Source organism: Cryobacterium sp. Y29 (assembly GCF_002929825.1).
Lineage (GTDB): Bacteria > Actinomycetota > Actinomycetes > Actinomycetales > Microbacteriaceae > Cryobacterium.
Genome location: NZ_PJJN01000026.1, coordinates 57,672 through 114,882 on the forward strand (window position 1 = coordinate 57,672; position 57,211 = coordinate 114,882).

At 64.0% G+C, this 57,211-nt stretch carries 52 protein-coding genes and 3 tRNA genes (2 of these 55 only partly in view); 23 read left to right on the forward strand and 32 right to left on the reverse strand.

Translation table 11 applies throughout. The annotated features are described in order from the left end of the window. Positions 1-185: the 3' end of an FUSC family protein gene (locus CXY74_RS03030; protein WP_104199069.1), read on the forward strand. It extends 868 nt beyond the left edge of the window; only the last 185 of its 1,053 coding nucleotides appear in the window; the start codon falls outside the window, past its left edge; it ends in the stop codon at positions 183-185. Positions 186-277: 92 nt separating this feature from the next. Here the strand turns inward: CXY74_RS03030 and CXY74_RS03035 are convergent, their stop codons facing one another. Continuing rightward, positions 278-1,312, reverse strand: a complete 1,035-nt coding sequence (locus CXY74_RS03035) for a nitronate monooxygenase family protein (RefSeq protein WP_104199070.1) — start codon at positions 1,310-1,312, stop codon at positions 278-280. Positions 1,313-1,493: 181 nt separating this feature from the next. Between CXY74_RS03035 and CXY74_RS03040 the strand changes: the two genes are divergently transcribed. Beyond that, the gene (locus tag CXY74_RS03040) at positions 1,494-1,784 is read left to right on the forward strand and encodes a DUF4287 domain-containing protein (RefSeq protein WP_104199071.1); all 291 of its coding nucleotides are present in this window, start codon (positions 1,494-1,496) and stop codon (positions 1,782-1,784) included. A 142-nt stretch (positions 1,785-1,926) separates the two neighbouring features. On the opposite strand, the gene CXY74_RS03045 is transcribed toward CXY74_RS03040, so the two are convergent. After that, positions 1,927-2,487 carry a YceI family protein gene (locus CXY74_RS03045; RefSeq protein ID WP_104199072.1) on the reverse strand — a complete coding sequence of 187 codons (561 nt, stop codon included), beginning with the start codon at positions 2,485-2,487 and terminating at the stop codon, positions 1,927-1,929. A gap of 233 nt (positions 2,488-2,720) precedes the next feature. Between CXY74_RS03045 and CXY74_RS03050 the strand changes: the two genes are divergently transcribed. The 6 genes from CXY74_RS03050 (at position 2,721) to CXY74_RS03075 (ending at position 9,477) form a co-directional block, all read left to right on the forward strand. Further along, the gene (locus CXY74_RS03050; RefSeq protein ID WP_104199073.1) at positions 2,721-3,545 is read left to right on the forward strand and encodes an oxygenase MpaB family protein; all 825 of its coding nucleotides are present in this window, start codon (positions 2,721-2,723) and stop codon (positions 3,543-3,545) included. A 7-nt stretch (positions 3,546-3,552) separates the two neighbouring features. Continuing rightward, a complete protein-coding gene (locus CXY74_RS03055) occupies positions 3,553-4,041 on the forward strand; it encodes an Lrp/AsnC family transcriptional regulator (protein WP_104199074.1) in 489 nt (162 codons plus the stop codon). Positions 4,042-4,150: 109 nt separating this feature from the next. Continuing rightward, a complete protein-coding gene (gene pdhA, locus CXY74_RS03060) occupies positions 4,151-5,293 on the forward strand; it encodes a pyruvate dehydrogenase (acetyl-transferring) E1 component subunit alpha (protein ID WP_233193183.1) in 1,143 nt (380 codons plus the stop codon). Beyond that, positions 5,290-6,309: an alpha-ketoacid dehydrogenase subunit beta gene (locus CXY74_RS03065; RefSeq protein WP_104199075.1), complete on the forward strand. Its 1,020-nt coding sequence runs from the start codon at positions 5,290-5,292 to the stop codon at positions 6,307-6,309. The genes pdhA and CXY74_RS03065 overlap by 4 nt, the downstream gene beginning before the upstream one ends. Then, entirely contained in the window at positions 6,309-7,718 is a 1,410-nt protein-coding gene (locus CXY74_RS03070; protein WP_104199076.1) for a dihydrolipoamide acetyltransferase family protein, read from the forward strand. Before CXY74_RS03065 ends, CXY74_RS03070 begins: the two co-directional genes overlap by 1 nt. Before the next feature lie 337 nt (positions 7,719-8,055). Next, complete coding sequence (locus tag CXY74_RS03075) at positions 8,056-9,477, forward strand: DUF2079 domain-containing protein (RefSeq protein WP_104199077.1); 1,422 nt, start codon at positions 8,056-8,058, stop codon at positions 9,475-9,477. 20 nt (positions 9,478-9,497) lie between these two features. Here CXY74_RS03075 and CXY74_RS03080 read toward each other — a convergent pair whose 3' ends face one another. Genes CXY74_RS03080 through glgX form a run of 6 tightly spaced genes read right to left on the reverse strand, consistent with a single transcriptional unit; the run spans position 9,498 to position 17,667 of the window. Next, the gene (locus CXY74_RS03080; protein WP_104199078.1) at positions 9,498-10,235 is read right to left on the reverse strand and encodes an enoyl-CoA hydratase/isomerase family protein; all 738 of its coding nucleotides are present in this window, start codon (positions 10,233-10,235) and stop codon (positions 9,498-9,500) included. Next, positions 10,232-10,759: a hypothetical protein gene (locus CXY74_RS03085; protein WP_104199079.1), complete on the reverse strand. Its 528-nt coding sequence runs from the start codon at positions 10,757-10,759 to the stop codon at positions 10,232-10,234. The genes CXY74_RS03080 and CXY74_RS03085 overlap by 4 nt, the downstream gene beginning before the upstream one ends. A gap of 33 nt (positions 10,760-10,792) precedes the next feature. Continuing rightward, on the reverse strand, positions 10,793-11,359 hold the full coding sequence (locus CXY74_RS03090; protein WP_104199080.1) for a hypothetical protein: 567 nt from the start codon (positions 11,357-11,359) through the stop codon (positions 10,793-10,795). Next, entirely contained in the window at positions 11,316-13,070 is a 1,755-nt protein-coding gene (gene treZ, locus CXY74_RS03095) for a malto-oligosyltrehalose trehalohydrolase (protein ID WP_104199081.1), read from the reverse strand. Before treZ ends, CXY74_RS03090 begins: the two co-directional genes overlap by 44 nt. Positions 13,071-13,075: 5 nt before the next feature. Then, positions 13,076-15,469 (reverse strand): malto-oligosyltrehalose synthase, encoded by a 2,394-nt coding sequence (gene treY / locus CXY74_RS03100; protein ID WP_104199082.1) that lies wholly within the window; start codon positions 15,467-15,469, stop codon positions 13,076-13,078. Beyond that, the gene (gene glgX, locus CXY74_RS03105; RefSeq protein WP_104199083.1) at positions 15,466-17,667 is read right to left on the reverse strand and encodes a glycogen debranching protein GlgX; all 2,202 of its coding nucleotides are present in this window, start codon (positions 17,665-17,667) and stop codon (positions 15,466-15,468) included. The genes treY and glgX overlap by 4 nt, the downstream gene beginning before the upstream one ends. A 360-nt stretch (positions 17,668-18,027) precedes the next feature. Between glgX and CXY74_RS03110 the strand changes: the two genes are divergently transcribed. Further along, the gene (locus CXY74_RS03110; RefSeq protein WP_104199084.1) at positions 18,028-18,426 is read left to right on the forward strand and encodes a hypothetical protein; all 399 of its coding nucleotides are present in this window, start codon (positions 18,028-18,030) and stop codon (positions 18,424-18,426) included. A 37-nt stretch (positions 18,427-18,463) separates the two neighbouring features. Here the strand turns inward: CXY74_RS03110 and CXY74_RS03115 are convergent, their stop codons facing one another. The 14 genes from CXY74_RS03115 to rplU all read right to left on the reverse strand — a co-directional run bounded on the left by CXY74_RS03115 (position 18,464) and on the right by rplU (position 28,173). Further along, entirely contained in the window at positions 18,464-18,805 is a 342-nt protein-coding gene (locus CXY74_RS03115) for a TIGR02611 family protein (RefSeq protein WP_104199085.1), read from the reverse strand. Positions 18,806-18,902: 97 nt separating this feature from the next. Next, a complete protein-coding gene (locus CXY74_RS03120; RefSeq protein ID WP_104199086.1) occupies positions 18,903-19,298 on the reverse strand; it encodes a YchJ family protein in 396 nt (131 codons plus the stop codon). A 12-nt stretch (positions 19,299-19,310) separates the two neighbouring features. Then, positions 19,311-19,718, reverse strand: coding sequence for an Lsr2 family protein (locus CXY74_RS03125; protein ID WP_370446116.1), 408 nt, complete (start codon positions 19,716-19,718; stop codon positions 19,311-19,313). Between the two features lie 127 nt (positions 19,719-19,845). Continuing rightward, positions 19,846-19,918, reverse strand: a tRNA-Ala gene (locus CXY74_RS03130). A gap of 73 nt (positions 19,919-19,991) precedes the next feature. Beyond that, the gene (rsfS, locus tag CXY74_RS03135) at positions 19,992-20,393 is read right to left on the reverse strand and encodes a ribosome silencing factor (RefSeq protein WP_104199088.1); all 402 of its coding nucleotides are present in this window, start codon (positions 20,391-20,393) and stop codon (positions 19,992-19,994) included. A gap of 124 nt (positions 20,394-20,517) precedes the next feature. Next, complete coding sequence (locus CXY74_RS03140; protein WP_158252287.1) at positions 20,518-21,273, reverse strand: hypothetical protein; 756 nt, start codon at positions 21,271-21,273, stop codon at positions 20,518-20,520. A gap of 362 nt (positions 21,274-21,635) precedes the next feature. Beyond that, positions 21,636-22,229 (reverse strand): nicotinate-nucleotide adenylyltransferase, encoded by a 594-nt coding sequence (gene nadD / locus CXY74_RS03145; protein ID WP_104199090.1) that lies wholly within the window; start codon positions 22,227-22,229, stop codon positions 21,636-21,638. A 15-nt stretch (positions 22,230-22,244) separates the two neighbouring features. Beyond that, a complete protein-coding gene (locus CXY74_RS03150) occupies positions 22,245-22,460 on the reverse strand; it encodes a hypothetical protein (RefSeq protein ID WP_104199091.1) in 216 nt (71 codons plus the stop codon). A gap of 114 nt (positions 22,461-22,574) precedes the next feature. Beyond that, entirely contained in the window at positions 22,575-23,843 is a 1,269-nt protein-coding gene (locus CXY74_RS03155) for a glutamate-5-semialdehyde dehydrogenase (protein ID WP_104199092.1), read from the reverse strand. Positions 23,844-23,889: 46 nt separating this feature from the next. Then, the gene (proB, locus tag CXY74_RS03160) at positions 23,890-24,696 is read right to left on the reverse strand and encodes a glutamate 5-kinase (RefSeq protein WP_104199093.1); all 807 of its coding nucleotides are present in this window, start codon (positions 24,694-24,696) and stop codon (positions 23,890-23,892) included. Positions 24,697-24,956: 260 nt separating this feature from the next. Further along, on the reverse strand, positions 24,957-25,763 hold the full coding sequence (proB, locus tag CXY74_RS03165) for a glutamate 5-kinase (RefSeq protein WP_104199094.1): 807 nt from the start codon (positions 25,761-25,763) through the stop codon (positions 24,957-24,959). Further along, a complete protein-coding gene (obgE, locus tag CXY74_RS03170) occupies positions 25,760-27,439 on the reverse strand; it encodes a GTPase ObgE (RefSeq protein WP_104199095.1) in 1,680 nt (559 codons plus the stop codon). The genes proB (CXY74_RS03165) and obgE overlap by 4 nt, the downstream gene beginning before the upstream one ends. Positions 27,440-27,588: 149 nt before the next feature. After that, positions 27,589-27,846 (reverse strand): 50S ribosomal protein L27, encoded by a 258-nt coding sequence (rpmA, locus tag CXY74_RS03175; RefSeq protein WP_104128962.1) that lies wholly within the window; start codon positions 27,844-27,846, stop codon positions 27,589-27,591. A gap of 18 nt (positions 27,847-27,864) precedes the next feature. Next, entirely contained in the window at positions 27,865-28,173 is a 309-nt protein-coding gene (gene rplU / locus CXY74_RS03180) for a 50S ribosomal protein L21 (protein WP_104081810.1), read from the reverse strand. Between the two features lie 226 nt (positions 28,174-28,399). Here rplU and CXY74_RS03185 point away from each other — a divergent pair, with 226 nt between their 5' ends. Next, complete coding sequence (locus CXY74_RS03185) at positions 28,400-28,672, forward strand: DUF4031 domain-containing protein (RefSeq protein WP_104199096.1); 273 nt, start codon at positions 28,400-28,402, stop codon at positions 28,670-28,672. Positions 28,673-29,112: 440 nt separating this feature from the next. Here the strand turns inward: CXY74_RS03185 and CXY74_RS03190 are convergent, their stop codons facing one another. Next, positions 29,113-32,226, reverse strand: a complete 3,114-nt coding sequence (locus CXY74_RS03190) for an Rne/Rng family ribonuclease (RefSeq protein WP_233193190.1) — start codon at positions 32,224-32,226, stop codon at positions 29,113-29,115. A gap of 305 nt (positions 32,227-32,531) precedes the next feature. Between CXY74_RS03190 and CXY74_RS03195 the strand changes: the two genes are divergently transcribed. Continuing rightward, a complete protein-coding gene (locus CXY74_RS03195) occupies positions 32,532-33,131 on the forward strand; it encodes a vitamin K epoxide reductase family protein (protein WP_199183128.1) in 600 nt (199 codons plus the stop codon). A gap of 75 nt (positions 33,132-33,206) precedes the next feature. Here the strand turns inward: CXY74_RS03195 and ndk are convergent, their stop codons facing one another. The 4 genes from ndk to ileS form a co-directional block, all read right to left on the reverse strand. Beyond that, positions 33,207-33,629 carry a nucleoside-diphosphate kinase gene (gene ndk, locus CXY74_RS03200; RefSeq protein ID WP_104197846.1) on the reverse strand — a complete coding sequence of 141 codons (423 nt, stop codon included), beginning with the start codon at positions 33,627-33,629 and terminating at the stop codon, positions 33,207-33,209. Then, on the reverse strand, positions 33,626-34,048 hold the full coding sequence (locus tag CXY74_RS03205) for a DUF4233 domain-containing protein (RefSeq protein ID WP_233193184.1): 423 nt from the start codon (positions 34,046-34,048) through the stop codon (positions 33,626-33,628). The genes ndk and CXY74_RS03205 overlap by 4 nt, the downstream gene beginning before the upstream one ends. Then, positions 34,045-35,415, reverse strand: coding sequence for a folylpolyglutamate synthase/dihydrofolate synthase family protein (locus tag CXY74_RS03210; RefSeq protein ID WP_104199157.1), 1,371 nt, complete (start codon positions 35,413-35,415; stop codon positions 34,045-34,047). The genes CXY74_RS03205 and CXY74_RS03210 overlap by 4 nt, the downstream gene beginning before the upstream one ends. 85 nt (positions 35,416-35,500) lie before the next feature. Then, complete coding sequence (ileS, locus tag CXY74_RS03215; RefSeq protein ID WP_370446117.1) at positions 35,501-38,941, reverse strand: isoleucine--tRNA ligase; 3,441 nt, start codon at positions 38,939-38,941, stop codon at positions 35,501-35,503. A gap of 344 nt (positions 38,942-39,285) precedes the next feature. Here ileS and CXY74_RS03220 point away from each other — a divergent pair, with 344 nt between their 5' ends. The 11 genes from CXY74_RS03220 (at position 39,286) to CXY74_RS03270 (ending at position 52,554) form a co-directional block, all read left to right on the forward strand. Continuing rightward, on the forward strand, positions 39,286-40,989 hold the full coding sequence (locus CXY74_RS03220) for an ABC transporter substrate-binding protein (RefSeq protein WP_104199099.1): 1,704 nt from the start codon (positions 39,286-39,288) through the stop codon (positions 40,987-40,989). Between the two features lie 89 nt (positions 40,990-41,078). After that, positions 41,079-42,014: an ABC transporter permease gene (locus tag CXY74_RS03225; RefSeq protein ID WP_104199100.1), complete on the forward strand. Its 936-nt coding sequence runs from the start codon at positions 41,079-41,081 to the stop codon at positions 42,012-42,014. After that, complete coding sequence (locus tag CXY74_RS03230; RefSeq protein WP_104199101.1) at positions 42,011-42,871, forward strand: ABC transporter permease; 861 nt, start codon at positions 42,011-42,013, stop codon at positions 42,869-42,871. The genes CXY74_RS03225 and CXY74_RS03230 overlap by 4 nt, the downstream gene beginning before the upstream one ends. Further along, a complete protein-coding gene (locus tag CXY74_RS03235) occupies positions 42,868-44,598 on the forward strand; it encodes an ABC transporter ATP-binding protein (RefSeq protein ID WP_104199102.1) in 1,731 nt (576 codons plus the stop codon). The genes CXY74_RS03230 and CXY74_RS03235 overlap by 4 nt, the downstream gene beginning before the upstream one ends. Before the next feature lie 127 nt (positions 44,599-44,725). Next, a complete protein-coding gene (gene valS / locus CXY74_RS03240) occupies positions 44,726-47,320 on the forward strand; it encodes a valine--tRNA ligase (RefSeq protein ID WP_104199103.1) in 2,595 nt (864 codons plus the stop codon). 8 nt (positions 47,321-47,328) lie between these two features. Next, positions 47,329-47,775 (forward strand): GNAT family N-acetyltransferase, encoded by a 447-nt coding sequence (locus CXY74_RS03245; RefSeq protein WP_104199104.1) that lies wholly within the window; start codon positions 47,329-47,331, stop codon positions 47,773-47,775. A 3-nt stretch (positions 47,776-47,778) separates the two neighbouring features. Then, positions 47,779-48,048, forward strand: coding sequence for a hypothetical protein (locus tag CXY74_RS03250; protein WP_104199105.1), 270 nt, complete (start codon positions 47,779-47,781; stop codon positions 48,046-48,048). Between the two features lie 79 nt (positions 48,049-48,127). Next, positions 48,128-49,078: a hypothetical protein gene (locus tag CXY74_RS03255; RefSeq protein ID WP_104199106.1), complete on the forward strand. Its 951-nt coding sequence runs from the start codon at positions 48,128-48,130 to the stop codon at positions 49,076-49,078. A gap of 10 nt (positions 49,079-49,088) precedes the next feature. Then, a complete protein-coding gene (locus CXY74_RS03260) occupies positions 49,089-49,463 on the forward strand; it encodes a GntR family transcriptional regulator (RefSeq protein ID WP_104199107.1) in 375 nt (124 codons plus the stop codon). A 78-nt stretch (positions 49,464-49,541) separates the two neighbouring features. Next, positions 49,542-51,623 carry a M3 family metallopeptidase gene (locus CXY74_RS03265; RefSeq protein ID WP_104199108.1) on the forward strand — a complete coding sequence of 694 codons (2,082 nt, stop codon included), beginning with the start codon at positions 49,542-49,544 and terminating at the stop codon, positions 51,621-51,623. Positions 51,624-51,783: 160 nt separating this feature from the next. Continuing rightward, complete coding sequence (locus CXY74_RS03270) at positions 51,784-52,554, forward strand: hypothetical protein (protein WP_104199109.1); 771 nt, start codon at positions 51,784-51,786, stop codon at positions 52,552-52,554. A 28-nt stretch (positions 52,555-52,582) separates the two neighbouring features. Here CXY74_RS03270 and clpX read toward each other — a convergent pair whose 3' ends face one another. The 5 genes from clpX to CXY74_RS03295 form a co-directional block, all read right to left on the reverse strand. Further along, positions 52,583-53,860, reverse strand: a complete 1,278-nt coding sequence (gene clpX / locus CXY74_RS03275; RefSeq protein WP_104128947.1) for an ATP-dependent Clp protease ATP-binding subunit ClpX — start codon at positions 53,858-53,860, stop codon at positions 52,583-52,585. A gap of 133 nt (positions 53,861-53,993) precedes the next feature. Next, positions 53,994-54,677: an ATP-dependent Clp protease proteolytic subunit gene (locus tag CXY74_RS03280; protein WP_104197833.1), complete on the reverse strand. Its 684-nt coding sequence runs from the start codon at positions 54,675-54,677 to the stop codon at positions 53,994-53,996. Positions 54,678-54,704: 27 nt separating this feature from the next. Next, complete coding sequence (locus CXY74_RS03285) at positions 54,705-55,307, reverse strand: ATP-dependent Clp protease proteolytic subunit (protein ID WP_104199110.1); 603 nt, start codon at positions 55,305-55,307, stop codon at positions 54,705-54,707. Between the two features lie 180 nt (positions 55,308-55,487). Beyond that, positions 55,488-56,900 (reverse strand): trigger factor, encoded by a 1,413-nt coding sequence (tig, locus tag CXY74_RS03290; RefSeq protein WP_158252288.1) that lies wholly within the window; start codon positions 56,898-56,900, stop codon positions 55,488-55,490. 43 nt (positions 56,901-56,943) lie between these two features. Next, positions 56,944-57,017 (reverse strand) — tRNA-Pro (locus tag CXY74_RS03295). 184 nt (positions 57,018-57,201) lie between these two features. On the opposite strand from CXY74_RS03295, the gene CXY74_RS03300 reads away from it, so the two are divergent. Continuing rightward, a tRNA-Gly gene (locus CXY74_RS03300) sits at positions 57,202-57,211 on the forward strand (it continues 64 nt past the right edge of the window).

Below are 57,211 nucleotides of genomic sequence, written 5' to 3' on the forward strand. Positions count from 1 at the left end.
TTTTTTTCACGCCCGTGATACTGCTCATGACCCAACTCGCCAGCCCGGTCGACCCGAGGTCCCTGCTCGCTGACCGCGGTTTGGAAACCCTCATTGGTGCCATGGTTGGGATCACCGTCGTTCTGCTGATCCGCGACCGTCTCCCCCGAAGCAGCATGACACTCTCGGAAAACCCCGCAGCTTGACCAGTCAGCGCGGCGCAAGCTGCGTGCCGCTCACGACCTCGAAGCGGCGGGTCCCAGTGCAGCCACAACTCATCCGCTGAACTGGAGTCCGATCAAGGGCGAGCGGTCGCCGCCGTTGCCTCGACCCAGAGCGTCTCAAGAACAGACTGGACAGCACCCGCGGTCGCAGCGCGATACCCGGTGCCGGCCCAGAGGGCGAGCCCGTCGGCGTCACCGCGGCGGGCAGCATCCGCTCGAAGACCCTTGGTGAGGTGATGCACCTGGGGGTACTCACTCGGTGCGGTAGCGCCGTGGTTGATGATGAAGGCGTTCAGCAAGGCGCGCGCCGGACGGCCCGAGAAAGCACGGGTGATTACCGTCTCGGTGAATCGCGACTGGACCAGCGCGTCTTTGTGGGCCTGGGTCGCCCCCGATTCGTCGGTGCGCAGAACGGCCGTGCCCAGCTGAACGGCCTCGGCACCGGTCGCCAGCAACGCGGCGATCTGCTCCCCCGAGTGGATGCCGCCCGCCGCGATCAGGGGCAGTGTCACCTCCGCACGAATCGCGGTCACCAGCGCGCCCAATGCCAGGGTGCCCGGTTCGTCTTGCGTCTGGAAGGTCGCCCGGTGTCCGCCGGCTTCCGGGCCCTGCACGCAGAGTGCGTCGACTCCACGCTCGACCGCTTGCAGAGCTTCCGGGACCGAGGTGACCGTGGCGACCAGGTACGACCCGGCCGTATGCATCCGTGCCACCACATCGGCGGGAGGCAGTCCGAAGGTGAAAGAGACCACCGAAACCTGGTGCTCGATGACCACGGCCACCTTCTCGGTGAACCCATCGTCGTCCTCGGCGACAATCTCGGAAAACACAGTTGTGTACTCGTCTGCCAGTGCGTCTCGATAGGCCAGAACGGCGGCCCGGTCGGTCAGGGGCGGCTGCGGTACGAACAGGTTGACGCCGAAGGCATTCTCGGTGCGTCGCTGCACCTCGATGACCTGCTCGGCCAGCGCCTGCGGGGTTTTGTAGCCGCCCGCCAGAAAACCGAGACTGCCAGCGTCACTTGCCGCGACTACGAGGTTGGGCGTTGAGGCGCCGCCGGCCATGGGGGCCGCGAGAATCGGAATCTTCAGTTCGTTCAGGGTGAACACGGCAATCTCCTCGTTTGATTAGACCATTGTTCTAGTGACTGGAACCGTGATCTCAAGCTCATTTCGCACGGTCTTAGGCACGTTGCGCACCGGGATTAGTGTTCGGGCGTCGTTTCACCCTAGCCCCGCAATACTGTCTCCGGCATACTAACGAGAGCGAGCCTCGACGTCAGGAGACCTTATGTCATTTCAGGCTTACCTCACCGCGATCGAAGAAAAGACCGGGTTCACGCCGCGCGCGCTGGTCGCCCTCGCGCACGAACGCGGTCTCGACGAACCAACGACGAAGGCCGGCGTCATCGTCGACTGGCTCAAGGCCGACTACGGGCTGGGTCGCGGCCACGCCATGGCCCTGGTCTATGTCATCAAGAATGGTGCCACGATCAGCGAAAAACATGTCGGCACAGATGGCGTACACCGCGACGAGACTGTCGAGCTGTGGCTTGATGGCAAGGACACCCGCCCGGTCTGAACTTCGGCACACGCAGCGCGGCGCAGTTCGCGACCAGCGCGTCACGAAGGGAATGACATTCGTTTCTGTCTCAGCCAGGAGTCGTGGATTCTTAACGACACAGGGCCCCACCGAGGTGAGGCCCTGACCGACAAAATACCGGTTACGCGTTGAGCGCAGCCTGCAGTTCGAGCGTGATGGTGACCTTGTCGCCCAGCAGCATGCCGCCGGTTTCGAGGGCGGCGTTGTAGGTGAGGCCGAAGTCTTCGCGGTTGACTTCGGTCTTGGCTGTGGCACCGAACTTGTAGTTTCCGTAGGGGTCGCCGCCGAAGCCGCCGAACTCGAGCTCGAAGGTGGCCGGCTTGGTGACGCCCTTGATGGTGATGTTGCCGTCGACGAGGTAGTCGCCCTTGACTTCGCGCACACCGGTCGAGGCGAAGTCGATGGTCGGGTACGTCTCGGCGTCGAAGAAGTCCCCGGTGCGCAGGTGACCGTCGCGGCTTGGCTCGTTGGTGTTGATGGAGACGACCTTAGCCGAGGCGGTGACGCTCGTCTCGAGCGGGTTTTCGCCGGTCACGAAGGTGGCGTCGAAGTCTTCGAAGGTGCCCTTGACCTTGCTGATGACAATGTGGCGAATGCTGAAGCTCACCGAGCTGTGGGTCTTGTCGATGGTCCAGGTTCCGGCCTTGAAGCCGGGGATGCTCGTTGCGGTGCTCTCGCTCATAGAAAATCTCCTCAAGTGTGTGGGCCCAGGAATTGTCGCCCTCAGATACATGCAAGTGCATAGAACTCGGTCGTATTCCCGGGAAGACAAGAATTTATCTTCCCCACATTGGGTATTAGGACGAAGCCTGTATGCAGGCCGACCGAATACACTCAGCGTGTCACGGGGTTCTGCGTGTTTATCGGGAGGTAGCTGTGCGCATAGGTCATTCCCGCAGGATAGCCCCGAGCCTGATGGGGGTCGCTGGTGAGGGCATCCTGATTGCCGCCGGAGGCCGCGCCATTTTGCTGCAGCTGGCCAATCCGGCCATCGGCCACGGCGTCGCCGATCACAGTCATTTCGCCGATCGCCCGCTCGATCGGCTGAACGGCACGCTCAGCTACGTCTACGCCATAGTCTTCGGCGATGCGGAACTGGCCGCCACCATGGCGGCGCGGGTCAACCACGCTCACGGTCCCGTGCATTCAAGCGGCACGACACCCGGGTACAACGCATTCACCCCCGAGCTCCAGCTCTGGGTCGCCGCGACGCTGTACGAATCGGCCACGCACCTGCACGGCCTGCTCTTCGGTGCGCTCGACGACCAGGCGGCCGATGAGGTCTACCGCGAATACTCTCGCCTCGGCACAGCGCTGCAGGTACCGCCCGGGCTGTGGCCGACCGACCGCGCGGCGTTTCGACTGTATTGGAACGAGCAGCTCGCCCTGTTGACAACGGATGCCGCCACCCGCGCCGTCGCGCACGAACTGTTGCATTCGCGCACCGCACCGCTCTGGTATCGCGCTGCCTTGCCCGTGGCCCGCCTGCTGACCGCCGGCTTGCTGCCTCCGCACGTTCGGGCGCTCTTCGACCTACCGTGGTCGACGCGGCACCGGCGATGCTTTGACCTGGTGCTGGGCGGTATCCGCCTGGTGTATCCGCGGCTGCCGCGCCGGGTGCGACATTGGCCGAAGAACCACTACCTGCGCGTGCTGCGCAAATCCATGCTGAGCAAATCCGCGCTGAGCGGATCCACACCGCCCGCGTCGGTGCCGCCCACATCGACGCCGGTAGCCTGAGGGTCCCATGACGCAGCCACAGACGCCCCACCCCGGACTCGACGGCGTTGATCGCCAGATCATCGCCGAGCTCAGCCGGGACGCCAGACTCTCCATTCGCCAGCTGGCCCTGCAGGTGCACATCTCCCGCACCGCCGCACACACCCGGGTGCAGAAGCTCATCAGCCATAGCGTGATCACCGGTTTCGGCGCCCAGACCAACCGCAAGGCCCTCGGCCTCAATGTGTCGGCTCTCGTCATCGTGAAGATCGCTGACGTGGCCTGGGGTGATATCGCCGCACAGCTGGCCGAGCTCCCTTTCGTCGAGAAGGCGCAGGCGGTGAGTGGGGACATCGACATTATTCTCACCGTGAGCGCTCCCGACCACGAACAGCTCAGCCAGGCCATTCTTCGCGACATCCACAGCATGCCCGGGGTGATCTCGACCCGGTCGCATCTCATCCTCGACGAGATCGTCGGGCACGCGCCCGGAACTACCCCGGACGCTTGGCACTGAAACACACGTCAGTAATGCCGTTTGGTTGCTGTCGTGCATGTGCACGGCCAATCGTTCACAACTGCAAAAAAGCTGGGTGCGGGCTGGCGTAAAGGCGCACCATTGCCTCATGAGCCTCAATGTCGAGAACCCGAGCATGACCACCGTGCTGCCGGCCCCACCCCTGCGTTTGATCGACGACCTCGGCCGCATGGTTCCGCAAAACGAGACCGGCGGATTCACCCTTCCGGTCGTGGACACCCTGCTCAGCCTGTATCGGCAGATGGTCATCGCCCGCCGTTTCGATGCACAGGTCACCGCCCTCACCCGGCAGGGTCGCCTCGCCACGTACCCCTCCGCGCTCGGCCAGGAAGCGTGTGAAATCGCCGCGGTTGCCGCGCTCGACCCGCAGGACTGGCTGTTTCCGACCTACCGCGACAGTATCGCGCTGCTCACCCGGGGCGTCGAGCCGAAAGATATCCTCGCCTCATTTCGCGGTGACTGGCACAGCGGCTACGACTATCACACGCACCGCATCGCCCCGCAAGCTACCCCGCTGGCCACTCAGGCGCTCCACGCCGTCGGTCTGGCTACCGCAGCGAAGCTCAAGCGCCACAACACCGTGGCGCTGACCCTGCTCGGTGACGGCGCCACGAGCGAGGGTGACGCCCACGAGGCGTTCAATTTCGCGGCCGTCTGGCAGGCCCCCGTCGTCTTCGTCGTGCAGAACAACCAGTTCGCCATCAGCGTGCCCCTCGACAAGCAGATGGCCTGCCGCACCATCGCCGACAAGGCGATCGGCTACGGCATGCCCGGCTATTACGTCGACGGCAACGACGTTGCGGCCATGTACGTCGTCATCTCGGCGGCCATGGACCGCGCTCGCAGCGGCGGTGGCCCGACCCTGATCGAGGGCCTCACCTACCGCATCGAAGCACACACCAACTCGGATGACCCCACGCGCTACCGAAAAGCGGCCGACGTCGACCTGTGGCGCCACCGAGACCCGATCGAACGTCTGGAAAAATACCTCGTCGCGCAGGGCGCCCTGACCGATGAGGTGCGTGCTTCGATTCTGGCGGCCGCCGAGGAGCTCGCCACCACGACGCGGGACTGCATGACCGAGCAGGCGGTCGTCGACCCGCTGGAACTGTTCGAGCACGTCTACTCCACCCCGCGCACCGCCCTGGCGGAGCAACGCGCCTTTCTGGCGGCCGAACTCGACGGCGACGCTGTGGCATCCGTCATTGCTCGTGAAAAGAGCACCCGATGAGCCCACAGCAGCCCCTGCAGACCGGCATCGCGGTGCGCGCGCCAGAAAACCTCACCATGGCCGCCGCGCTCAACGCCGCCATTCACGATGCCATGGTCGATGATCCGACGGTCGTTCTGTTCGGCGAAGACGTCGGCCCGCTCGGCGGCGTCTTTCGAGTCACCGACGGGCTCTACGCCGAATTTGGCGAAACCCGGGTGAGCGACTCACCACTGGCCGAAGCCGGCATCGTCGGAACCGCGATCGGCATGGCCATGTACGGCCTGCGCCCCGTCGTGGAGATGCAGTTCGACGCGTTCAGCTACCCGGCGTTTCAACAGATCGTGTCGCACGTGGCCAAGATGCGCAATCGCACGCGCGGCAAAATTCAGCTGCCCATCGTCATCCGCATTCCCTACGCCGGCGACATCGGCGGGGTCGAACACCACTCCGATTCTTCCGAAGCCTACTGGACGGCGACTCCCGGGCTCACCGTGGTGAGCCCGTCGAACCCGGCCGACGCCTATTCCATGCTGCGGGGCGCTATAGCAAGCGACGACCCGGTCATTTTCATGGAACCGAAGAGCCGGTACTGGAGCAAGGCTTCCGTGGCCTTGCCGGTGCAGACCGAGCCGCTGAACCGGGCGGTCGTGCTGCGCGCCGGCACCGACGTCACGCTCATCGCCTACGGGCCGACCGTGAAGACCGCACTCGCCACGGCCGAACAGGGCGCGGCTGAGGGGCTCTCGATCGAGGTCATCGATCTGCGTTCGCTGTCGCCTTTCGACGACGAGACGGTGGGGGCATCCGTTCGCAAGACCGGCCGCGCTGCCATCGTGCACGAAGCCGCCCAGTTCGGCGGCTATGGCGCCGAGGTCGCCGCTCGCCTGACCGAACGCAATTTCTTCTATTTGGCCGCACCCATTCTGCGCGTCACCGGTTTCGACATCCCCTACCCGTCACCCAAACTCGAGGAGTACTACTTGCCGACCCCCGACCGTATTCTTGCCGCACTGTCGACCTGGGAGTGGTCCTGATGGGCCGCGAATTTCTGCTGCCCGACCTCGGCGAGGGCCTCACCGAGGCCGAGATCGTGGCGTGGCTGGTCGCTCCCGGCGACACGATTGTCATTGATCAGGCCGTGGTCGAGGTCGAATCGGCGAAGTCGATCGTGGAACTGCCATCACCATACGGCGGTGTCGTGGCCAGCCTGTTCGGTGAGCCAGGGCAGATCATCCACGCCGGGCAGGTGTTACTGACCGTGGCTGACGCCGCCGCGACTGTGGACGTTCCGGTTGCCGCAGCGACCGCCGCCACCCCGTCCGAAGGCTCCGGCGCCGTCCTGGTCGGCTACGGCACGACGGAGAGCACCCGGCCGGCCCGCACCGTGGCCGCCGGCCGGTTCGGCCGCACGGGTACGCCGAGCGATACCCGCGTTTTTCCAGCGGATGCCGCGGCTTTGCCCGCGCCAACCCTTCCGGCGGCCGCGGCGCGGACTACGCCCACGGCATCCGTCAGGACCGACGTGCCGGACCCGGCCCGCCGCTCCCCCGTCGTCTCGCCGATCGTGCGTCAACTCGCCCGCGACAACGGCTTCGACGCGAGCACGCTCGTTGGCACCGGGCCGAACAACCTGGTGCTGCGCACAGACGTCGACGACTATATCCGCGAACTGGCTGCCCACCCGACGCCTGCCCGCGCGACACCTGCCCGCGCGACACCTGCCCGCAACGCCGCCCAACCGGCCGATGTGAGTGCCGACATCCGCATTCCCATCACCGGCCTGCGCAAGGCCGTCTCCGCGCGGTTGACGACGTCGCGGCGGGAGATTCCCGAGGCGACGATCTGGCTCGACGTCGACGCAACGGCATTGTTCACCGCCCGCGATCAGTTGCTGGCAGTGACCGGGGAGCGGTTCAGCGTGACGGCGCTCATCGCGCGTTTCGTCGTCGCCGGGTTGCGACAGTTTCCGCTGCTCAACTCCTCGGTCGACACCGCAAGCCAGGAGATTTTGCAACACGGCGCGGTGAACCTCGGCATTGCTGCGCAAACCTCGCGCGGGCTGATGGTTCCGGTGATCCACGGCGCGCACGCTATGAGTACACGGCAGTTGCGCGATTCCGTTGCCGAGCTCGTGGCGCACGCGCCAGACGGCACGTTCCCGCCGAGCATGCTCACCGGCGGAACGTTCACCCTGAACAACTTCGGGTCGCTCGGTGTCGACGGTTCGGCGGCGATCATCAACCACCCGGAGGCGGCGATCCTCGGCATCGGCCGCATGATCGAGCGAGCGTGGGTGGTCGACCACGCACTCACGGTGCGCACCGTCGTTGAACTGTCGATGGTGTTCGATCACCGCGTCTGCGACGGCACAACCGCGGCCGGGTTTCTCACCTATGTGGCGCGCTGCATCGAAAACCCGGTCAGTCTGCTGGCCGACCTGTAGTTCCACAGGGAAAAACAGGATATTTTTGCGATACTGACAGGCGCCAGAGGCGTTTGTGGTGGCCAGCTGCCCGCGAACCAGGGTGGCACGCACACTGGTGTGCTCGCATCCGGAACACGTGAGGATGTAGACGGGAAGAGAGTTGCGCTCGGCGTGGGCCGGATTCGGGCTGAGTCGGGCCTGGGAATGGCAGAAGGGGCACGTGAGTGTCAAGCGATCTCCGAGTGCGCCGTTGTGTGGGGCACGCTCTCAGTGTGCCGCCTGCATCGTCGGTCATCCAGGGCCATAGGTCCCGTACCGCTACAGGATCAGCCGGGGGGTGCGTTAGCGTGGTCGGATGAGGGGAATGCGCGGCGGTTGGCGACTGCCTGAATTGCGGCATGCGCTCGGACCGTTCGTGCTTCCGGTGGGTGTCGGGATCGTGACGACCGCGCTGTACACCGTGTTCTCGTACCTGCAGTGGCGCAGTTTCGCCGCACCATCCTGGGACCTCGGAATCTTCACGCAGCTGGCCCGGCAGTACGCGGCAGTTGAGGCGCCCATTGTCACGATCAAGGGCGAGAGTTTCAACCTGCTCGGTGACCACTTTCATCCGCTTCTGGCGGTGCTCGGCCCGATTTTCGCGATCTTTCCGCACGCTTTCACCCTGTTGGTGGTGCAGAATGCGATGTTGGGGATCGCCGCAGCCGCCCTGGCCTACGCCGCCATTCGACTGCTGGGGTCGCGCACCGGCACTCTGTTCGGGTTGGCGTTTGCGTTCAGCTTTGGTCTGCAGGCCGCGGTCGCGGCGCAGTTCCACGAGATCGCTTTTGCCGTGCCGTTGCTGGCGCTGTCTTTGACCGCCTTTCTTGGGCAAAAGTGGGTAACCTGCCTGCTCTGGGCGATGCCGCTCGTGTTCGTCAAGGAAGACCTCGGACTGACCGTGGCGGCGCTGGGCATCGTACTGGCCGTGCGCAGCCGGAATCCGCTCGGAGTGTGGTTGGCGGTCTGGGGCGTGGGCTGGTTCGCTCTGGCCAGCCTGGTCATCCTGCCGCTGCTCAACCCGAATGGGGCCTGGGCCTATTCGAGCAGCATCGACCTGCTCAAAATTATGGGTGACCCGGCGGCACTGTTTCAGCCTCAGAAGGGCGTGACTCTTGCGCTGCTCCTCGTGGCCGGCGGCGTTATCGCGGTGCGGTCGCCGCTCGCGCTCGTGCTGTTGCCGACCCTCGCCTGGCGGTTTCTGTCCGATAATTCGGGCTATTGGGGGCCGACCTGGCAGTACAGCGCCGTGCTCATGCCGATCGTTTTCGCCGCCGCCCTCGACGGCATCGCGCTCGCGCGCAGCAGCCGGCGCCGTTGGCTGCGCGGTTACGGGCGGCAGGCGGCATCCGTTTCGATTGTCGCCGCGCTCGTGCTCGCCACGACGCTGCCCTTGTTCACACTGACGGATATGGCGGGCAATATATCAACGGATCGCACCATCGCTGCGTCCGCTGCTCTGCGGGTCGTGCCCGACGGCGCCCGGGTCGAATCAGACATTGGGCTGATGAACTATCTCGTGGAACGCACGGATGTCTTCTGGCTCGGCAACACGAACCCCCTGCCGGACTATCTCGTGATCGACCTTGCAGCCGGAGGTCTGCCCGCCGAGTGGACGTCGGCGCAGGTCGTGGGTGAGGCACTGCACCCCGGGGTGGCATTCACAACGATCTATTCCGCCGGAGGTTACGAGGTGGCCCGGATCGGCGGCCAGGAAGCTTCTCACCAGAGCGGGTAACGGATTGCTTCACGGAAGGGCTAGCGCTTTCGACGGGCGAGGAACGCATCCATTCTGGTGAATTTTGCCTCGGACTCGAACAGGATCGACTGGGCGACGTTATCGACGAGCGGATGCGCGGCCCGCGGAGCGTGGAAGACCTCCTTGGCCAGCCGGGTCGCCAGCGGGTCCTGGGCGGCGATCCGGTCGGCCAGTGCGTGAGCGGCGGCGAGCAGGTCATCGGGGTCGTGTACCTCGGTGACCAGGTGTACCGCGAGGCATTCGGAGGCGCTCAGGATGCGCCCGGCCAATATGATCTCCTTGGCCACTGGCTCGCCGACGAGCTCGGCCAGGCGCCAAAGCGCACCGGCGGCGGGCAGGATTCCGAGCGCTGTCTCCGGGTTGCCGAGCCGGGCACTCGTTGAGGCGATGCGAAAGTCGGCCGCGTAGGCGAGTTCGGCTCCGCCGCCGAGCGCCCAGCCGTCGATCGCGGCGATCACGGGCATCGGCAGCTGTGCGATGCGCGAGAACAGGGCAGAGTTGATTCCACGCAGCGCATCGTCGCGACGACGTTCGCGCAGCTCGGAGATGTCAGCGCCCGAGGCAAAAACACCATTCGCGCCGCTGATAATGAGGATCCGCGGCTGCTGCTCGAGTTCGGCGCACACGGCGTGCAGCTCGTCGATCATGGTCTGGTCGATGGCATTGCGCACGTCGGGCCGGTCGAGCTGAACATGCACCCGGTCGACGCGGCGTTCAATCGTGAGGGTGGTGGTCATTGTGGGACATCTCCCTTGAGGTCGACACGTCGGTCGTGGCTGGAATCGGGGTCAGTCGTGCCGGCGGGGAACACCCGCTTGTAGCTGCGGCCGTCCGGCAGGGTCACCGTGCGGCTGACCAGGGTGCCGCGACGTACCTGCAGGTAGATGGCCTGGGCACTCACCCCACGTTCAGCTGCCGCCTCGGCGACCGATAGACCGGGGAGGTCGGTGGGTACACTGCTCGGCCGCACGGAGCGTTTGCGGCCAGCTTCAAGGCGGGCGCTGATCTCATCGTCGGTGCCGCCCCAACGCCATCTGGCCGCCGGAGGTTTGAGCCCGGTGGCATCGGCGACCTGCTCCCACGACGTGTCGGCGGCGAGCGCAGCGCGCACCGCGACGAGCGTTGCCGGGTCCTGATCGAGGGAGGCCTGCAGCGAGCGGATGGCGCGCAGCCGGTCCAAAGGCGAGCTGCCGGCATCCGTGTGCAGCGCCAGGAGCCGCTCGAGCGCGGCGGCTGTCGTCGGTGCTAAAAACGATCCCATGCCTGATCCTCATCACATCTGCTGCAACCGATGTCAGCAGACCCATCTTGCCAGACCAGATCCGTCGCCAGCGCAGCCCAGCCCAGCCCAGCCCAGCCCAGCCCAGCCCAGCCCAGCCCAGCCCAGCCCAGCCCAGCCCAGCCCAGCCCAGCCCAGCCCAGCCCAGCCCAGCCCAGCCCAGCCCAGCCCAGCCCAGCCCAGCCCAGCCCAGCCCAGCCCAGCCCAGCCCAGCCCAGCCCAGCCCAGCCCAGCCCAGCCCAGCCCAGCCCAGCCCAGCCCAGCCCAGCCCAGCCCAGCCCAGCCCAGCCCAGCCCAGCCCAGCCCAGCCCAGCCCAGCCCAGCCCAGCCCAGCCCAGCCCAGCCCAGCCCAGCCCAGCCCAGCCCAGCCCAGCCCAGCCCAGCCCAGCCCAGCCCAGCCCAGCCCAGCCCAGCCCAGCCCAGCCCAGCCCAGCCCAGCCCAGCCCAGCCCAGCCCAGCCCAGCCCAGCCCAGCCCAGCCCAGCCCAGCCCAGCCCAGCCCAGCCCAGCCGAGACCAGCCCAGACCAGTCCAGTCCAGTCAGGCCAACACGACGACGGAGTGCGGAGCCAGCTGCAGGGCATCGGGCAGCCGACCCTGCACAGCATCGGGACCGGTCGCGAAAGACAACACCACCTCTCCCCCACTGGCCGGCACGTGTACCGACCCCTCGCCGAAGTTGATCAAAATTTGTGTGCCGCCACGGCGCAGCCGCAACCATCCGTCGGCAGCATCGAACTCCACGGCAATCTGGTCGAACCGTGGATCCGTGACGTCGGGATGCGAACGGCGAAGCACCGCGAGGTCACGATAAAACCCGAGCAGCCGACCATGCTCGGTCTTGCTCATTTCACTCCAGTTGAGTTTGGAACGCTCGAACGTGGCCGGGTTCTGCGGGTCGGGAACGATCTGCGGATCCCAACCCATCCGGGCGAACTCGTTGATACGCCCGGTGGCTGTTGCTGTGCCGAGCTCGGGCTCGGGATGCGACGTAAAGAACTGCCACGGCGTTGTCGCACCCCATTCCTCCCCCATGAACAGCATCGGCGTGTACGGCCCGAGCAGGGTCAGCGCCGCCGCTATGGCGAGTTGACCCACATCCAGCTGGGCGCTGAGACGGTCGCCGATGGCCCGATTGCCGATCTGGTCGTGATTCTGGGACGCGACGACCAGTCGCCAGGTGGGCATCCGTTCGCGATCGATGCGGCGGCCGTGGGTGCGTTCGCGAAAACTCGAGTACGTGCCGTCGTGAAAGAATCCGTGGGTGATCACCTTGGCGAGGGCATCAAGCGGCTCAAAGTCGGCGTAATACCCGGCGGTTTCCCCGGTGAGGGCCACGTGCACGGCGTGGTGGAAGTCGTCACTCCACTGGGCGTCCAGGCCGTAACCGTTGGCCTGTCGCGGCGTGATGAGGCGCGGATCGTTGAGGTCGGATTCGGCGATCAGGGTGAGCGGACGCCCGATCGCGGCGCTGAGCGCGCCGACTTCGATGGCGAGTTGCTCGAGCAGGTGGGTGGCGCTCGTGTCGCGCAGCGCGTGGACTGCGTCGAGTCGCAGGCCGTCGACGTGGTAATCGCCGAGCCACATCAGGGCATTATCCAGAATATAGCGGCGCACCGGGTCGGAGTGCGGCCCGTCGAGGTTGAGCGAGGAACCCCAAGTGTTTTCTGCCACCTCGCTCAGATAGGGACCGAACCGGGGCAGATAGTTGCCGCTCGGACCGAGGTGGTTGTAAACGACATCCTGAATCACGCCGATGCCATGCCGGTGGCAGGCATCGACGAAACTCTGGTACGCGGCCGGGCCGCCGTAGCCCTCGTGCACGGCATACCAGAGCACACCGTCGTAACCCCAGTTGTGCGTTCCGTTGAACGCGTTCACCGGCAACAGTTCAACAAAGTCGACACCGATCGATTTCAGGTGATCGAGGCGGCTCGCTGCCGCTTCGAACGTGCCCTCGGGAGTGAAGGTTCCCACGTGCAGCTCGTAGATGATGGCGCCGGCGAGTTGGCGACCGGTCCAGTCGGTGTCCTGCCAGATATGTTCGGCGGAGTCGAAGGTGCGCGACAGGGCGTGAACCCCACCGGGCTGACGCCGCGCGCGCGGGTCTGCGAACGGCCCACTCCCGTCGACAATGAACCCATAGTCGATTCCGCCGGCACCAGCAGGGGGAACGGATGCCAGTAGCTCCCACCACCCGTCATCGCGCGCCGTCAGCTCGAGCCTGCGCGGCCCGAGCTGCACCTGCACGACGTGCGCGTCGGGTGCCCAGACCTCAAATTTCTGATCGTTCATGCGTGTCATCCTGTGCGGTTGTGGAGGGTGGGGTCGAACGGGGAACCTCGGTCATCGTCATCGTCATCGGCGACCAGCAGAGCTGCGGGGTAGCGTGCGAGAACGTCAGCGACGCGCAAGCTCGGACCATCGAACCTTTCCTGGGTGAGCACGTCGATGTAGCTGCGGCCGGCCACCACAACGGTCGTGTCGCTCCAGCCCCCAGCGCGGCGCAGTCCGACCGGCAGCCGGGTGGCCAGCGTGATCGCTCCCCCACGATCGAATGCCACGATGTGCCCGGCGGCCGCGCCGAAGGCGGGTATCGAAACGTAGCGAGTGAACAAGCCCGCCCGGTCGCGGCGCAGCCTCAGGGTGCGGGAGGTGATCAGCAGCTTCGCCGCTGCGCCCTCGTCGATGGGAGGGAGCCATCCGTCGTCGATGCGGGTCAGCAGTTCGCGGCGCACCGCATAGTCGATCGGGCGGCGGTTGTCCGGATCGACCAGCGACGTCTCCCACAGCTCACTGCCCTGATACACGTCGGGGACTCCCGGCATGGTCAGCTGCAACAGTTTGAGCGAGAGCGAATTACTCCAGCCTGCCTGCTGCAGTTCAGAGACCAGACCGATGATGAGGTCGTGGGTCGGCCCGGGACTGACCGCGGCGGTGATAAGTCCATCGAGTTTCGCCTCAAAATCAGCGTTCTGCTCCGTCCAGGTGGTCGAGGTACCGGCCTCGCGCGCCGCCTTGAGTGCGTAGGCGAAGAGGCGCTCCCTGCTGGCTGGCCAGGCGCCAACGATCGCCTGCCAGAGCAGGTTTTCGAACGGCGCGTCATCGAGCGGATGGCGCGCCCGCAGTTGCTCGAGCACGGCCCCCCAGCGGGCAGGGATCTCAGCGAGCACCGAGATGCGCGCCCGCACGTCTTCGCCACGTTTCGTATCGTGGGTCGACAGGGTTGTCATCGACAGCGGGTATCCGGCCTGGCGCGCTCGCTGCTGATCGTGGAACTCCGTTACCGTGACCGCAAACTCATCGGGGTCAGCGCCGACTTCATTGAGCGAGGTAAGCCGGCTGAATCGATAGTAGGCCCGATCTTCGACACCCTTGGCCATGACCATGCCCGATGTTTGTTGAAAGCGCACGGCAGCCGCATGCTTCTGGTCGCCCAGCAGCGGCAGCAGCCGGTGGATTTCGGCCTCGAATTCGGGTCTGTGGGCGATCGATCGATTCGCCGCCGCCTGCAGGTTGCCCCGCCCCAGGGGCAGGTAGGAACGATAGACCGGGAACCAGGCGAGAAGCTCGGCAAGAGCGTCGGCGGTGTGGTCGTTACTCTGCTCGTCGCTGGGCACCAGGCGAGCGATGCGCAGCACCTCGGAGCGCAGAATGCCGTCGGCCACCGTGCGCTTGTTGTCATAGACCAGCTTTCCCCACCCGGCCGTATTCTCCCCCTGCAGCCGCAACTCCAGGGCGTCAAGATCCGCCTGACCGGCCGGATCAACCAGAACCCGATCGACGTCGGTGAGGGCGTCATACCCGGTGGTACCGGCCGTAGCCCAGCTCGTGGGCAGTTGCTCTGGTCCCTCGAGAATTTTCTCGACCAGAACGTAAGCGCCGTGTGTGGCACGACGCAGCGCCTCGAGATAACCGGCCGGGTCGGCCAGGCCATCCGGGTGGTCGACCCGCAGTCCCTGCACGAGACCCTCACGCACCCAACGCACGATCTCACGGTGCGATTCATCGAACACCCATGGCATTTCGACGCGAATACCGGCCAGACTGTTCACGGCGAAGAATCGACGGTAGTTCAATTCGTCGTCGGCCCGCCGCCAATTCACCAGCTCATAGTTCTGCCGATCGTGCACACTGGCTGGGCTGGCACCGTTGTCGGCCGATCCGGCGGCAATCGGAAAGTGATTATCGAAATAGTGCAGTTCGCCGTCGACGATCTTCAACTGGTCGAGCTGGCCAGGCCCGTCGCCCAGCACCGGAATGCGAATTCGCCCCTGGCCGAACGCCCAGTCCACGTCGAAGGCCTCGGCGTAACGCGACTTTTGGCCATTTTGGAGCAGGTCCCACCACCAGGAATTCTGCCGCGGCGTCGCTACCCCCATGTGGTTCGGCACGATGTCCACGAGTACGCCCCGCCCTGACAGGTGGGCCGCTGTCGCGAACCGGTCCAGGGCATCCGCCCCGCCCCTGGCCGGGTCGACGAGGGAATGATCGACGACGTCATACCCGTGATCCGATCCGGCCTCGGCTTTCAGCAACGGCGAGAGGTAGACCCAGTCGGCACCGAGATCGCGAATGTAGTCGACCGTTGCTGCGGCGGCATCCAGGTCGAAGGCTGGGGTGATCTGCAGTCGATAGGTCGAGCGCGGTACGGGTACCGGCTCCGTTGTCGCACTACCTGGTTCGTCGGTCATCGGCCCGGCCCTTCGCTGTGGCCTGCAAGGGTCATCAGGCCGGTAGCACCGGCCAGTGACGCTGCGACGGAGTGATCCGGTACAACGTCGGGTTCGTAATAGGCGCGCAGCACCGCGAGGGAACGACCGGCCACGGTCTGAATCGCTCCGGCCGGACGGGGGGTGGAATCGGCGCCGTCGCCGGCGGTGTCGACCACGATCTCCCAGGCCGGAGCATACTCATCGGGCGGGAGCGTGAATTCCTCGTCTTCGGCGTCGGCGTTGAACAATAGGAGAAAGTTGTCGTCGGTGACGTCCTGACCTCGCGCGTCACGCTCGCGGATTCCGTTGCCGTTGAGAAATTTGGCCACTGTGCGGGCCAGGCTTTCATCCCAGTCTGTGGGCGCCATCGGTTCACCATCGGTGTTGAGCCAGACGATATCGGGCAGCGATTCGCCCGCCACCCGCTTACCGGGTCGACCGTCGAAGAATCTGCTGCGCCGAAAAGTCGGGTGCTCACGGCGCAGGCGGGATACGGCCGCCGTGAATTCGATCAGCGGCACATCGGCCTCGTCCCAGTGAATCCAGGTCAGCTCGGAATCCTGCGCGTAGGTGTTGTTGTTGCCGAGCTGCGTACGGCCCAGCTCGTCGCCGTGCAGCAGCATCGGTACTCCCTGCGACAACAGCAGCGTCGCGATGAAGTTGCGTGCCTGCCGGGCGCGCAGCCCGCGAATCGAGGGATCATCACTGGGGCCCTCGACACCGGAGTTCCACGAGCGGTTGTGCGACTCGCCATCTTTGTTATCTTCGCCGTTGGCATCGTTGTGTTTCTCGTTGTACGAGACGAGGTCGGCAATGGTGAAACCGTCGTGCGCGGTTACAAAGTTGATCGAGGCCATCGGGCGGCGCCCGGAGTGTTCGTAGAGGTCGGCGGATCCGGCCACGCGGGAGGCGAATTCGCCCAGAGTGGACGGCTCACCACGCCAAAAATCGCGCACGGTGTCGCGGTACTGACCGTTCCATTCTGACCATTGGGAGGGAAAGTTTCCCACCTGGTAGCCGCCGGGACCGACATCCCACGGCTCGGCGATGAGCTTGACCTGCGAGACGATCGGGTCTTGTTGCACAAGCTCGAAGAAGGTGGAGAGCTTGTCGACGTCGTAGAGGTCTCGGGCCAGGGCCGACGCCAGATCGAACCGAAATCCGTCGACGTGCATTTCGAGCACCCAGTACCGCAGCGAGTCCATGATGAGCTGCAGCACGTGCGGGTGGCGCACATTGAGGGTGTTTCCGGTGCCGGTGTAATCCATGTAGTAGCGCTTGTCGTCGTTCATCAGGCGATAGTAGGCCTCGTTGTCGATGCCCTTGAACGACAGGGTCGGTCCCATATGGTTGCCCTCGGCGGTGTGGTTGTAGACCACGTCGAGAATGACCTCGATGCCGGCGGCGTGCAGGCTGCGCACCATGCCTTTGAATTCCTGCACCTGCTGCCCGAGGTCGCCGGTCGAGGAATACGCGCTGTGCGGCGCGAAGAATCCGATCGTGTTGTAGCCCCAGTAGTTGTTCAAGCCCTGGTCAACGAGGGTTCCGTCGTCGACGAACTGGTGCACCGGCATCAGCTCGATGGCGGTCACGCCGAGCTTTTGCAGGTGGTCGATGACCGACGGATGCGCCAACCCCGCGTAGGTGCCGCGCTGCGTTTCGGGCACTGATTGTTGCAGCTTGGTGAGGCCTTTGACGTGTGCTTCGTAGATGAAAGACTCACTGTATGATGTGCGCAGAGACCGGTCCCCGGCCCAGTCGAAGAACGGGTTGACGACGACGCCGAGCATCATGTGCGAGGCGGAATCTTCGTCATTCGGCGCATCGGGGTCATCGAAATCGTAGGAGAACAACGAGGGATCCCAGTCGATGGTTTCGGTAGTGGCCTTGGCGTATGGATCGAGCAGCAGCTTGCTCGGGTTGGCCCGATTACCGGCCGCCGGGTCATAAGTGCCGTGCACCCGATACCCGTAACGCTGGCCCGGCTGTACGAGTGGCAGGTAACAGTGCCAAATAAAAGCGGATGACTCGCGCACCTCCACCCGCGTCTCACCCCCGTCCTGGTCGATAAGACACAGTTCAACGCGTTGGGCGGCTTCGCTGAACAGGGCGAAGTTGGTACCGCTCCCGTCAAACGTCGCGCCGAGGGGGTAGGCGGTTCCAGGCCAGGTTTCCATGAGACTCCTCGGGATGAAGATAAGACACGGTCAAATGCGAAAGCAGCGACGAGGGCACGCGCAGCCAGGCGATCGGATCGCGCTTGCAGAACACGCTACAGGCATCCGCCGACATATCCGCCTTCCCGGCGCCCGGCGCCCACCGTCGGTAACGGTCACGATTCCGAAAGTATCGAGTCCCGGTTCACGTTTGTGCGTCCCTTGATTACGGCTTCTCACGACATTTGAATATTCCCTTGCACATGCAGCTGCCGGTACACCGAGGTCCTGACAAAATTTCGTTCATCATTTTCGATTTGCACTGCCAGAGCCACCAAAATGGAATCACGTGCTCTCTGCACCCGACGACTGGAGACCCCCATGACCGAAATCGACCTCATCAGTTTGTGGGTCAAGGCGCGAGCACACATCATCGCGTCCCAGGCCGCCCCAACTTTTCTGTTGACCGCCATCGTGGGCTTTCTCGCACTCGGACTCGGCACCGCCGACCTGGCTGTGCGCATCGCCGCGGCGGGTATTTTGCTCGCGTCGGGTATTTTCGGGGCGCTCGCGCAAATAGCCGCCGCCAACGAGGGACTGGCCGTCATCGCCGACCTGCGTTCCGTGACGGCGCCCAGCTCGGTTACCCGGTGCATCGTCGCTATGGCAGCGTGGGTCAATGTCGTGCGCTACGTGACCCCGGCGATCTTCGTGATCGTCTACGTCGCCGTCTTGATTTCACTCTTCGTCACCGTTCCCGCACCGTCGCTGGGCCGCTGACCAATCGCATCCGCCGCCGGCAGATGCGCGTTCGCGCTCAGGAAGAACTGGCCACCCGGCGATCACGTCGCACGCGCCACCACGTCCAGACCCGAGTGACAATGCGCTTGAGGAATGCTCCAAACCGACGCGCCCACAAAAATTCCGTTCCGAGCACGGCGAGGCCCAAAAAGACGATGAGCCACCCCGGTCCCGGCAAGGGAATCAGAAGGATGCCGATCGCGACAATCATCGTGCCGAGCAGCGCGACGCCGAGGCGATAGACGAAGAGCAGATGCGGGTGCCCGTCGACCCACGTGCGAGCTCGGCGCAGGGCTCGCCGCACCGGACGCCGCGGGTCGCTGCCGCTGGCTATATCGCGGGAAAGGTGCTCTGACATTGCTAAAATCTAGGTTACATGTCTGGGAAATGGCCGCCGGATATCCCCGTCGATGACACCTGTGTTGGAATGTGACGCACGCAATTGCCGGGCCGGGCTATTCCAACGCCAGACCATCTGGCGCAGCATCGAGATAATACCATTGGCGGTCGACCTTGCGAAAGCGACTGATTTCCTTTTGCTGTCTTGCTATACCGTCTTCACGATAGTGCGCTGAGAATTCCACGATGCCTTCTTTATCGAGTAACCCGCCGCGTTCCGTGCGCACGATATCGAGCCGCCGCCACGTTATCTCCGGGTCCAGTTCGAATGATTCAGGTCTGGTCAGCTCATGCCAGGTCTTGAGTAAGTACTGAGCGTCGCCGAGGTAAAAGGCGCTATACCGCGAACGCATGAGCCATTCAGCCGTTGGGGGTGAAGCAGCACCACTGTGAAAGCGGCCGCAGCAGACGGAGTAGGTATCGCCGCTCAGGCACGGACAACGCTGATGCACAGTGATGGTCTGTTACGCCTGCGCTTTGGCGTATGCCTCGCGCACGGTGCCGGAGATGCGCCCACGGTCGGATACGTGCGTGCCGTTGGCGACGGCCCAGGCGCGAATGGCCTGCAGCTCAGCCCGGTTTGAACCGGCCGAACTGGCACCGCGCGGCTTGGCGGGCACATAGCCAACGCGCCGTGAAACATTTATGTAGGGCTTGATTGCAGATCGGAATTCAGCGAGATTCCCTGCGGACAGATCGATCTCGTAAGAGTCACCCTCAAAGGTAAAGGAAACGGTCGCTCCGGAGCCATTCTCGATAACGGTGCCGTCAAGGTCGTCCAGCAGCTGAACCGTGGTCTTCTTCATTCTGAGATTCTCCAATACGATGTCGAATACATTCGGGATGGATGCATTCGTTGTGGCAATAACCACTAAGAAATTATGGCTGCCCCAACCGCATTCCGATACCCGCCACGCGGTATTTCTTTTGCATTCACAACCTCTACACTGCTGATACAAAAAAATAGCCCCGACAATGTCGGAGCTATTTCATACTCGGTGGATCCGAGGGGATTCGAACCCCTGACCCCCTGCATGCCATGCAGGTGCGCTACCAGCTGCGCCACGGACCCAGATTGTTGTTTCGAATTGCTCCGAAACAACTTTGTTAGCTTACAACACAGATTGGGATCTGCGAAACCGAAGCTACTCCGCGACCTCATCGGCGGCGTCTTCTACCGACAGTTTGGCAGGGATTCCGGTGGGAATCACCGGGCAATCTTTCCACAGGCGCTCAAGGGAGTAATACTGGCGCTCTTCCTCGTGGAAGACGTGCACGACCAGGTCACCGAAGTCAACCAGCACCCAGCGACCGGCAGCCCGTCCCTCACGACGAAGCGGCTTGTAGCCGGCCTCGATCAGTTTGTCTTCGATCTCACCGGCAATCGCAACCACGTTGCGCTCGGATCGGCCGGTGACGATGAAGAAGATATCGGCCAGAGGGAGCGGATTTGAGACATCGAGGGCGACAAGATCTTCTCCTCCCTTGGAGTCGGCGGCGGCGACGGCGATTGCAAGCAGCTCGAGGGCGTGAGGTGAAGTGGTCATGAATGAATCCTTGAGATTGTAAAGCGAGGCGGTATTGCCATTGCGGCGATGATAGAGGGAAAGAAAGAAGGCGAACTGCAGGGGCTCACAGAGCGGGCGGGACGAGGTTGAATGATTCGAGCCACTAGAAATTGCCCAGCAGATAGCCGGTCACGAAAAGCGCTAGAACGCTCACAGCCAAAGCTGCCGTCGCGATGACAAGAATCATCGGAAGCGAGGCACGGCGTTTCTTGGGCGGGGCCAGCATGCCCCGTGTCGAGGCATGCGTACTCACAGCGCGACTCGCGCTAACCGGGGCCGAGCCCCCCCCGAGTTGATCGGTGTCGAGTTGGTCCATCATGTGGTCTATCTCCGACGAATCGAACAGATTCGGATGCGCGCCAGTCGAGCCAAGACTTCGCGGCAGGTCGAATGAACCGGTGATCATGATCTCACCGGTATTGGAGATGGGACTCACGCTGCTGCCCTGGTGCGGAATCGACGGCAATATGAGCGCGTTCGTGGTGGTGGGAATCCCACCGGCCCCGATACCGCGATTGATCAGTTCGTCGAGGGACTGGTCGCGCTGCGGCGCTTCCACGCGCAGGGCATCCTCATCGACGGACCAGTGACCGATCGGCGGTATCCAACCGGTGGTGGAGCTGACAGTCGAGCCTGGTGCCTCGATCGGCGCCGTGACGATCGGTTCGTCCACGATCGGTTCGTCCATGATCGGTTCGGCGTGCACGTGGTCGGCTTCGACCCGGTCGACGGCGACCGGAGTGGCCGGCTCGGGCTCGATCGGCGCAGCATCAGTCGGCGCAGCATCGTTCGGCGCAGCATCAGTCGGCGCAGCATCAGTGACGTTGGCCTCGACCGACTCACCAGCGGAAATCGGCAAGTCGCCGGTAGAGAGGGCCTGCTCTTGTTCACGCGCGTGCAGCGCGCGTAACTCCCGGCGACTGGGCGTGTGTGGTGCCGAAACCAGAGCGGGCGGCGCGGACTCGGCTGCGAGTGGACTTGGGCCAGGAAGTAGTGCCTCCGGGGCCTCGTCTGTTGCGGAAATCGTGTGGTGCCGGTTCGTTCGACGTGACGTCGAAGGCTGCGTTGAGGCGGCGAAGGATGCAGGGCGGAGCGCGGCCGGCGCCAGTATCGGAACGTCGAGAGTCGGGATTGCGTCGTGTGCCGCGGCGGCTTCATCGCTCTGATCGCGAGCAAGTTCCCGCGCTTGACGTCGGCTGAGCGGCTGAGGGTCTCCCAACGTCATGCCACACTCCGATACAGATGATGCTTTGAGATGTACTGGACGACCCCGTCGGGGACCAGATACCAGACCGGGAATCCCCGATTGACCCGTGCCCGGCAGTCAGTGGACGAAATGGCCAGTGCCGGGACTTCCAACAAGCTTACGTCTTGGTTCGGTAATCCTGAAACGCTCAGCTCATGCCCCGGGCGACTCACAGCGACGAAGTGCGCCAGCTGCCAGAGTTCGCGTACGTCTTTCCAGCCGAGAATCTGGGTGATGGCATCCGCTCCGGTGATGAAGAACAATTCGGCGTCCGGACGCTCTTCATGCAGGTCACGCAGCGTGTCTATTGTGTATGTCGGTCCGACCCGGTCGATATCGACACGGCTTACCGTGAATCGTGGATTGGAGGCGGTTGCGATCACGGTCATCAGGTATCGGTGTTCACTTCGGGTTACGCCGCTTTTCTGCCACGGCTGCCCGGTCGGAACGAAGACCACCTCGTCGAGGTCAAAACTGTGTGCCACCTCGCTGGCGGCGACGAGGTGCCCATGGTGAATGGGGTCGAACGTACCGCCCATCACGCCGATGCGCGGACGACGAACTGTCACGGTGAAATCAGGCTTCTAATGGCCACCGGTGTCGGAGGTGCTACCGTATCCGCCGTGCGCGGCCGCGTAAGCATTGGCCTTGCCGCTGTGACGGTTCGCTACATCACGAAAGCTCCACAGCACGACGCCGAGCGCCAGGAACAACACGGCCGCGACCATCGGGTAGACGACGAGCGGCAACGGCAGGGCGATGTGCTCGACCTCGGTTAGCACGGCAGTCAGAAAAGACATCGGTTCTCCATTCACGGGCCGCTCCGGTTAGGAGCGGCTTGAGATGACAGCGACGGGTCGCAGGCTTGGCGACTCACGCCATCGCCCCATTCTAGCCGGACCCCGCCATCGGACCTACGCACGCACCTGTCCGGTGCCGCGCACGATCCACTTTGTGCTAGTCAATTCTGGTAAACCCATCGGCCCGCGAGCGTGCAGCTTTTGGGTAGAGATTCCCACCTCGGCGCCGAACCCAAACTCGCCGCCGTCGGTGAAACGGGTTGAGGTGTTGACCATGACCGCGGCCGAATCGACCTCGTTCAGAAAACGTTCGGCGTTCTGCAGGTCATTGGTGATGATCGACTCGGTGTGCCCCGTGGAATAGCGGCGAATGTGGGCGATGGCTTCGTCGAGTGAGTCGACGATTGCTACGGAGATGTCGAGACTCATGTACTCGGTGCCCCAGTCTTCGTCGGTCGCCGGGACCGCGGCCGGATAGATCGACCGCGTGCGGGCATCCGCATGGATGGTGACACCGGATGCCGCGAGCTTGGCCAACACGGCGGGAAGCAGTCGTTCGGCGGCGTTTCGGTGCACGAGGAGGGTTTCGAGGGCATTGCATACGCTCGGGCGGTGCGTCTTCGAATTGTGCACGATCTCGATCGCCCACTCCTTGGTGGCCGACTCGTCAAGGAAGACGTGCACGACGCCGGCTCCGGTTTCAATGACTGGCACCTGGGACTGCGCCACCACGGTCTGAATGAGCGTGGCGCTGCCACGGGGAATAAGCACGTCGACGTAGCCGCGGGCCTTCATAAGCTCGGTGGCGCCGGCCCTACCAAAGGGATCGATGGTCTGCACTGAATCAGGGTTGAGCCCGGCATCGATGATCGCCGCCTGCACCAAGCCGATGAGCACCCGGTTGCTGTTCTCGGCAGCGGAACCGCCGCGGAGCACAACGGCATTTCCGCTCTTCAGCGCGAGGGCCGCGAGGTCGACCGTGACGTTGGGCCGAGCTTCGTAAATGACCCCGATCACGCCGAAAGGAACGCGCACCTGGCTGATTTTGATGCCGTTGGGCAGGCTGCTGCCGCGCACGATCTGTCCGACCGGGTCGGTGAGCAGCGCGATCTGGTCGACGGAATCCGCTAGGGCCAATATTCGGGGCTCGTCGAGCTTCAGCCGGTCCAGCAGTCCGTCACGGAGACCGTTGGTGACGCCGGCGGCGAGGTCGACCCGGTTAGCAGTGACGACTTCTGCGACATGGTCACGCAGCGCCTGGGCGATCAGCTTCAGGGCTTTGTTTTTTAGCTCCGTCGGCGCCGACGCGAGTGACAAGGAGGCGGTGCGAGCGGCCTCAAGGGTGGGTGTGAGTTGGGCAACATCGTTCGGAGACTGCAACATACTCCATAGTTTACGGGAGGTATCCAGGAGAGAGCATTCCTGGTTCTCAGGAAATCCGCAATGCCGATGGTGCCGTCGAGGGTTCGAACCAGGTTCCCACCGGGTCCCCGCGCAGAGCCTCTGCCACCAGCCCGGTAGCGGTGACCAGCACTGCGGTTCCGGCCTGGGCGGCGATGCGAGCCGCCGTCACTTTGGTGCTGGCTCCCCCGGTGCCGACTCCATTGACGGTTGTGGCACCAAATTTCATGCCGAGTAAGGGGTCACCGAACGCAACGTGACTGATCCGCGCTGCCCCAGGCATGTCTGGTGGGCAGGTAAAGAGGGCGTCCACGTCACTGAGGAGCACCAGCAGGTCGGCACCGATGAGAGTGGCAACGAGCGCAGCCAGTCGGTCATTGTCGCCGAATCGAATTTCGTGGGTGGCGACCGTGTCATTCTCATTGACGATCGGAAGTATACGCAGTGCCATCAGGCGTTCCATGGCGCGCTGGGCGTTGCCGCGATGAGTGGCGTTATCGAGGTCGCTCGCCGTGAGCAGCACCTGCCCGGCCACGATGTCGTAGCGGTCGAGGCGGTCCTGGTACCGAAAGATCAGCAGATTTTGCCCAACGGATGCCGCCGCCTGCTGGGTGGCCAGGTCGGTGGGACGTTCCTGCAGTTGTAGATAGGGCATTCCGATCGCGATAGCACCGGACGACACCAGAACCACCTCGGTACCCCGACCATGGGCTTCGGCTAAGGCGTCAACGAGCGGCGCGATTTGACCGGAGTTCTCGCCGCTGATCGACGAGGACCCCACCTTGACTACGATGCGCGACGCCGATCGAACGACATGCTGCGAGTGCGCCCTCATCGACTCGCGAGCCCCACGATTTCAACACTCACAACGTGCAACCCCACGGACTCAACCTTCGGTGAAAAAACGATCGCGCCGAGCGCGGTTAGTGGCAGCTTACCGAATACACCGAACGTTTTTCACCGCCGCAAGTTGCCTGGTGGCACCCGAAGAGCATCCATCTGCGGGGAAGGAGAATCGTCACGACTGAGGCGAGTCAGGTTAATGCCCTGAACGGGGTACCCACGTTCAGAAACAGTGTGCATGCCCCGACTTTACTAGAGCAGGGCGTGGCGCTCTTCAATCGCTTTCGGTTCGAACCAGGTGCCGACGTGCTCGCCGCGGAGGGCGGCGGCGGCCAGCTCGGTTGACGTCACCAGAACAGCGGTGCCGGCCTCGGTTGCCAGACGGGCGGCCACGACCTTGGTGCTCGCTCCCCCGGTGCCGACTCCGGTCGCTCCGCCGGAGCTGAACTCGAATGCGTCGAGTGGATCATCCGCGCCAATAAAGTCGAGCTTTACCGCCCCCGGCAGGTGCGGGGGCTTGGTGTAAAGCGCATCAACGTCGCTGAGCATGATCAACAGGTCCGCACGGATGAGTGTTGCCACCAGCGCAGCGAGGCGGTCGTTGCTTCCAAACCGCAAACCGTACACGGCCACGGTGTCGTTCTCGTTGACGACCGGCAGTATGCGCAGGTCGAGCAGGCGTTCGAGCGCGCGCCGGGTGTTGCTGCGGTGCGGTTCATTGAGAGCGTCACCCTCGGTCAATAGCACCGTGCCCGCCGCGATGCCGTAGCGGTCCAGGCTTTCCTGGTAGCGAAAGATCAATACGTTCTGCCCGACGGCGGCGGCTGCCTGCTGCGTGGCGACATCGCTGGGTCGCTCCTCGAGGTTGAGGAACGGCATTCCGGTGGCGACGGCACCCGAAGAAATCAGTACAACCTCGATCCCACGACCGTATGCCTCAGCTAGGGCGTCAACGAGGGGGGTGATCTGGTCGGAATTCTCGCCGCTGATCGACGACGACCCCACCTTCACAACGACGCGTTTCGCGGCCGCTACGTTTTCTCTGGCTAAGCCACTCACTTCTGAATTTCCTCCGCGGTATCGCTGTCGACGTCGTTGCTACGGTCGAACTCGGCTTCAGTCTCGGATTCAGTCTCGGCTTCGTCCGCCGCCGACGAGGTGTCGGCGGCAGCAACTCCCCCATCGGTGGTCAATTCGACGTCGGAGAGGCGCACGTCTTCGTTGTATTCCTCTTCGCCGGTCTGCCACATGCCGGCTTCGCGCTCGCGAATGAGCTCGGCGCGGGCCGAGGACTTGGCGTCCATTCGACCGAAGTATTCCTCGCGGCGTTCGTTGCTCGTGCGGCGCTTGGGCTCGTCGAGGCGGGAATCGGTGCCGCGCGGAGCGGTGATGAGCTCGGCGGTCGAGGTCAGCGTGGGCTCCCAGTCGAAGACGACACCGTGGCCAGGGCCGATGATGACGGTCGAACCGGCAATGGCCCCTGACTTGTACAGCTGGTTCTCGATGCCGAGTTTGGCGAGCCGGTCGGCGAGGAAGCCGACGGCTTCGTCGTTGGTGAAGTCGGTCTGCTGAATCCAGCGTTCCGGCTTGGTACCGAGGATGCGGTAGATGTTGCCGAAGGTGCCACCCTCGACCTTGATGACGAAACCACCCTCGTCAACGGCCTTGGGACGGATGATGATGCGCGGCTTCTTCGCTTCGGCTGCGACCGCCTCGGCGCGGCCCTGTTCCACGACCTCCGCGAGAGCGTAGTTGAGCTGCTTGAGACCCTCGTGGGTGACGCTGGAGATCTCGAACACGCGGTAGCCACGGGCTTCGAGGTCCGCCTTGACGAAGGAGGCCAGCTCGCGGCCTTCCGGCACGTCGATCTTGTTCAAGGCAACGAGCTGGGAACGCTGCAGCAGCGGCTTCTGACCCTCGGGTACCGGATAGGCGTCAAGTTCGCCAAGGATGACGTCGAGGTCGCTGATCGGGTCGCGGCCAGGCTCAAGTGTGGCGCAATCCAACACGTGCAGCAGCGCGGTGCACCGCTCAACGTGCCGCAAAAACTCAAGGCCGAGGCCCTTGCCTTCGCTCGCTCCTTCGATGAGGCCGGGCACGTCGGCGATGGTGTAACGCGACTCACCGGACTCGACGACGCCGAGGTTGGGTTGCAGCGTGGTGAAGGGGTAGTCGGCGATCTTGGGCCGAGCCGCGCTCATGGCGGCGATGAGGCTGGACTTGCCGGCGGAGGGATACCCGACGAGCGCGACATCCGCTACGGTCTTGAGCTCAAGATAGACGTCGCCTTCCCAGCCGAGCGTGCCGAGCAGGGCGAAGCCTGGGGCCTTGCGCTTGGTCGAGGCGAGGGCAGCGTTACCGAGCCCGCCCTGGCCGCCGGGTGCGACGATGAGCCGCAGGCCGGGTTCGTTCATATCGAGGAGCTGGTTGCCCTCAACGTCTTTGACTACCGTGCCGATCGGCACCATGAGCTCGCGCAGGTCACCGTTATGACCATTGCGATGGTCCCCCATACCGGGTCCACCGTTGTCGGAGCTGCGGTGGGGCGAACGATGGTATCCGAGCAGGGTGGTCGTGCTCGGGTCGGCGACGAGTACGAGGTCTCCGCCGCCGCCGCCGTTACCGCCATCGGGGCCGGCCAGGGGTTTGAACTTTTCGCGCTTGACCGAAACGCATCCGTTTCCTCCATTGCCCGCTCGTAAATGCAGCGTCACGTGGTCAACGAATGTGGCCATGGAGTGCCCCTTTCAGGTGGCGCAAAAAGTGCTTCAAAACACGGTGCGATGAAACTGTGTGCGGTAATCAAATCTGTCACGGACAAACACGTCAGGGCGGACCGAAGCCCGCCCTGACGCTGTGCTAGAAAATATTATGCTGTGGAAACCTACGCGGCTGCGACCACAATGTTGATGACCTTGCGGCCACCCTTGGCGCCGAACTGCACGGAGCCGGCCTCGAGGGCGAAGAGAGTGTCGTCTCCGCCACGACCGACGTTGATACCGGGGTGGAAGTGCGTGCCGCGCTGACGAACGATGATCTCGCCCGCGCCGACAACCTGACCTCCGAAGCGCTTTACGCCGAGGCGCTGGGCGTTCGAGTCGCGACCGTTGCGAGTGGAACTCGCACCTTTTTTGTGTGCCATCTGTCTATCTCCTCAGGCCTAGGCGATGCCGGTAACCTGAACGCGAGTGAGCTCCTGACGGTGCCCCTGACGCTTCTTGTACCCGGTCTTGTTCTTGAATTTCTGGATGACGATCTTCGGACCGCGAAGGTTGTTCAGAACCTCGGCGGTGACCTTGATCTTGGCCAGCGACGTAGAGTCAGAGGTGATCTTGTCGCCGTCGACGAGAAGCACGGCGGCCAGCTCGACGTTGCCGTCCTTGTCAGCCTTGATTCGGTCCATCGTCACGATGGTACCGACCTCTACCTTCTCCTGCCGCCCTCCGGCGCGCACAACTGCGTAAACCACTTTACGTACCAATCGTTGGGGAGCCCCAAAAGGCTCCGAATCTGGAAATTTGCTGCATGGCCGGGCCGGTTGGCCCAGGGCACTCAGAAAATCATGGTGTTTGCGTTGATATTGCCTAACGCACACCAAGGGTTGACTTTACCTGATCCGCTACCCGTGGTCAAACCAATGGCGCGGCGTGTCTGAACCACGGTGTCTGAACCAGTGCGGCTCATAGACTTCAATCATGGCAATACTTATCGATCAGCCTAGCTGGCCGGCGCACGGAACAGTGTGGGCACACCTCGTGAGTGACGCGAATCTTGACGAATTGCATGCTTTCGCGGCCGCAGCCGGCATTCCGCGACGCGGTTTCGACCGTGACCACTACGACGTCGCTGAGGCTCGCTACGCCGACCTGGTCGCCGCCGGGGCACTCCCGGTGAGCTTTCGCGAGATGATCGTGCGGTTGCGCTCCAGCGGGCTGCGTGTAACGGCTCGGGAACGGCGCCTTCGATAACAAACTGTTTTGCGCCTGCTCACACGTAGCATCACACCCGAGCCCGAGCCCCCGCCCGCGCCCGTCGCGGCGCGGCGCAGCGCAGCGAATCGGCCGCACGGTTCACGAACACGATCGCCGCATTCGCTGCCTCGGCATTGACCGGGCAGCGTCGATAAGTTTGGTGTCACGCTTCAACGATCGGCAACCTGTTCAGAAGGCAGAACATCGTTCGACTGATCCACCCGGCAGAATTTCGACCGGGGTGAACGCGACCGGGTCGCTCGCCGCGCTCACGCCCGCCTCGAACCGGCTGGCGTGCCACGAGGATGTGGCAGCCCCAGCCGACGCCCCGCTGCGTAGTGACGATGGTGAGCGAGTCCCCTGGGGCAAGGCCGACAGGCCATCGCCGCAGGAGACCCACGCACCGATTGCGTTATCGCCTGATCTGGCGCCGCGGCCTATTCACCCGGCGGCAACTGGCTCGGTGCTGACGCGGACGTCGCCGTACCCGTCTTGGTCAGAATGGCCTGCCCACCAGAACCTCCGGCGGTCGTGGCGCGGCGGCTGCGCGCGCGTCCCTGACCGGGAAGTTTCGGCTCGGGCAGCGAATCCAACACCGAGTCCAGCAGCTGGTCAGTGACCTGCTGGCTGGGGCGCCGCGCGGTACGCGTCGCCTTTTTCACCGGAATGTCGAGGATATCGACAGACTCCGATATATCGGCTGCGAGCGACTGCACGGCGACGGGCGACTGCACGGCCGGCGCCCCAGCCGGCAGGGCGCTGCGACCACCGCGGGTGCGGGGCCCCCCCGCCGTGGCGACGGTGCCGACGACCGGCTCGGTGACCGGCTCGACGACCGGCTCGGTGACCGGTGTAGCCAAGACGACTGCGTCGGTCTGTTCCGTGTTGGTCTGTCCCATGTTCCCCGGCTCGGCGCCCGTCTGTCCCGTGCTCGCCGGCTCCGTGCCCGTCTGTTCCGTGCCAGCCTGCTCCGTGCCAGCCTGCTCCGTGCCGGCCTGACGGGCACGAGCTTGTGCGGACCGCGACTGCTGGCCGCGCCCGCCCTGACCGCGCGAACGCGACTGACGACCTCGTGAGCGCTCGGCGGTCGTCGGTTCGACCGCTTCGGTGCTGGCGGGTCCAGCGCCAGCCAGCTCGGTGCTGGCCAGTTCGGTGCTGGCCAGTTCAGTGCTGGCCAGTTCCGTGCTGGCCAGCTCCGTGCTGGCCAGCTCCGTGCTCGCCAGCACGATGCCAGCCAACTCGGTGCCAGCCAGCTCAGTGCCAGCCGGCTCGATACTGGCAGCCTCGGTGCTGGCAGCACCGGTGGTGACCGATGCGACCTTCGCTGCACCAGCATCAGCATCCGCTGCCCGCGTATCCGCAGCTGCGATGATCGCGATGGAGCCGGTGCGGGTGATGGTACGAGCGGCGATCAGCGCGAGGGCCTGCTTGGCGTCCTCCGTGATGCCGTGGGTGCCCTGACCGCTTTTCGGCGCGTCGAACCCGGCGCTGCTGCCGGAGTGCGCGTCACGGTTGAAACCGTCGCGCTGGCTCGAATTGTCGCGGCCGTTTCCCGACCCGTTGTTTCCTCCACCGTTGGTGCCCGCTGCATTGCTGCCGCCCTTGGCGCGCGGACGGCGTTCCTGCGCCGGCTGCGCGGTCTGGCGGTGTTTGGTGACCGGGTCGTGGTGCACGATGATGCCGCGGCCGGCGCAGGACTCACAGTCTTCGCTGAACGATTCCAACAGTCCGAGGCCGAGTTTTTTGCGCGTCATCTGAACGAGCCCGAGCGAGGTGACCTCGGCCACCTGGTGCTTGGTGCGGTCTCGACTGAGGCATTCGATCAGCCGGCGCGATACGAGGTCGCGGTTGGACTCGAGCACCATGTCGATGAAGTCGACCACGATAATGCCCCCGATATCGCGCAGGCGCAGCTGGCGCACGATCTCTTCAGCCGCTTCGAGGTTGTTCTTGGTGACGGTTTCTTCGAGGTTTCCCCCGCTGCCGACAAACTTGCCGGTGTTGACGTCGACGACGGTCATGGCCTCGGTGCGGTCGATCACGAGGGATCCGCCGGACGGCAACCAGACCTTGCGGTCGAGGGCCTTTTCGATCTGCTCCGAGATGCGGAACTGATCGAAGGCATCAATCTCGCCCTCGTAGGTTTCAACGCGCTCGAGCAGATCGGGAGCGACCTGGCTGAGGTACGTCTCAATCGTGGACCGCACGTCGGGGCCGGCCACGACCATGCGCTGGAAGTCTTCGTTGAAGACGTCCCGCACGATTTTGACCAGCAGGTCGGGCTCGCTGTGTAGCTCGGCGGGAGCCTGCGCGGACTCGACCTGCTCAGCGATGTTCGCCCACTGCTCACGAAGCCGGTTGACATCGACGGTGAGCTGCTCATCGGTCGCGCCCTCAGCAGCGGTGCGCACGATCACGCCAACGTTGTCGGGGAGTACCTCTTTGAGAATCTTCTTCAGCCGGGCGCGTTCGGTGTCAGGAAGCTTGCGGCTGATGCCGTTCATCGAACCGTTGGGTACATAGACCAGGTAGCGTCCAGGCAGGGAGACCTGGCTGGTGAGGCGGGCGCCCTTGTGCCCGATCGGGTCTTTAGTGACCTGCACGAGCACCTTGTCACCGGGCTTGAGCGCGAGCTCGATGCGGCGGGCCTGATTGTTGCTGCCGGAGTTCTCGGCGGCAGCATCCCAGTCAACTTCACCGGAGTAGAGCACGGCGTTGCGACCACGCCCGATGTCGACGAAGGCGGCTTCCATGCTCGGGAGCACGTTCTGCACTCGCCCGAGGTAGACGTTGCCGATGAGGGAGGCGTCCTGGTTCTTGGCGACGTAGTGCTCGACCAGCACGCCGTCTTCAAGCACACCAATCTGGATTTTATTGTGCTTGGCGCGCACGACCATGAGGCGGTCGACGGACTCACGACGGGCGAGGAACTCTGCCTCCGTGATAACCGGGCGGCGACGACCGGCGTCACGGCCGTCGCGACGACGCTGCTTCTTTGCTTCGAGCCGGGTCGATCCCTTGATGCGCTGAGGTTCGGTGATGAGTTCGGGTTCGCGCGGGGCGCGCACCTTGACCACCGTGTTGGCGGGGTCGTCGGTCCCTGATCTGTTCTCATCGCCGGTGCGCCGACGGGCGCGACGACGAACCGTCGTCGCCTCTTCTTCCTCGTCGTCATCCAGATCGCGCTCTTGCTGGTGCGACTCCTGCGCCGAGCGGATACCCGTGCGTGCCATCATCGGCAGAATTTCCGGTGCCTGGAACAACAGAGACAACGACGGGCGTGCGGATGCCGCTGCCTGCGCGACTGGTCCGTCGCTCGCCGTGTCGTTTGCGGGCGTAGCACCGGTCATCTGCTGCGCTCCGGTGACGTTGTTGTACTCCGCGATGGTTGTCTTGGCGGTTACAGAGTCAGCGGCTGCAGGCTCAGCGTTGACTGACGCTGCCGGGGCCTCGATCGCTGGTTCTGTCGAACGGGTGACCGGTGCCTTCCGGGTTGATTTGCGAGGGCCGAACAGGCTCTTGCGTTTCTTGTTTTCGTTGTCTTCCACCATCACTGGTGCGCTCCTTGACCGCTGTGGATGACCGCGCCACCCACCGGTTACTCTCTCGTGCGGGATTGTCACCTTCGTGACGATTCCGCGAACTTTTTTTTACTGCGGCAACCGGCGTTGCCCCCTGTTGCTGTTCGGGGACTGTGCTCTGGCTGCAAATACTTCGGATCGTGGGACCCTAATTCTGGGCGACTTTTGCCCAGGCAAGCTTCTTTGGCGTCTGCTTGAGCGCGGCTCAACGACTACCAGTGATTATCGCATGTAATCGCACAATCCCACGCAGCACGCGTGGCATAATCGCAAGCGTGCCTCAGACAGAGCGTTCTCAGCGTCCAACCGGCCTGGCTATTTTCCTGATCATCGCCGGATTAATCGCACTTGCAGCGGCATTCGCCCTCACACTCGACAAGATCCACCTGCTGGAGGATCCGAACGCTCAACTGAGTTGCAGCTTCAGTGTTCTCATCGGATGCGCAACCAACCTCGCCTCGCCCCAGGGCGCAGTGCTCGGCTTTCCGAACCCGCTGATCGGGCTCGTCGCCTGGAGCGTGGTTATCACGACCGGCGTCGGCATTCTGGCCGGGGCCAAATTCGCCCGCTGGTTCTGGATCGGCCTGAACGTTGGCATGCTCGCCGCGATTGTTTTCGTGATCTGGTTGATCGCCCAGAGTATTTTCGTGCTTGACGTTCTGTGTCCGTGGTGCATGGTGACCTGGGCGGTGACCATTCCGGCCTTTTTGGCTGTGACGCTGTACAACTTCACGGTGGGCAATCTGCCCGGTGGGGCATCCGTTCGCCGCGTGGCCGACGCCACGTATTCCTGGATATTCGTCATAACCATCGTCTGCTACATCGTGTTCTTCATCATCGCGCAGGTCAACATGGATGTGTTGAATCGGCTGTAACGCGCTGGTGCAGACAGGAGTGGCCCGCCTCACGGATGAGACGGGCCACTCCTCTGCCTACGGGATGCTGTTCGGTTAGTCGAACCAGAGCGCGAGCTCACGCGCGGCCGACTCAGGCGAGTCCGAGCCGTGCACGAGGTTCTGCTGAACTTTGGAACCCCAGTCACGGCCGAGGTCACCGCGGATCGTGCCGGGCGCGGCGGTCGTGGGGTCGGTCGTGCCGGCCAGGGCGCGAAACCCCTCGATGACCCGGTTGCCTGCGACGCGGAACGCGACGATGGGCCCACTTTCCATGAATTCGACGAGGGGCTCGAAGAACGGTTTGCCCTCGTGCTCGGCATAGTGTGCCGCCAGAAGCGAGCGGTCAGGCTCGACCAGCTTCACGTCAACCAGGGAGTATCCCTTGGCCTCGATGCGGCGCAGGATCTCGCCGGTCAGGTTGCGGGCAACGCCGTCGGGTTTGACCAAAACGAGGGTTTCTTCGACCGTGGTATTCATTCAATCTCCTTCTGATGATCTATTCGTGAGCCGGTGACCATGCAGTACGTCCACATGGCAGCGAAGAGTGCGCCAACAAAAAACATGGCTGGGGTGATGAACCCGGTAGCGATGATGACCGCCTGCAGCAGCCAACCGATCGGGTAGGACCAGCGAAAACGGAGCAGTGCGATCAGGACGACCATGGCCAGGCACAGCAGCACACCGCCAATGATGACAGTCAGCGGTGAGATCGGACCCGGCTCGGTCGCCACCGAGACCAGCCCGAGGGTGACCACCGCACCGAGAAACACGACGATGGTTTCGAAGCCGAGCACGATGGTAGCGAGCGAGCGTTTGACCGAGCGCGGGCCCGACGACCGGCGAAACCGACCTGCGCCCGAGTCAGCGTCGGCATCGTCGGCGCCCACGGAGCTCATTTCTCCATCCATTCGCCGGCGGCCGCCAGGGTGATCGCTTCGCCGACGAGCACGATCGACCCGGTGACGAGCACGGCACGCTTGGGGGCCTCGGCGGCCCACTCCCGCGCGCTCTCAAGCGCGCCGGCCAGGTCGTCAAAGCGAAAAGTAACCTCATCGCTCGTCCACTCGGCAATGTTGTCGGCGAGGTCGTCCATGCGCGCAGCGCGTTCGGAGTGCGGCTCCGTGACGTAGAACCGGTCGACCTGGGGGGCGAGGGCGGCGATGATGCCCTGGGCGTCCTTGTCGGCGAGAATCCCGACAACCACGGCGATTTCATCGAAGTCGAAGTAGTCCTCGAGGGCGGCGGCGAGAGCGCCGGCGCCGTGCGGGTTGTGCGCGGCGTCCACGAGCACGGTCGGTTCGATGCCGACGAGTTGCAACCGACCGGGCGAAGTCGCCGAGCCGAGGCCTTCGGCGAGCAGGTCGCCGACCAGCGCCTGGCTGCCCGCGCCGAGGAACGACTCGACGGCGGCGATGGCAAGCGCGGCATTGTGTGCCTGATGGGTGCCGTAGAGCGGCAGGAACAGATCCGTATAGGTGCCAGCGAGACCGCGCACCGAGATGACCTGCCCGCCGACAGCGACGGTACTGGAAATCAGTTCGAAGCTTTCGTTCTCACGGGCGAGCGTCGCCTCGCTCAGCTCGGCGGCACGGTTCAATTCGGCCTGCACGTCGGCGCTCTGCGCCGCGGAGACAACGGCGGCTGCCGGCTTGATGATGCCGCTCTTGGTGCGGGCGATCTCGGCGACGGTCGTGCCGAGTCGCAGGGTGTGGTCCAGCGCGATCGGCGTGAACACCGCGACCTGCCCGTCGGCGACGTTGGTGGAGTCCCACTCGCCGCCCATGCCGACCTCGATCACGGCCACGTCCACCGGCGCGTCAGCGAAGCAGGCGTACGCGAGCACGGTGAGCGCCTCGAAGAAGGTCAGCGCCACTTCGCCGGCGGCGTCGAGTTCGGCGTCGACGAGCTGCAGGTAGGGCTGGATGTCGGCCCAGTTAGCGGCGAGGATCTGGTCGCTGATCGGCTCGCCGTCAATGACGATGCGCTCGTTCAGGCGCACCAGGTGCGGGCTGGTGAGCAGGCCAGTGCGCAGCCCGTAGGCCCGAACAATGCTCTCGACCAAGCGGCTCGTGCTGGTCTTGCCGTTCGTGCCGGCCACGTGGATGATCGGGTACGACCCCTGCGGGTCGCCGAGAAAATCGAGGGCGCGCCGGGTCGGGGCCAGGCGCGGCTGCGGCTGCGATTCCCCCACCCGCTGCAATAGTTCGGCGAATACAGCGTCGCCGGCTTCGCGAAAAGCGTCGAGCGGAGCCGGCTGGTTCATCGGCTCCTCGTCGTCGCCGCGCCCGGTGATGTTCTTCCAGTCAGTGCTGTCATCGGCGGGTGCGCCGTCGGTGGGGGTGTCGTTCTCAGACAAGGATGGCTCCGTTCACGCGCGCGACGGCCACAATGACGGCGCCCTGGTTGACATAGTGGTGTGCGTCAAACCGAACGTAGTGTTCGACGGGAGCGCCGACGCGAGCCTCGAGCCACTCCGACGGCAACTCCGCCAGAATTTCCCCGGTTGACGGACGATGAGTGGTGAAACTCGTGGCGAGTGTCTCGGCCGCCACATCAACCCCGAGGGCGAGGTCGAAGGATTCGGCATCCGTTTCGCTCTGAAAGACCAGATCGAGACGGATGCGGTCGCTCACCGAAAAACCGGCCGACTTGCGGGTGTCCTGCACGGCGCGAATCAGGTCGCGGGCGAAACCCTCAGCCTCAAGTTCGGGCGTGGTGTTCGTCGAGAGAAGCGCAAAACCGCCGCCGGGCAACAACGCCAAGGCCGCCCCGCCGGCAGTGCCGACGTTGTTCGCTTCGAGAGTCAACTCGAATTCGCTCGCTTCGAGCGCGATGCCACCGGCCGTGACGACGCCGTCGGACTCGTTCCAGTCACCGGCACGCGCGGCCTTGATAACGTGCTGCACCTGCTTACCGAGGCGGGGACCTGCAGCCCGGGCGTTGACGACGAGCTTGCTCGTGACACCGTAGGCGGCGGCACTGTCATCTTCGAGCTCGATCAGTGTGACCGTTTTCACGTTGAGCTCGTCGCGGAGGATTCCCACGAACGCCGAAAGTGCGGCGGTGTTGCCGGTGACGACGGTGAGGTTGGTCAACGGCAGGCGCACGCGCAGGCTGGCCTGCTTGCGAAGCGATAACACGGTGCTGCTGATCAGGCGCACCTGGTCCATCGCGACGACCAGGTTCTCATCGGCGGGGAACAGGGTGGCGTCTGGCCAGTCCTCGAGGTGCACGCTGCGACCGCCGGTCAGGCCCTGCCAGATGCGCTCGGTGACCAGCGGCAGTAGCGGCGCGGTGACCCGGCAGAGGGTTTCGAGAACGGTGTAGAGGGTATCGAAGGCTTCGTGGGCGGTGGCACCTTCGGCCGCTCCACCCCAGAATCGGTCGCGTGACCGGCGCACGTACCAGTTGGTGAGTACGTCGGCGAAGTCGCGCAGGCGAGCAGCCGCAACCGTGCTGTCGAGCGCTTCGAGATCGGCCGTGACACCCTCAATCAGGTCGCGAGTCTTGGCGAGAAGGTAGCGGTCGAGAACGTCGGTGGAGTCGGTGCGCCACTGTCCTTCATAGCCCCGTGAGTCGGAGCCGGTGGCACCGTCGGTTCCTGAGGCGTTGGCGTAGAGCGAAAAGAAGTACCAGGTGCTCCACAAAGGCAGCATGACCTGGCGGGCAGCCTCGCGAATGCCTTCCTCGGTGACGACGAGGTTGCCGCCGCGCAGCACCGGCGAGCTCATCAGGAACCAGCGCATTGCGTCGGCGCCGTCGCGATCGAAGACCTCATTGACGTCGGGGTAGTTGCGCAGCGACTTGCTCATCTTCTGGCCGTCGTTGCCGAGCACGATGCCGTGGCTGACCACGTTTTTAAACGCGGGCCGGTCGAACAGTGCAGTGGAGAGCACGTGCAGCAGGTAGAACCAGCCGCGGGTCTGCCCAATGTACTCGACGATGAAGTCGGCCGGGTTGTGCCCCTCGAACCAGTCCTTGTTCTCGAACGGGTAGTGCACCTGGGCGAACGGCATCGAGCCGGAGTCGAACCAGACGTCGAGCACGTCGGTAATGCGGCGCATCGTGGACTGGCCGGTGGGGTCGTCGGGATTCGGGCGGGTGAGTTCGTCGATGTAAGGCCGGTGCAGGTCGGTGGGGCGTACGCCGAAGTCGGCGGCCAGTTCGTCGAGCGAGCCGTAGACATCCGTTCGAGGGTAATCGGGGTTGTCGCTTTTCCAGACCGGGATGGGCGAACCCCAGTACCGGTTGCGGCTGATCGACCAGTCGCGGGCATTGCCGATCCACTTGCCGAACTGGCCGTCTTTCACGTTCTCCGGAACCCAGTTCACCTCCTGGTTGAGCTCGACCATGCGCGGGCGAAAGTCGGTGACGCGCACGAACCAGCTCGACACGGCCTTATAGATGAGCGGGTTGCGGCAACGCCAGCAGTGCGGGTAGGAGTGCTCGTAACTGGCCTGGCGCAGCAGCCGGCCGTTGGATTTGAGCAGCGCGGTGAGCGGCTTGTTGGCGTCGCTCCAGAGCTGACCGGCCACTTCGGGGATGTCACTCAGAAACTTTCCGCCGTCGTCGAGCGAGAGGATGACGGGGATTCCTGCGGCCTCACCGATCTTCTGGTCCTCTTCGCCGTAGGCGGGCGCCTGGTGCACGATGCCGGTGCCGTCGCTCGTGGTGACATAGTCGGCGACGAGGATGCGCCACGCGTTCTGGGTGCCCCAGATCGATGCGTCGGCGTAGTAGTCGAACAGGCGGTCGTAGGAGACCCCCTCGAGTTCGCTGCCGAGCACGGTGCGCGATACGGCAGCGGATGCCTCCGCTGCGCTCTCGTAGCCGAGGTCTTTCGCGTAGTTGCCGACCAGGTCGATCGCGATGAGGTATTCGGCGCCGAGTACCTCAGCTGACGCTACCGCTCCCTCGCGCAGTATTTCCGCGTCGGGTGTTCCGTTCGGGCCGGCCGGCACCACGGCGTAGACGATTGTGGGACCCACGGCGAGCGCGAAGTTCGTCGGCAGCGTCCACGGGGTCGTGGTCCAGGCCAGGGCCCGAACCGCTGTGAGGCCGAGCGCTTCGGCTTTGGCGCCGATCAGCGGGAAGGTCACCGTGACCGTCTGGTCCTGGCGCATCTTGTAGACGTCGTCGTCCATGCGCAGTTCGTGGTTGGACAGCGGGGTCTGGTCGCGCCAGCAGTACGGCAGCACTCGGTAGCCCTCATAGGCGAGACCCTTGGTGTGCAGCTGCTTGAAGGCCCAGATCACCGACTCCATGAACGTGATGTCGAGGGTCTTGTAATCGTTGTCGAAGTCGACCCAGCGGGCCTGGCGAGTGACGTACTCTTCCCAGTCCTTGGTGTATTCGAGCACCGACTCGCGAGCGACGGCATTGAACGCGGCCAGGCCCATCTCTTCGATCTGGCTTTTGTCGGTGATGCCGAGCTTGCGTTCGGCCTCGAGCTCGGCCGGCAGGCCGTGGGTGTCCCAGCCGAAACGGCGGTGCACCTGCTTGCCGCGCATGGTTTGAAACCGTGGGAACAGGTCTTTGGCGTAGCCAGTGAGGAGGTGACCGTAGTGGGGCAGGCCGTTGGCGAAGGGCGGTCCGTCGTAGAAGGTCCATTCCTCGGCGCCTTCACGCAGGTCGATCGAGGCCTGAAACGTGTCGTCGCTTTTCCAGAAGGCGAGTATGTCGGCTTCCAGCGCGGGAAAGTTCGGCGACGGAACGATGTTCGCGCCGGGCGTTGGCTCACTGTTCAGGGGGGTGCTGCCACTGGGGGCGTTGCGCTTCTTGGGGTACAAATTACTTCTCCTACCGGGACGGGTCACAGGGGCCCTGCTCCACGAGGACGAACGATTCTGTAGAAATCGCCGCGGTACCACCTCGCTTGCCGCCCACACGTGCCGGGCGACCGCTTGTTCACAGGCTGTGACGGGCCCGACTCGTTCGGTTCTACTGAGCTGTCCACCCGGGGGTGAGCATCCGTTCTTCCGAAGACTTCCCGGTGATAGCCGGGTCACTGTCATTCGCGTTTGATTCTACCGGAACGCAGGCGGCGTTAGTGTTAAAGGCCGGTTCATTCGCACGAGGGGCCGGTTCAACGTGCTATCAACTCGGCAGCGAATGCCGGGGAAAGAGTTTGTGAATGCCTACCCGGCCCGCCTCCCACAGCCCCGCCCCTACTGGCACTCCGGCGCGAACCGTTCCACGGCGCACTACTCGTGCGCTTGGTTCCCTCGCCGGCCTGATAGCGCTCGGGCTGCTCGTCGCCGGCTGCACCGCGTCCGGCTCGACCAAATCGGTCGGTGAGCCCAAAAGTGGCGGCACGCTCACCTACGCCTCGGGCGACGCCGAACCGAGCTGCCTCGACCCGCACGTTGGCGGAAACTTTCCCCAGGCGTTGGTTAGCGCCCAGTACCTTGAGTCGCTCGTCTCCCGCAACAGCAATGGCCAGATCATCCCCTGGCTGGCCGAGTCCTGGGTTCCGAGCGCCGACGGCCTGACCTGGGAATTCACCCTGCGCGACGACGTGACCTTCACCGACGGCACGGTTTTCGACGCGAGCGCGGTGCAGGCCAACATCGCTCATCTGCAAGACCCGACGACGCTGTCCTCGACCGGATATCTCGCCCTCGGTAAGGTCACCGGCACCGAGGCGGTCTCCCCCACCGTCGTGCGCTTCACCCTCAGCGAACCCGACAGCGCCCTGCTGGAATCGCTGTCCCAGCCGTGGCTCGCCATCGAATCGCCGGCGGCGCTCGAACGCAGCCAGGACGAGAACTGCGCCGCCCCGGTCGGCACCGGCCCGTTTATCGTGGAGAGCTGGGTGAAGCAGGACGCCATCACCCTGGTACGCAACGATGACTACGTGTCCCCGCCAGCGGATGCCGACCATTCCGGTCCCGCCTACCTCGACACGGTTATCTGGCGGTTCATTCCCGATTCCGCTTCGCGGTATGCGGCCTTGCAGTCCGGCGAGGTCGACGTGATCGACAACGCTCAGCCCGACACGATCGTGCAGGCCGAGCAGAGCGATTCACTCGAAGAGCTCGATTCCCCGCGTCCCGGCTCGTCCAACCGCATCGAACTGAACTCGGGTCAGGCTCCCTTCGACGATGTGCGCGTTCGGGAGGCGTTCATCCGATCGGCGAACGTCGACGACGCCGTGTCGAGCCTGTTCCAAGGCACGGCGACCCGCTCATACTCGGCACTGTCGAGCGTCGAGCCGACCGCCGTCTCGAACGCCGCCCTGTTCGCCTATGACCCGGCCGCTGCCGGCACCCTGCTCGATGAAGCCGGCTGGGACGAAACTGATGCCGACGGTTACCGCATCAAAGACGGCGTTCGTCTGACGGTGGAGTTTCCGGTGAGTACCAACCAGTCCATTCCCGCGGAGCAGAGCGTATTCGAGCAGATTCAGGCCACGGCGAAGGCCACCGGTTTCGAGGTAAAACTGAGCCCGATGGACCTTTCCAGCTGGTACGCCGCTCTCGCCAGCAACGACTATGACGCGGTCAGCGCGCCGTACACCAAGGTCGGCCCCGACGTACTGCGCATTCTGTACCACTCCGACAGCATCGTGCCGGCACCGAGCGGCTATTTCGCCAATCTCGCCCAGGTCAATGACCCCGCGATCGACGAGCTGCTCACGACTGCTGCGAGCACGGCGGATGCCACAGAACGCGCGGCACTCTATTCCGATGCTCAAGACCGCATTCTGGAGGGCTTCTACATTCTGCCGCTGTACGACCAGCAGAACCACTTTCTGCTGCGCAGCGACGTGATAGGCCTGCGTACATTGCCGACCGTGGCCGTTCCCACGCTGTACGACGCGTGGCTGAACCGGTAGCGCCGGCCGGTCGCCCCGGACCGGGCCGGGTTCTCCCCGACCGGGACAGCGCCAGCGCGCGCGCTCGATTCCCCGCTGCGCTCGAGATAATGGCCGTTGTGCTCCCCCGACTTGCAGCCCGACTGGCCGGAGCGGTCTTCGTGCTGTGGATGGTGGCCACCATTACCTTCTTTGCGGTGCGCCTCATTCCGGGTGACCCGGCCCAAGCCGTTCTGGGGGGTCCGGGATCGCAAGCCTCGCCGGAGGCGCTTGCTGCCGTGAGCGTCGAGTATGGTTTCGACCAACCGGTGATCGTGCAGTATTTCGCTCAGCTGGGCCGGCTCATGACCGGCGACCTCGGGCGGTCGTATGCACTCAACATAGATGTCGGACCGCTCGTGCTCAGCCAGCTCGGCGGCACCCTGCTGCTGGCCGTTCTTGCCCTCGTCCTGGCCTGGTTACTCGCCCTCGCCGTCGCCACCTGGTCGACCCGCGGTGGCAAAGTCGCCGCCCGGGTAGGGTCGAGCCTTGAAATCGTCGCGGCCGCGCTGCCACACTTCTGGCTCGCGACCTCGTTGATCGTCGTGTTCAGCATCGGGCTCGGCGTGCTACCGCCCATCAGCACCGGCGACATCGCCGGGCTCGTATTGCCGGTTCTCACCCTGGCCGTTCCGCTGGCCGGATTTCTCGGACAGATCATGCGCGAATCGCTCCTGGTCGCGCTGGAGAGCCCCTTCGTACTCTCGGCTCGCGCCCGCGGTGAGAGTGAGCGTGGTGTGCGCTGGGTGCACGCGCTGCGCCACGCCTCGCTGCCAGCGATCAGCCTCTCCGGATGGGCGTTCGGTTCCCTGATCAGCGGCGCGGTCGTCGTCGAGACCATTTTCGCCCGCCCCGGCCTCGGCCGCACCCTGCTCACTGCCGTGACCCTGCGGGACATTCCGGTGGTGATCGGCGTGGTCATGATCGTCGCGGTCGCCTATATTCTGATGACACTGCTCACGGATGCTGCCAGTCGCCTCGTTGATCCGCGATTGCGTCTCTCGTGAGCGACCTCGAAGTGCAGGCTGGCCTCGCGGCCCAATCCCGCCAGTCTGGCCCGTCGCGGCGTCTCGGGGTTGCCGAGGCAACGGCTGGCGTTCTCGCCCTGCTGCTGGTGGCATCAGCGGTGGTGCCACAGTTGTTGGCGCCGGGCGACCCCCTCGCGATCGACCCGCTCTCGGCGTTCCAGCCGCCGAACTTCGCGCACGGGTTCGGCACCGACGAATCGGGCCGCGACATCTACACCAGAGTCGTGCACGGCACTCAGTATTCACTCGTGATCGGGGCTGCCGCTACCGCTATCGGATTGGGGCTCGGCATCGTGCTGGGCACCCTGGCTGGCATGCTTGGCCGTGTCATCGATTTCACCGTCAATCGGTTTCTTGAGGTACTTTTCGCTTTTCCGGGGTTGCTCCTGGCGCTTTTGTTCATTGTCATCTTCGGCCCCGGCGTGGTCACCGCGACGATCGCTGTTGGACTGTCGACAGCGCCCGGGTATGCGCGCATCATTAGGGCCCAGCTGATTACCGTGCGATCACAAGCGTTCGTCGAGGCGGCGACCGTGCTCGGCCGCACTCGGTGGCAGATTTTGCTGCGCCACATTTTGCCCAACACCCTCGCCCCCCTGTTCGTTCTGGCAACCCTCGGCATCGGCCAGGCCATTGTCTGGGCGGCAACGCTGAGCTACCTCGGGCTCGGCGCCGAACCGCCGACCGCGGAGTGGGGCGCCATGCTCTCGGCCGGGCGCACTTACATCACCTCGGCCTGGTGGATGAGCTTCTTTCCGGGCCTGTTCATCGTGCTGACCGCCGTGACCGCCACGGTACTCGGCCGCAGCATCGACCGGCGGATGAGGCACGTATGAATGGGCCGGCACTCAAAAGTGACAATGCTGCCGCGTTGACCGTGCGCAATCTGCGGGTTGGTTTCGGCTTGGCCGAACCGGTTGTTCGCGGTGTGTCGTTCGCCGTCGCCCCGGGTGAGTGCCTCGCCATCGTCGGCGAATCCGGATCGGGCAAGAGCGTGACCGCCCGCAGCCTGCTCGGTCTGGCCGGTACGAATTCCCGGGTCAGTGCCGACCGGCTCGAGTTCAGCGGGCAGAACGTCTTGGGGCTGACCGATCGCGCATGGCAGACCCGACGAGGCAAGGACGTCGGCCTGGTATTGCAGGATGCCCTGGTCTCGCTCGATCCGCTGAGGCCGATCGGCCGAGAGATCGCTGATTCGCTGCGGCTGCACACCACTCTTGGTGCTGCGGGCCGGGCACGGCGGGTGCTCGAGCTGCTCGACGCGGTCGGACTGCCGCACCCCGAATTGCAGGTGCGCAAGCTCTCGGGGCAGCTATCCGGCGGCGAACGTCAACGCGCTTTGATTGCGGCGGCAATTGCGTTGAACCCACCGCTGCTGATCGCCGACGAACCGACGACGGCGCTCGACGTTACCGTCCAGGCGCAGATTCTGGCACTGCTTGAACAGATCACCGGTGCCGGAACCGCCGTGCTTCTGATCAGCCATGACCTGGCCGTGGTGAGTCGGGTCGCACACCGGGTCGCCGTCATGTACGACGGACAGCTCGTGGAAACCGGCCCCACAGCACAGGTTCTCGGTTCGCCCCAGCACGAGCAGAGCCGGCGAATGGTCGCCGCGATACCGGCGGACAAACCACGCGGCACGCGACTGAGCCCGTCCGCCAGGCCCGACGCACCGCGCACACCGAGCATTCCCGACACACCGAGCACTCCCGACACACCGAGCTCTCTCAGCACCTCGAGCTCTCTCAGCACCTCGACCAATTTCCGCGCTGGGGTTTCGCTCGAGAGCACCGTCGTGCTCGAAGCCATCGGGCTGTCGAAAAGTTTTCGACGCCCCGATGGCACCAGTCAGCTCGCCGTCGACGACGTCTCGTTCGCGTTGCACCACGGCAGCACCCTCGGCATCGTCGGCGAATCCGGCTCCGGCAAAACCACGGTAGCGCGTCTTCTGCTCGCGTTGCTGGCGCCAGAGCACGGTGAAGTTCGGGTCTTCGGCGAGCCGTGGAGCGCGGCCAGCGAAAAAACCCGGCGCGGGCTGCGGGCATCCGTTGGGGCGATCTACCAGGACGCCCTCGGCTCGTTCGATCCGCGCTGGAGTGTCGCCGAAATCCTCACCGACGCCCTGAACCTGCGGCACGAGCGCGGCGCACCGCACACGACGACGCGCCTCACCAGCCTGCTCGACGAGGTCGGCCTCGCGCCAACAGTGCTGCCCCGACGCCCGCTCGAACTATCCGGCGGGCAGAGACAGCGGGTTGGTATCGCCCGGGCGCTAGCCGGTCGACCCGAGATTCTCATCTGTGATGAACCCGTCTCCTCACTCGACGTGACCGTTCAGGCCCAAGTGCTCGATCTGCTTGACGACGTGCAGCGAGAGCGGGGGCTCAGCCTCATTTTCATCTCGCACGATCTCGGTGTCGTGCAACACATCAGTGATCAGATCGCGGTCATGCGTGACGGGCGCATCGTAGAAATCGGCCCGGCGGAGCGCGTCTTTGCCGCGCCACAGCATCCATACTCGGCGCAGTTACTCGCCGCAGTGCCCCGCCGACCCGTGTGAAAAGAGCACATTCGCGCTGGGGAGGAAGGCCCCTGTTCGGGGGAAAAGAGCCGATCGGGTAGATTGAATGGGCACACTCGGGCACCTCACCATTCACACGGTGCCGAATACACCGAACCGGAGAGTTATGACCCACGCCGACCGCGTCCCCGAAAAGCCTGCGCTCGAAGGGCTCGAAACCAAGTGGGAGTCCCGCTGGGAAACTGACGGCACCTACCGATTTGCACGAGCGAACGCTACCCGCGAGACGATCTACTCGATCGACACTCCCCCGCCGACCGCATCTGGTTCACTGCACATCGGCCACGTTTTCTCGTACACCCACACCGATGTCGTTGCCCGTTTTCAGCGGATGCGCGGCAAGAACGTGTTCTACCCGATGGGCTGGGACGACAACGGTCTGCCCACCGAACGCCGAGTGCAGAACTTCTACGGCGTGCGCTGCGACCCCTCGCTCGGCTACACCGAGAACTTTGTCCCACCGTTCGAAGGTGGAGACGGCAAGAGCTCCAAGGCCGCCGACCAGCTGCCGATCAGCCGCCGCAACTTCATCGAACTGTGCGAAACCCTCACCAAAGAAGATGAGAAGCAGTTCGAAGCCCTCTGGCGCACCCTCGGCCTGAGTGTCGACTGGACCCAGACTTACCGCACCATCGGCCAGGAGGCGCTGTTCACCTCGCAGCTCGCTTTTCTTGGCAATGTCGAACGCGGCGAGGCGTACCAGGCGATGGCGCCGACCCTCTGGGACGTCACTTTTCGCACCGCCGTGGCCCAGGCTGAACTCGAAGACAAGGATATGCCCGCCGCGTATCACCGGGTGTCGTTTCTCAAGCCTGACGGCAGCACGATCGAGATCGAAACCACCCGCCCCGAACTTCTCCCGGCATGCGTCGCCCTCGTCGCGCATCCCGATGACGAACGCTACAAGCATCTGTTCGGCACTACCGTGACGACGCCGGTGTTCGGTGTCGAGGTTCCCGTGCTCGCGCACCACCTCGCCCAGAAAGACAAGGGTTCAGGAATCGCCATGATCTGCACCTTCGGCGATGTGACCGACGTGGTCTGGTGGCGCGAACTCGACCTACCCAACCGCGCCATCATGGGTTTCGATGGTCGCATCATCGCTGAAGCCCCGGAGGCGATCACCTCCGTCGTCGGCCGCGACGCGTATGCGCAGCTTGCCGGCAAGACCGTGTTCGGCGCGAAGGCCGCCGTGGTCGAGCTTTTGAAAGCCAGCGGCGACCTGATCGGCGAGCCGAAGCCGATCGTGCACGCGGTCAAGTTCTTCGAAAAGGGTGACAAGCCGCTGGAGATCGTTTCGACTCGCCAGTGGTACATCCGCAACGGTGCCCGCGACGAAAAACTACGCGCGCGACTGCTCGAGCACGGTACCGAGCTGGCGTGGCACCCTGAATTCATGAAGGTGCGCTACGAGAATTGGGTGAATGGTCTCACCGGCGACTGGCTCATCTCCCGCCAGCGCTTCTTCGGCGTGCCTCTGCCCGTTTGGTACCCGCTCGATACCGACGCCAACCCGGTGTTCGACCAGCCGATTGTCGCCACGCGCGACCTGCTTCCGGTTGATCCCTCCTCGGATGCCGCGCCCGGCTACACCGAGAACCAGCGCGGCGAGGCCGGCGGTTTCGTAGGCGAAGTCGACGTCATGGACACCTGGGCCACGTCCTCGCTCACTCCGCAACTTGCCGGTGGCTGGGAGCGAGACCCGGAACTGTTCCAGCTGGTCTTCCCTTACTCGCTGCGCCCGCAGGGCCAGGACATCATTCGCACCTGGTTGTTCTCCACCGTGCTGCGCGCCGAGCAGCAACACGGTGTGTCGCCGTGGCAGCATGCCGCGCTCAGCGGCTTCATCGTCGACCCCGACCGCAAGAAAATGTCGAAGTCGAAGGGCAACGTTGTCACCCCGGCCGATATGCTCGAAAAGCATGGATCCGACGCGGTGCGCTACTGGGCGGCATCCTCGCGCCTGGGCACCGACGCGGCCTTCGACCCACAGAACCCGACGCAGATCAAGATCGGCCGTCGCCTCGCCATCAAGATTCTCAACGCGAGCAAGTTCGTCTCCATGTCGCAGGGCAGCATTACGGCCCCGATCACCGAACCAGTCGACCAGAGCATGCTCGCCGGCCTCACCGCGGTCGTCGCCCAAGCCACGACCGCGTTTGAGAACTACGATCACGCGCGTGCACTGGAGACCACGGAAAGCTTCTTCTGGACCTTCTGCGACGACTACCTCGAACTGGTGAAGGAACGTGCTTACGGCGATCCTGGGCCCGGTCAGGCTTCCGCCGTTGCCGCGCTGCGCACTGCACTGGCTACACTGCTGCGCCTGTTCGCGCCGTTCGTTCCGTTCGCGACCGAAGAAGCCTGGTCCTGGACGAACGACGGCTCGGTGCACACCGCGCCGTGGCCGGTCGCAGCCGATCTGCTCGGCAGTGACGAGGTTGCCACCGGCAATATCGCTCTGCTCGATCTGGCCAGCCGCGCTTTGACGGGAATCCGTCGTGCCAAAACGGATGCGAAGGCGTCGCAAAAGTCCGAGGTGGATTCCGCAGTAATATGCGGTGCTCCCGCCGAGATCGCCCTGCTCACCCTGGCCGCTGCTGATCTCAAAGCTGTTGGTCGCATTCACAATCTGACCTTTGTCGGCGGCAGCGAACTCGCTGTGACCGACATCGTGTTCGCCACCGTGTTGGAAAGTTAGGAAACCAGATGTCAGTGACCGTGCGCCCACTGGGCGACAAGGACTTTTTTGCCTGGCTGGGCCTGTTTGAAGGCTACAGCGCGTTCTACGAAAGAGAACTGACCGATCAGAAAGCCCTGCAGGTGTGGAGCTGGATTATCGACGCGAACAACGCCCTTGTTGGTGCCGTGGCGGTCAACGACGATGGTGACTTTGTCGGCTTTGCCCACTATCGCACCGTTCCGCGCACCCTGAGCGGCGACTTGGCGCTGTTCCTGGACGATCTCTATGTGGCCGAGGACGCACGCAAGAATGGCGTCGGCTCCCTTTTGATGGAATTCACCAAGACCTATGCCCGCCTGCACACGCTGGCGCAGATTCAGCTCGTGACCGCCGCCGACAACGCAACCGCGCAAGTGCTCTACGACCAGCTCGGAACGCGTACCGACTGGGTCACCTACGAGATCGACGTCTAGATCATGCAGTTAGGAACCCGATGGGCCCTGGGCGGCACTCTGCCGGCGGGGCTGCCGCACGTTGTTGAGATCGCCGTGCGATCGGTCGAAGATGACGTCACGGCGCTGGCCGTCGACAGCAGCACCTGGCACTGGACCCTGACCTGGCTGGAGTCCAAACCGGTGGTCGAACTCGACGATGGCACCATTGTCCGATTCAACCCGGTCGACGACAGCGCAACCATCACGCAGCCGTCCACCAACGTCGACGACGATGACGAGGAATGGCTTTAGGGTCTCACGTGTAGCTGCGCGATGATACGCCTGCTAGCCTTTTGTGTATCACCTGAGTGATACACAAAAGGCGGCATGCATGTTGTTTCTCATCTATTTCCTGCTCGTTTTCCTGGTGGTCGGAATTGTTCGGGTGGGCAGCCGAAAAAGCCTGGCCCGTCTCGTCGTGACGGTTCCCGAGATTGGCACGGTGACCGCGCGCAGGTTCGCGCGCTCGATCATGCTTCGCAACGTCGGCACCCTCGCGGCCGTCGCAGTCGCGCTCTGGGCGCTCGACCGGGTCCACCAGGCGCAACCGGGCTGGTACGGTTTGCCGCTGATGCTGGCCCCCGGAGTCGCTGCGGCAATCGGCCTGCTGGTCTTCGCACTGATGCCCACTCGCATCGTGACCGACCGGCCCACACGCCGCTCTGCCGACCTGGTGCCGCGCCGAGTGTGGACGTACGGACCGGCCTGGGGATTTCTGCTGCCGCTTTGTGCTGCAGTCGCCGTGGTCGCCTTCGCGATCATCGCCGGCTTGACCGCAAGCGCGCCGCCTGACGGCGCTTTTCGTTCGATCACCATCGGCTCACGCACAGCGGGCCCCTACCCGGGCTGGTATTACGGTGTGCCGTTGATCGGCTTGACCGTGCTGCTCGCCGCGGCGACACTGTTCGCACTGGGTCGACTCGCCTCGGCAGCGCGCTCAGAACAATTCGACGAGCTCGATCGGGCCGTACGAGTTCTGGCCACGCGCGTAGTCATGCAGCTCAGTTCTGGAGCACTGTTTCTCTACTCCGGCGCTGTGTTGCTCGTCGCCGGCTGGGCCACGAGAAACGCTGCAATCACCTTCCTGCCCGGCGGGACTACCTCCGCTGTGCAGCCAGCCGCCGCCTTCGGTCTCACCGAGCTGGTCGCCGGGCTGGTCGTCGCTCTACTCGGAGGGGTTCTGGTCAGCCTCTCGATCCTGGATGCCACCACGCAGCCACTCGGCCGCGTTTATCCGGCACGCGCCTCGACAGCGAATGCGGCATCCACTCAGCACTCATGAACCGTGGCACATGATCACCATCGACGAAGACCAGGCCACACCGCCGTTTGAGCAGATTCGGTCCCAGTTGGCGGATCAGATCCGGGCCGGATCGCTCGTGGCGGACCAGCGCCTGCCCTCGATGCGCCAGCTCGCGACCGATCTGCGGATAGCGACGGGCACCGTCGCGCGTGCTTATGCCGCGTTGGAGGCGGCGGGGCTCATCTCGACCAGTCGGGGCAGCGGCACCAGGGTGCGCGCCGGTCAGGGCATCGACGACGAGTCTCGTGCGAGTGCGCGACTCTTCGCGCAGGCCCTACATCGACGGGGAGTCAGTCTCGACGATGCGCTCAGCGCCGTGCGCGCCGAGTGGCCTGCAGCAGTAACTCGTAACTCGGGCGGGTGAGCTGCTCGATGTCCGACATCGGCGTCATTACTTCTTCGCGCCGTCGGCCCCAAGGACCGTGTTGGCTAGTGTGGACGCATGGCTTCCACCGCGAACAACCCTTTTTTCACGCGCAGCACGCTGCCCCACCAGCTGCCGCCCTTCGCGTCTATTACCGACGAACACTATCGGCCGGCCTTTCTGCAGGGCATGACCGAGCAGCTCGCCGAAGTCAGCGCCATCACCGGCACAGCGGATGCCCCGAGTTTCGACAACACGCTCGTCGCCCTCGAGCGCAGCGGACAAATGCTCGCCCGGGTCTCCGCGGCCTTCTTCAACAAGAGCTCGTCCGACTCCACCGACTTCACGAACGACCTCGAAGAAGAACTCGCGCCGCTTCTGGCCGCCCACGCTGACGCCATCCGGCTCGATCCCGCTCTCTACGCGCGTCTCGAAACGGTGCACGAGCAGCGCTCCAGCCTCACACTCGACGCCGAGTCACTGTACCTCATCGACCGCTATTTCACCGAGTTCACGCTGGCCGGCGCCGGCTTGAGTGACGATGACAAGCAGTCACTGCGTGATGTCAACTCGCGGCTGTCGACCCTCACCACCCGCTTCGAAAAGAACCTGCTGGCCGACACCAACGCGCTCGCCCTCGTCATTGACGACGTGGCCGAACTCGACGGACTCACGGATGGCGAGATCTCGGCGGCGGCCGAGGCCGCTCGGGAACGCCAGCTCGACGGCAAATACCTGATCAACCTCGTGCTCCCTACCTCGCACCCCTACCTCGCGAGCCTCACCGACCGGGGGGTGCGCGAACGCTTGCTCGCGGCAAGCCGAGCCCGCGGCATCCGCTCCGATGCAACGGGAGCGGCCAACGACAACAGGCCTCTCGTGATCGAGATCACGCACCTGCGCGCCCAGCGCGCCCGCCTGCTCGGGTTTGACAGTCACGCCGCCTACGTGACCGCCGATGAAACCGCCAAGACACCCGGTGCCGTATGGGATTTGCTCGGGCGTCTCGCACCGGCTGCTGCCCGCAATGCCCGCGTCGAACAGGCCGACCTGCAGGCCGTGGTCGATGCCGAGGGCGGCGGTTTCGAGCTGGCTGCCTGGGACTGGGCGTTCTACACCGAAAAGGTGCGGCAGGAAAAGTACGACGTGGACACCGCGGCCATGCGCCCCTACTTCGAGCTCGAAAGCGTACTGGCCAATGGGGTCTTCTACGCGGCCAACCAGCTCTACGGGCTGACCTTCACGGCGAGGCCCGAACTGGTCGGCTGGCACCCCGAAGCGCGCGTCTTCGAGGTCACCACTGAAGAGGGCTCTGCGCTCGGTCTGTACATCGGCGACTTCTACACCCGCGATTCCAAGCGCGGCGGGGCCTGGATGAACGCCCTGGTCTCGCAGTCAGCGCTGCTCGGAACCGATACGACCGTGGTCTGCAATAACCTCAACGTGTCGAAACCTGCTGCCGGGCAGCCGACTCTCCTCACCTACGACCAGGTCACCACGCTGTTCCACGAATTCGGTCATGCCTTGCACGGGCTTCTGGCCCGCGCTACCTTTCCCAAGTTCTCCGGCACCAACGTCTATCGGGACTTTGTGGAATTCCCCAGTCAGGTTAATGAGATGTGGATGCTCTGGCCCGAAATACTTTCCAACTACGCCCGTCACTACCAGACCGGTGAGGCGATGCCGCAGCAACTGGTGGACCGCATCCAAGCATCGTCGGCTTTCAACGAGGGCTTCCTGACCAGCGAGTATCTCGCCGCTGCACTCCTCGAGCAGGCCTGGCACCGCATTGACGCCGACACGATCGTCGCTGACGTTTTCCGGTTCGAAGCGGATACCCTCGCTTCTGTTGGACTGGACAATCCGGCTGTTCCCCCCCGCTACGCGAGCACCTACTTCGCGCACACATTCTCGGGAGGATACGACGCCGGGTACTACTCCTACATCTGGAGCGAGGTACTCGACGCCGACACCGTGGAATGGTTTAGGGAGAATGGCGGCCTGACTCGCGCCAACGGCGATCGTTTTCGTGATCGCCTGCTCGGAGTCAGCGGCACTCAGGATCCGCTCGAGGCCTACCGGCATTGGCGCGGCCGCGACGCCGATCTGCAGCCGCTGCTCGACCGACGTGGCCTTAACGAGGATGCAGGGGGCTCGTAAGCAGTAAGCTGATGCACTTTCCGCGCGGCGCAGCCACGTCTCCGAGACTCGTCCCCCTGCCCCCGACACCTCGCGATTGCGGACGGTGGGACGCGACGCTCGGTAATCCCCCAACATTGGGGGGTGCGCAGCGCGTTGGCTTGTCGTACGGTCCTTGCCCATGGACATTACGACAGATGCAATTCCGGGCAGGAGTCGACGGCGGCTTTTCTGGATCGCCGCCATCGGTTTCACACTCATGCTTGTGGTCGGATTCGTCGCGCACTACCTGCGCGCCAACCTCGACAGCACGACCCCGGGGTGGGACGCGCTCAGCGCCCTGGCGAGCCTGATCTATGCTGACGGTGAAGCGAACCTGTGGGCCTGGGCGTCAGGGCTGCTCTTAGCCACCATTGCGCTCTCCCTCGCCACTATCGGGTTCGCTGTTCGAAATGAGAGAGCAAGTAGCGTGCCCTATTTTTTACTCGCTGCCGTAGCCGTCGTGCTCTCGGCCGACGAAATCGCCCAGCTTCATGAAAAGCTCGCGCGCTTCGATCTCGGCAGCCGATTTACGTACGCTTGGCTAACGGCCGGTGTGCCGTTGGCCGTTATTGCCGGCCTGATCGTTCTCTGGATCGCCAAGAGAATCAATCGACATCTCCGTCGCCGTCTCATCGTCGCTGGCATCATATTCTTACTCGGCGCTGTCGGTTTCGAGGCCATCGGCGGCATCGTGGTCGGCGGACAAGCCAACGATCTCGCGCGCGCCAGCTTGCCGTACCACATAATGGTCGCTCTCGAAGAGGGACTCGAAGTGACGGGCGCTTTCCTCGCGCTGGCCGCAGCGTTGTCCGCGTTGACCATTGAACGCACGACGGCCGGAATCTTGATTCGCACTTCATTCGCCCCCACCGGCGACACGGCCACTGAGCGTACGCTCGCATCTCCGTGAGCGCAGGACCTCCGCGGTCCACATCCACCTACGCCGATTTTACGTCGCGGGACTTGTGCAGCACCATCTCAGCGGGCGCGTTGTTCAACACCGTGTCGCGCGTGATGATGACGCGGTCCACGTCGGTGCTCGACGGCACCTCGAACATGACCGGGCCGAGTACCTCTTCGAGGATGGCTCGCAAGCCTCGGGCCCCGGTCTTTCGGAGCACGGCGAGGTCGGCAATGGCTTCGAGCGCGGGCTGCTCAAACTCGAGCTCGACCCCGTCGAGCTCGAACATGCGCTGGTACTGTCGCACGAGCGCGTTCTTGGGCACGGTCAGAATCTGCATGAGGGCCACTTGATCAAGCTGCGTGACCGTCGTGACGACGGGCAGACGCCCGATGAATTCGGGAATCAGCCCGAATTTGTGCAGGTCTTCGGGCAAAACCTCACTGAACAGGTTGATGTCGTCGCCCTTGACGTGCAGGGGAGCTCCGAAACCGATGCCCTTCTTGCCGGCGCGAGACGAGATGATGTCTTCGAGCCCGGCGAAAGCGCCGGCCACGATGAACAGCACGTTCGTGGTGTCGATCTGAATGAATTCCTGATGCGGATGCTTGCGCCCACCCTGCGGGGGAACCGAGGCGATCGTGCCCTCGAGAATTTTCAGGAGCGCCTGCTGCACGCCCTCGCCCGAAACATCGCGGGTGATCGACGGGTTTTCGGCCTTGCGGGCGATCTTGTCGATCTCATCGATGTAGATAATGCCCGTCTCGGCCCGTTTGACGTCGTAGTCTGCGGCTTGGATGAGCTTGAGCAAAATGTTCTCGACGTCTTCGCCGACGTAGCCGGCCTCGGTGAGGGCCGTCGCATCCGCTACGGCGAAGGGAACGTTGAGGCGCTTGGCAAGGGTTTGGGCGAGATAGGTCTTGCCGCAACCGGTCGGGCCGATGAGCAGAATGTTGGACTTGGCGATCTCGACGTCGTCGTGGATAGCCTCAGCGGCGGTGAGTGTAGCCCGGGACCGGACACGCTTGTAATGGTTGTAAACGGCAACGGCGAGGGCACGTTTGGCAGGTTCCTGGCCAATGACGTATTCCTCAAGGAAGCCGAAGATTTCTTTGGGCTTGGGGAGGTCAAACTCGCCGGTCGTGTCTTCAGAGCCAGCTTCAGCCAGGCGCTCTTCGATGATCTCGTTGCACAACTCGACGCATTCATCACAGATGTACACGCCAGGGCCGGCGATGAGCTGTTGCACCTGCTTCTGGCTCTTTCCGCAGAAGGAACACTTGAGCAGGTCGGCACTTTCACCGATTCGGGCCATGTCAGCCTCCTCCATTGGTCTCGCTGCAATTTAGCCTAGTCCGTGCATCCGACAGTTAGGTGCAGCACGCAATAAACCGAAACGGCGCGCCGCCCGTAGGCGACGCGCCGGTCAGGCCGGTTCAGGCCACAGGCTATTTGACGAGCATTGGAAGGTTCTTCCGGCTGGTCAGAACCTGGTCGATGAGGCCGTATTCGAGGGCCTCTGCTGCGCTCATGATCTTGTCGCGGTCGATGTCCTTATTGACCTGCGTCACGCTCCGGTTGGAGTGGTGGGCGAGGGTCTCTTCGAGCCAGACGCGCATGCGCAAAATCTCAGCCGCCTGAATCTCGATATCCGAGGCCTGGCCGCCGCCCTGGCCGCCAACCGAGGGCTGGTGAATGAGGATGCGCGCGTTCGGCAGAGCGAGACGCTTGCCCGCGGTACCGCCGGCCAGAAGCACGGCCGCAGCGGATGCCGCCTGCCCGAGGCAGACCGTCATCACGTGCGGTCGAATGTACTGCATGGTGTCGTAAATCGCCGTCATGGCGGTGAACGATCCACCGGGTGAGTTGATGTACATGGTGATGTCGCGGTCCGGGTCCTGGCTTTCAAGCACGAGGAGCTGGGCCATCACGTCATCGGCCGAAGCATCGTCAACCTGCACGCCGAGAAAGATGATGCGGTCTTCGAACAGCTTCGCGTAGGGGTCCTGGCGCTTGTACCCGTAGGCGGTGCGCTCTTCGAAGGTGGGAAGGATATAGCGGGATTCGGGCGAATTCTTGGTTGAGCCGCCCATTGAGCTGTAGGCCGTTCCACCGAATGTGGGGATAGTCATGATTTCTTCCTGTTCAGTTTCGGCGGACTACTTGGTGGCGTCGGCGTCGGGATCGGTGCCGCCGCCGCCGATGACATCCGAAGCGGATGCGCGGAGGTGGTCGACGAAACCGTACTCGAGGGCTTCCTGAGCGCTGAACCAGTTGTCGCGGTCACCGTCAGCGTTGATCTGCTCGGGGGTCTTGCCGGTCTGCACGGCTGTGATCTCCGACAGTCGCTGCTTCATATCGAGGATGAGGCGTGCCTGGGTCTGGATATCGGCCGCCGTGCCACCGAATCCGCCGGACGGCTGGTGCAGAAGCACGCGAGCGTTCGGAGTGATGTACCGCTTACCCTTGGTGCCCGAGGTGAGCAGGAACTGGCCCATCGAGGCCGCCATTCCGATGCCGACCGTGACGATGTCATTGGGCACGAACTGCATCGTGTCGTAGATCGCCATACCGGCGGTAATCGAACCACCGGGAGAATTGATGTAGAGGTAGATGTCGCGCTTTGAGTCCTCGGCTGCCAGAAGCAGAATCTTGGCGCAAATCTCGTTGGCATTTTCATCACGGACCTCTGAGCCGAGCCAGATGATGCGGTCCTTCAGCAGTCGGTCAAATACACCGTTAGTGGGTGTCGGGTCGGCCATGTCGTGCTCCGTTTCAGTTGTCGCTTCTCAATGAATCTATCGGAGCGCGCGGCGGAAAACGGCTGTGTTCGCCCTCGGCAGATTACCGGGCGCACGCCCAGGCTCCCACAGCATGCAAAAGGCCGACTGGAGTGAATCCGGCCGGCCCATGCACGCGCTTAGGGAGTATTGCTACGCACGCTACTTCTTAGCAGCGGCTTTCTTCTTCTTCGGCTTCTCGTCGACCTCTGCGTCAGCCTCAGCAACGGGTGCAGCGTCAACGGGTGCAGCGTCAACGGCCGCCTCAGCTGCATCCTCTTCACCAGCACCCTCTTCGTCGACCGGGCCCGTGAACTCGCTCAGGTCGACTGGCTTGCCGTTGGAGTCAACGACCTCAGCCCGACCCAGGGCAATGGCGAGGGCCTTGTTACGGGCAACCTCGGCAACCATCGACGGAATCTGGCCGTTGGTGTTGAGCGTCTGCACGAACTCGCTCGGGTCCATGCCGTACTGGGTTGCACCCTGGATGAGGTACTGGGTGAGCTCGTCCTGGCTGACCTTGACCTGCTCAGCTTCGGCGATCGTGTCGAGCAGGATCTGCTGACGGAACGTCTTCTCGCTGGCTTCGGTGACCTCGGCGCGGTGCGTGTCGTCTTCGAGGCGGCTTTCGCCCTCGAGGTGACGGTTCACCTCGTCGAGGATGATCGCGGCGGGGATCGGAACCTCGACCGAGCCGAGGAGCGTCTCGATGAGGCGCTCGCGGGCCTGGCTGCCCTGACCGAAGGCCTTGGACTTCTCCACCTGAACCTTGAGGCTCTCGGTCAGCTCGGCCATGGTGTCGAACTCGCTCGAGATCTGAGCGAAGTCGTCGTTCGCCTCGGGAAGCTCGCGCTCCTTCACGGCGATCACGGTGATGGTGATCTCAGCCGTCTCACCCGCGTGGTCCCCACCCATGAGGTCGGAGTTGAAAGTCGTGGTCTCGCCGGCGCTGAGCGAGTCGAGCGCTTCGTCGATACCGTCTATGAGGTCGCCGGAGCCGAGCTCGTAGGAGATGCCACTGGCGGTGTCGACCTCTTCGCCGTCGATTGCGGCGTTCAAGTCGATCTGAGCGAAGTCACCGGTTTTGGCGGGACGGTCGACGGTGATGAGCGTACCGAACCGGCTACGCAGCTTGTCGAGTTCTTCGGCAACTTCTTCGTCGGATACCGCGACGGCATCAACGGTGAGCTTGAGGCCGGCGTAGCTGGGCAGGTCGATCTCGGGGCGTACGTCAACCTCGATAGCGAGGAGCAGGTCACCGGAGAAGTCGGTGTTGCTCGGCCATTCGACGATGTCGGCCTCTGGACGACCCAGGGGGCGCAGCTTGTTCTCTTCGACGGCCGCACGGTAGAAACCGTCGAGACCCTCGTTGACGGCGTGTTCCAGGACAGCGGCCTTGCCGACGCGCTGGTCGATGATGGCCGGCGGGATCTTGCCTTTACGAAAACCGGGGATGTTGATGTCCTCGGCGATGTGGCCGTAGGCGTGGGTGATGGCTGGCTTCAGCTCGTCGGGGCTCACCGTGATGGTGAGCTTGGCGCGCGTGGGGCTCAGTTTTTCGACCGTGGACTTCACTCGAGACTCTCCTGTGTATTGAAACGGTGTGCTGCGGATAATGTCGGGGCGACAGGAATTGAACCTGCGACTTCTCGCCCCCAAAACGAGCGCTCTACCAAGCTGAGCTACGCCCCGGATCTACGTCGACCCATCGATACTGCTTTGTTGGGGAACCAATCTGTTGGCGCAGGCGAAAGCTCACGACAGGCGGATTGACCTCGTCCAGTCTAATGCACGCCGTTCGAGCGGATGCGCCCGCACTGGCAAACGCCCCCCGCTTTCCTGTACTACGATGTTCGAGTGCTCAAATTTTGAGCCTGGGGACGTAG

Bases quoted from the DNA above. Each gene is read 5' to 3' on its own strand.
- CXY74_RS03040 (WP_104199071.1), top strand. From the start codon at position 1,494: ATGTCATTTCAGGCTTACCTCACCGCGATCGAAGAAAAGACCGGGTTC.
- CXY74_RS03045 (WP_104199072.1), bottom strand. From the start codon at position 2,487: ATGAGCGAGAGCACCGCAACGAGCATCCCCGGCTTCAAGGCCGGAACC.
- CXY74_RS03050 (WP_104199073.1), top strand. From the start codon at position 2,721: ATGGGGGTCGCTGGTGAGGGCATCCTGATTGCCGCCGGAGGCCGCGCC.
- CXY74_RS03055 (WP_104199074.1), top strand. From the start codon at position 3,553: ATGACGCAGCCACAGACGCCCCACCCCGGACTCGACGGCGTTGATCGC.
- pdhA (WP_233193183.1), top strand. From the start codon at position 4,151: ATGAGCCTCAATGTCGAGAACCCGAGCATGACCACCGTGCTGCCGGCC.
- CXY74_RS03065 (WP_104199075.1), top strand. From the start codon at position 5,290: ATGAGCCCACAGCAGCCCCTGCAGACCGGCATCGCGGTGCGCGCGCCA.
- CXY74_RS03070 (WP_104199076.1), top strand. From the start codon at position 6,309: ATGGGCCGCGAATTTCTGCTGCCCGACCTCGGCGAGGGCCTCACCGAG.
- CXY74_RS03075 (WP_104199077.1), top strand. From the start codon at position 8,056: ATGAGGGGAATGCGCGGCGGTTGGCGACTGCCTGAATTGCGGCATGCG.
- CXY74_RS03080 (WP_104199078.1), bottom strand. From the start codon at position 10,235: ATGACCACCACCCTCACGATTGAACGCCGCGTCGACCGGGTGCATGTT.
- CXY74_RS03085 (WP_104199079.1), bottom strand. From the start codon at position 10,759: ATGGGATCGTTTTTAGCACCGACGACAGCCGCCGCGCTCGAGCGGCTC.
- CXY74_RS03090 (WP_104199080.1), bottom strand. From the start codon at position 11,359: ATGCCCTGCAGCTGGCTCCGCACTCCGTCGTCGTGTTGGCCTGACTGG.
- treZ (WP_104199081.1), bottom strand. From the start codon at position 13,070: ATGAACGATCAGAAATTTGAGGTCTGGGCACCCGACGCGCACGTCGTG.
- treY (WP_104199082.1), bottom strand. From the start codon at position 15,469: ATGACCGACGAACCAGGTAGTGCGACAACGGAGCCGGTACCCGTACCG.
- glgX (WP_104199083.1), bottom strand. From the start codon at position 17,667: ATGGAAACCTGGCCTGGAACCGCCTACCCCCTCGGCGCGACGTTTGAC.
- CXY74_RS03110 (WP_104199084.1), top strand. From the start codon at position 18,028: ATGACCGAAATCGACCTCATCAGTTTGTGGGTCAAGGCGCGAGCACAC.
- CXY74_RS03115 (WP_104199085.1), bottom strand. From the start codon at position 18,805: ATGTCAGAGCACCTTTCCCGCGATATAGCCAGCGGCAGCGACCCGCGG.
- rsfS (WP_104199088.1), bottom strand. From the start codon at position 20,393: ATGACCACTTCACCTCACGCCCTCGAGCTGCTTGCAATCGCCGTCGCC.
- CXY74_RS03150 (WP_104199091.1), bottom strand. From the start codon at position 22,460: ATGTCTTTTCTGACTGCCGTGCTAACCGAGGTCGAGCACATCGCCCTG.
- CXY74_RS03155 (WP_104199092.1), bottom strand. From the start codon at position 23,843: ATGTTGCAGTCTCCGAACGATGTTGCCCAACTCACACCCACCCTTGAG.
- proB (WP_104199093.1), bottom strand. From the start codon at position 24,696: ATGAGGGCGCACTCGCAGCATGTCGTTCGATCGGCGTCGCGCATCGTA.
- obgE (WP_104199095.1), bottom strand. From the start codon at position 27,439: ATGGCCACATTCGTTGACCACGTGACGCTGCATTTACGAGCGGGCAAT.
- rpmA (WP_104128962.1), bottom strand. From the start codon at position 27,846: ATGGCACACAAAAAAGGTGCGAGTTCCACTCGCAACGGTCGCGACTCG.
- CXY74_RS03185 (WP_104199096.1), top strand. From the start codon at position 28,400: ATGGCAATACTTATCGATCAGCCTAGCTGGCCGGCGCACGGAACAGTG.
- CXY74_RS03190 (WP_233193190.1), bottom strand. From the start codon at position 32,226: ATGGTGGAAGACAACGAAAACAAGAAACGCAAGAGCCTGTTCGGCCCT.
- ndk (WP_104197846.1), bottom strand. From the start codon at position 33,629: ATGAATACCACGGTCGAAGAAACCCTCGTTTTGGTCAAACCCGACGGC.
- CXY74_RS03205 (WP_233193184.1), bottom strand. From the start codon at position 34,048: ATGAGCTCCGTGGGCGCCGACGATGCCGACGCTGACTCGGGCGCAGGT.
- CXY74_RS03210 (WP_104199157.1), bottom strand. From the start codon at position 35,415: ATGAACCAGCCGGCTCCGCTCGACGCTTTTCGCGAAGCCGGCGACGCT.
- CXY74_RS03220 (WP_104199099.1), top strand. From the start codon at position 39,286: ATGCCTACCCGGCCCGCCTCCCACAGCCCCGCCCCTACTGGCACTCCG.
- CXY74_RS03225 (WP_104199100.1), top strand. From the start codon at position 41,079: ATGGCCGTTGTGCTCCCCCGACTTGCAGCCCGACTGGCCGGAGCGGTC.
- CXY74_RS03235 (WP_104199102.1), top strand. From the start codon at position 42,868: ATGAATGGGCCGGCACTCAAAAGTGACAATGCTGCCGCGTTGACCGTG.
- valS (WP_104199103.1), top strand. From the start codon at position 44,726: ATGACCCACGCCGACCGCGTCCCCGAAAAGCCTGCGCTCGAAGGGCTC.
- CXY74_RS03245 (WP_104199104.1), top strand. From the start codon at position 47,329: ATGTCAGTGACCGTGCGCCCACTGGGCGACAAGGACTTTTTTGCCTGG.
- CXY74_RS03250 (WP_104199105.1), top strand. From the start codon at position 47,779: ATGCAGTTAGGAACCCGATGGGCCCTGGGCGGCACTCTGCCGGCGGGG.
- CXY74_RS03255 (WP_104199106.1), top strand. From the start codon at position 48,128: ATGTTGTTTCTCATCTATTTCCTGCTCGTTTTCCTGGTGGTCGGAATT.
- CXY74_RS03260 (WP_104199107.1), top strand. From the start codon at position 49,089: ATGATCACCATCGACGAAGACCAGGCCACACCGCCGTTTGAGCAGATT.
- CXY74_RS03265 (WP_104199108.1), top strand. From the start codon at position 49,542: ATGGCTTCCACCGCGAACAACCCTTTTTTCACGCGCAGCACGCTGCCC.
- CXY74_RS03270 (WP_104199109.1), top strand. From the start codon at position 51,784: ATGGACATTACGACAGATGCAATTCCGGGCAGGAGTCGACGGCGGCTT.
- clpX (WP_104128947.1), bottom strand. From the start codon at position 53,860: ATGGCCCGAATCGGTGAAAGTGCCGACCTGCTCAAGTGTTCCTTCTGC.
- CXY74_RS03280 (WP_104197833.1), bottom strand. From the start codon at position 54,677: ATGACTATCCCCACATTCGGTGGAACGGCCTACAGCTCAATGGGCGGC.
- CXY74_RS03285 (WP_104199110.1), bottom strand. From the start codon at position 55,307: ATGGCCGACCCGACACCCACTAACGGTGTATTTGACCGACTGCTGAAG.